This window comes from Amycolatopsis sp. NPDC005003 (assembly GCF_053600695.1).
Map to the genome: position 1 here is coordinate 1 of NZ_JBSGAI010000025.1, position 54688 is coordinate 54688.

At 72.6% G+C, this 54688-nt stretch carries 58 protein-coding genes and 1 pseudogene (1 of these 59 cut by a window edge); 26 read left to right on the forward strand and 33 right to left on the reverse strand.

Annotated elements, in window-relative coordinates:
* Positions 1–47 precede the first annotated feature (47 nt).
* Positions 48–1253: an IS110 family transposase gene (locus ACWED2_RS26865; RefSeq protein WP_449693258.1), complete on the forward strand. Its 1206-nt coding sequence runs from the start codon at positions 48–50 to the stop codon at positions 1251–1253.
* A 116-nt stretch (positions 1254–1369) separates the two neighbouring features.
* Here the strand turns inward: ACWED2_RS26865 and msrA are convergent, their stop codons facing one another.
* A complete protein-coding gene (gene msrA, locus ACWED2_RS26870; RefSeq protein WP_449693259.1) occupies positions 1370–1885 on the reverse strand; it encodes a peptide-methionine (S)-S-oxide reductase MsrA in 516 nt (171 codons plus the stop codon).
* A 138-nt stretch (positions 1886–2023) separates the two neighbouring features.
* On the opposite strand from msrA, the gene ACWED2_RS26875 reads away from it, so the two are divergent.
* Positions 2024–2404, forward strand: coding sequence for an STAS domain-containing protein (locus tag ACWED2_RS26875; protein WP_449693260.1), 381 nt, complete (start codon positions 2024–2026; stop codon positions 2402–2404).
* Positions 2405–2556: 152 nt separating this feature from the next.
* Here ACWED2_RS26875 and ACWED2_RS26880 read toward each other — a convergent pair whose 3' ends face one another.
* Positions 2557–2862 carry a hypothetical protein gene (locus ACWED2_RS26880; RefSeq protein WP_449693261.1) on the reverse strand — a complete coding sequence of 102 codons (306 nt, stop codon included), beginning with the start codon at positions 2860–2862 and terminating at the stop codon, positions 2557–2559.
* Between the two features lie 122 nt (positions 2863–2984).
* On the opposite strand from ACWED2_RS26880, the gene ACWED2_RS26885 reads away from it, so the two are divergent.
* Both ACWED2_RS26885 and ACWED2_RS26890 read left to right on the forward strand, forming a co-directional pair.
* Positions 2985–3896, forward strand: coding sequence for a hypothetical protein (locus tag ACWED2_RS26885; protein ID WP_449693262.1), 912 nt, complete (start codon positions 2985–2987; stop codon positions 3894–3896).
* A 69-nt stretch (positions 3897–3965) separates the two neighbouring features.
* Entirely contained in the window at positions 3966–4403 is a 438-nt protein-coding gene (locus tag ACWED2_RS26890) for a L,D-transpeptidase (protein WP_449693263.1), read from the forward strand.
* Here ACWED2_RS26890 and ACWED2_RS26895 read toward each other — a convergent pair.
* Both ACWED2_RS26895 and ACWED2_RS26900 read right to left on the reverse strand, forming a co-directional pair.
* Entirely contained in the window at positions 4358–4768 is a 411-nt protein-coding gene (locus ACWED2_RS26895; RefSeq protein WP_449693264.1) for a hypothetical protein, read from the reverse strand. The two genes, ACWED2_RS26890 and ACWED2_RS26895, sit on opposite strands and share 46 nt — an antisense overlap.
* 77 nt (positions 4769–4845) lie before the next feature.
* Positions 4846–5283 carry a hypothetical protein gene (locus ACWED2_RS26900; protein WP_449693265.1) on the reverse strand — a complete coding sequence of 146 codons (438 nt, stop codon included), beginning with the start codon at positions 5281–5283 and terminating at the stop codon, positions 4846–4848.
* 105 nt (positions 5284–5388) lie between these two features.
* Here ACWED2_RS26900 and ACWED2_RS26905 point away from each other — a divergent pair, with 105 nt between their 5' ends.
* Complete coding sequence (locus tag ACWED2_RS26905; protein ID WP_449693266.1) at positions 5389–6750, forward strand: NAD-dependent succinate-semialdehyde dehydrogenase; 1362 nt, start codon at positions 5389–5391, stop codon at positions 6748–6750.
* A 52-nt stretch (positions 6751–6802) separates the two neighbouring features.
* On the opposite strand, the gene ACWED2_RS26910 is transcribed toward ACWED2_RS26905, so the two are convergent.
* Together ACWED2_RS26910 and ACWED2_RS26915 are read right to left on the reverse strand one after the other, a co-directional pair.
* A complete protein-coding gene (locus ACWED2_RS26910) occupies positions 6803–7750 on the reverse strand; it encodes an LppU/SCO3897 family protein (RefSeq protein ID WP_449693267.1) in 948 nt (315 codons plus the stop codon).
* Between the two features lie 52 nt (positions 7751–7802).
* Complete coding sequence (locus ACWED2_RS26915; protein WP_449693268.1) at positions 7803–10610, reverse strand: BTAD domain-containing putative transcriptional regulator; 2808 nt, start codon at positions 10608–10610, stop codon at positions 7803–7805.
* 120 nt (positions 10611–10730) lie between these two features.
* On the opposite strand from ACWED2_RS26915, the gene ACWED2_RS26920 reads away from it, so the two are divergent.
* Positions 10731–10865 carry a hypothetical protein gene (locus ACWED2_RS26920; RefSeq protein WP_449693269.1) on the forward strand — a complete coding sequence of 45 codons (135 nt, stop codon included), beginning with the start codon at positions 10731–10733 and terminating at the stop codon, positions 10863–10865.
* Positions 10866–11026: 161 nt separating this feature from the next.
* Positions 11027–11398, forward strand: a complete 372-nt coding sequence (locus ACWED2_RS26925; RefSeq protein WP_449693270.1) for a DUF742 domain-containing protein — start codon at positions 11027–11029, stop codon at positions 11396–11398.
* On the opposite strand, the gene ACWED2_RS26930 is transcribed toward ACWED2_RS26925, so the two are convergent.
* Positions 11385–12215 carry an alpha/beta fold hydrolase gene (locus ACWED2_RS26930; RefSeq protein ID WP_449693271.1) on the reverse strand — a complete coding sequence of 277 codons (831 nt, stop codon included), beginning with the start codon at positions 12213–12215 and terminating at the stop codon, positions 11385–11387. The genes ACWED2_RS26925 and ACWED2_RS26930 overlap by 14 nt on opposite strands.
* 63 nt (positions 12216–12278) lie before the next feature.
* Positions 12279–12902 (reverse strand): TetR/AcrR family transcriptional regulator, encoded by a 624-nt coding sequence (locus ACWED2_RS26935; protein WP_449693272.1) that lies wholly within the window; start codon positions 12900–12902, stop codon positions 12279–12281.
* Positions 12903–12935: 33 nt separating this feature from the next.
* Here ACWED2_RS26935 and ACWED2_RS26940 point away from each other — a divergent pair.
* A pseudogene (locus ACWED2_RS26940) lies at positions 12936–13187 on the forward strand (SDR family NAD(P)-dependent oxidoreductase); the annotation flags it as partial.
* Between the two features lie 2 nt (positions 13188–13189).
* Here the strand turns inward: ACWED2_RS26940 and ACWED2_RS26945 are convergent.
* Genes ACWED2_RS26945 through ACWED2_RS26955 form a run of 3 tightly spaced genes read right to left on the reverse strand, consistent with a single transcriptional unit; the run spans position 13190 to position 15722 of the window.
* Positions 13190–14899, reverse strand: coding sequence for a WXG100 family type VII secretion target (locus ACWED2_RS26945; RefSeq protein WP_449693273.1), 1710 nt, complete (start codon positions 14897–14899; stop codon positions 13190–13192).
* Positions 14899–15213 (reverse strand): hypothetical protein, encoded by a 315-nt coding sequence (locus ACWED2_RS26950; RefSeq protein ID WP_449693274.1) that lies wholly within the window; start codon positions 15211–15213, stop codon positions 14899–14901. The genes ACWED2_RS26945 and ACWED2_RS26950 overlap by 1 nt, the downstream gene beginning before the upstream one ends.
* The gene (locus tag ACWED2_RS26955) at positions 15210–15722 is read right to left on the reverse strand and encodes a YbaB/EbfC family nucleoid-associated protein (RefSeq protein WP_449693275.1); all 513 of its coding nucleotides are present in this window, start codon (positions 15720–15722) and stop codon (positions 15210–15212) included. The genes ACWED2_RS26950 and ACWED2_RS26955 overlap by 4 nt, the downstream gene beginning before the upstream one ends.
* 180 nt (positions 15723–15902) lie before the next feature.
* Here ACWED2_RS26955 and ACWED2_RS26960 point away from each other — a divergent pair, with 180 nt between their 5' ends.
* Complete coding sequence (locus tag ACWED2_RS26960; RefSeq protein WP_449693276.1) at positions 15903–16919, forward strand: aldo/keto reductase; 1017 nt, start codon at positions 15903–15905, stop codon at positions 16917–16919.
* Positions 16920–16934: 15 nt separating this feature from the next.
* Here the strand turns inward: ACWED2_RS26960 and ACWED2_RS26965 are convergent, their stop codons facing one another.
* Positions 16935–17495, reverse strand: coding sequence for a DinB family protein (locus ACWED2_RS26965; RefSeq protein WP_449693277.1), 561 nt, complete (start codon positions 17493–17495; stop codon positions 16935–16937).
* 13 nt (positions 17496–17508) lie between these two features.
* Entirely contained in the window at positions 17509–20787 is a 3279-nt protein-coding gene (locus tag ACWED2_RS26970; RefSeq protein WP_449693278.1) for a glucodextranase DOMON-like domain-containing protein, read from the reverse strand.
* A 123-nt stretch (positions 20788–20910) separates the two neighbouring features.
* Here ACWED2_RS26970 and ACWED2_RS26975 point away from each other — a divergent pair, with 123 nt between their 5' ends.
* Positions 20911–21321, forward strand: a complete 411-nt coding sequence (locus ACWED2_RS26975) for an ATP-binding protein (protein ID WP_449693279.1) — start codon at positions 20911–20913, stop codon at positions 21319–21321.
* Between the two features lie 3 nt (positions 21322–21324).
* Here ACWED2_RS26975 and ACWED2_RS26980 read toward each other — a convergent pair whose 3' ends face one another.
* From ACWED2_RS26980 to ACWED2_RS27005, 6 genes are all read right to left on the reverse strand, one after another.
* Complete coding sequence (locus tag ACWED2_RS26980; RefSeq protein WP_449693280.1) at positions 21325–22056, reverse strand: ANTAR domain-containing protein; 732 nt, start codon at positions 22054–22056, stop codon at positions 21325–21327.
* 253 nt (positions 22057–22309) lie between these two features.
* Complete coding sequence (locus tag ACWED2_RS26985; protein WP_449693281.1) at positions 22310–22612, reverse strand: STAS domain-containing protein; 303 nt, start codon at positions 22610–22612, stop codon at positions 22310–22312.
* A complete protein-coding gene (locus ACWED2_RS26990) occupies positions 22609–26688 on the reverse strand; it encodes a SpoIIE family protein phosphatase (RefSeq protein WP_449693282.1) in 4080 nt (1359 codons plus the stop codon). The genes ACWED2_RS26985 and ACWED2_RS26990 overlap by 4 nt, the downstream gene beginning before the upstream one ends.
* Positions 26689–26773: 85 nt before the next feature.
* The gene (locus ACWED2_RS26995; RefSeq protein WP_449693283.1) at positions 26774–27193 is read right to left on the reverse strand and encodes an ATP-binding protein; all 420 of its coding nucleotides are present in this window, start codon (positions 27191–27193) and stop codon (positions 26774–26776) included.
* A complete protein-coding gene (locus ACWED2_RS27000) occupies positions 27190–28773 on the reverse strand; it encodes a PP2C family protein-serine/threonine phosphatase (protein ID WP_449693284.1) in 1584 nt (527 codons plus the stop codon). Before ACWED2_RS27000 ends, ACWED2_RS26995 begins: the two co-directional genes overlap by 4 nt.
* Complete coding sequence (locus ACWED2_RS27005; RefSeq protein WP_449693285.1) at positions 28773–29153, reverse strand: STAS domain-containing protein; 381 nt, start codon at positions 29151–29153, stop codon at positions 28773–28775. Before ACWED2_RS27005 ends, ACWED2_RS27000 begins: the two co-directional genes overlap by 1 nt.
* Before the next feature lie 166 nt (positions 29154–29319).
* Between ACWED2_RS27005 and ACWED2_RS27010 the strand changes: the two genes are divergently transcribed.
* Positions 29320–29703, forward strand: a complete 384-nt coding sequence (locus tag ACWED2_RS27010) for an STAS domain-containing protein (RefSeq protein WP_449693286.1) — start codon at positions 29320–29322, stop codon at positions 29701–29703.
* Positions 29704–29724: 21 nt separating this feature from the next.
* On the opposite strand, the gene ACWED2_RS27015 is transcribed toward ACWED2_RS27010, so the two are convergent.
* On the reverse strand, positions 29725–30948 hold the full coding sequence (locus ACWED2_RS27015; protein ID WP_449693287.1) for a PP2C family protein-serine/threonine phosphatase: 1224 nt from the start codon (positions 30946–30948) through the stop codon (positions 29725–29727).
* A gap of 82 nt (positions 30949–31030) precedes the next feature.
* Between ACWED2_RS27015 and ACWED2_RS27020 the strand changes: the two genes are divergently transcribed.
* Together ACWED2_RS27020 and ACWED2_RS27025 are read left to right on the forward strand one after the other, a co-directional pair.
* Positions 31031–31750 carry a histidine phosphatase family protein gene (locus tag ACWED2_RS27020; protein ID WP_449693288.1) on the forward strand — a complete coding sequence of 240 codons (720 nt, stop codon included), beginning with the start codon at positions 31031–31033 and terminating at the stop codon, positions 31748–31750.
* Positions 31728–32591: an NAD(P)H-hydrate dehydratase gene (locus ACWED2_RS27025; RefSeq protein ID WP_449693289.1), complete on the forward strand. Its 864-nt coding sequence runs from the start codon at positions 31728–31730 to the stop codon at positions 32589–32591. The genes ACWED2_RS27020 and ACWED2_RS27025 overlap by 23 nt, the downstream gene beginning before the upstream one ends.
* Positions 32592–32594: 3 nt before the next feature.
* On the opposite strand, the gene ACWED2_RS27030 is transcribed toward ACWED2_RS27025, so the two are convergent.
* From ACWED2_RS27030 to ACWED2_RS27045, 4 genes are read right to left on the reverse strand one after another with little or no spacing between them, the layout of a single operon-like run.
* Positions 32595–33314: an SDR family oxidoreductase gene (locus ACWED2_RS27030; RefSeq protein WP_449693290.1), complete on the reverse strand. Its 720-nt coding sequence runs from the start codon at positions 33312–33314 to the stop codon at positions 32595–32597.
* Positions 33311–34177, reverse strand: coding sequence for an oxidoreductase (locus ACWED2_RS27035; RefSeq protein WP_449693291.1), 867 nt, complete (start codon positions 34175–34177; stop codon positions 33311–33313). Before ACWED2_RS27035 ends, ACWED2_RS27030 begins: the two co-directional genes overlap by 4 nt.
* A gap of 41 nt (positions 34178–34218) precedes the next feature.
* The gene (locus ACWED2_RS27040) at positions 34219–35040 is read right to left on the reverse strand and encodes a helix-turn-helix transcriptional regulator (protein ID WP_449693292.1); all 822 of its coding nucleotides are present in this window, start codon (positions 35038–35040) and stop codon (positions 34219–34221) included.
* Positions 35041–35095: 55 nt separating this feature from the next.
* The gene (locus ACWED2_RS27045; protein WP_449693293.1) at positions 35096–36673 is read right to left on the reverse strand and encodes an alkaline phosphatase D family protein; all 1578 of its coding nucleotides are present in this window, start codon (positions 36671–36673) and stop codon (positions 35096–35098) included.
* A gap of 148 nt (positions 36674–36821) precedes the next feature.
* Between ACWED2_RS27045 and ACWED2_RS27050 the strand changes: the two genes are divergently transcribed.
* Both ACWED2_RS27050 and ACWED2_RS27055 read left to right on the forward strand, forming a co-directional pair.
* Entirely contained in the window at positions 36822–39050 is a 2229-nt protein-coding gene (locus ACWED2_RS27050) for an extracellular catalytic domain type 1 short-chain-length polyhydroxyalkanoate depolymerase (RefSeq protein WP_449693294.1), read from the forward strand.
* Positions 39051–39113: 63 nt separating this feature from the next.
* Positions 39114–39326 (forward strand): hypothetical protein, encoded by a 213-nt coding sequence (locus ACWED2_RS27055; RefSeq protein WP_086838852.1) that lies wholly within the window; start codon positions 39114–39116, stop codon positions 39324–39326.
* A gap of 244 nt (positions 39327–39570) precedes the next feature.
* On the opposite strand, the gene ACWED2_RS27060 is transcribed toward ACWED2_RS27055, so the two are convergent.
* Positions 39571–39987 carry an ATP-binding protein gene (locus ACWED2_RS27060; RefSeq protein ID WP_449693295.1) on the reverse strand — a complete coding sequence of 139 codons (417 nt, stop codon included), beginning with the start codon at positions 39985–39987 and terminating at the stop codon, positions 39571–39573.
* Positions 39988–40332: 345 nt separating this feature from the next.
* Here ACWED2_RS27060 and rho point away from each other — a divergent pair, with 345 nt between their 5' ends.
* Positions 40333–41394, forward strand: coding sequence for a transcription termination factor Rho (rho, locus tag ACWED2_RS27065; protein WP_449693296.1), 1062 nt, complete (start codon positions 40333–40335; stop codon positions 41392–41394).
* Between the two features lie 4 nt (positions 41395–41398).
* On the opposite strand, the gene ACWED2_RS27070 is transcribed toward rho, so the two are convergent.
* Both ACWED2_RS27070 and ACWED2_RS27075 read right to left on the reverse strand, forming a co-directional pair.
* Positions 41399–41566 (reverse strand): hypothetical protein, encoded by a 168-nt coding sequence (locus ACWED2_RS27070; RefSeq protein WP_449693297.1) that lies wholly within the window; start codon positions 41564–41566, stop codon positions 41399–41401.
* Positions 41567–41598: 32 nt separating this feature from the next.
* The gene (locus ACWED2_RS27075; protein WP_449693298.1) at positions 41599–41877 is read right to left on the reverse strand and encodes a hypothetical protein; all 279 of its coding nucleotides are present in this window, start codon (positions 41875–41877) and stop codon (positions 41599–41601) included.
* Positions 41878–42542: 665 nt separating this feature from the next.
* Here ACWED2_RS27075 and ACWED2_RS27080 point away from each other — a divergent pair.
* Positions 42543–43484 (forward strand): PrsW family intramembrane metalloprotease, encoded by a 942-nt coding sequence (locus ACWED2_RS27080; RefSeq protein ID WP_449693299.1) that lies wholly within the window; start codon positions 42543–42545, stop codon positions 43482–43484.
* 3 nt (positions 43485–43487) lie between these two features.
* Here ACWED2_RS27080 and ACWED2_RS27085 read toward each other — a convergent pair whose 3' ends face one another.
* The 3 genes from ACWED2_RS27085 to ACWED2_RS27095 all read right to left on the reverse strand — a co-directional run bounded on the left by ACWED2_RS27085 (position 43488) and on the right by ACWED2_RS27095 (position 45309).
* A complete protein-coding gene (locus ACWED2_RS27085; RefSeq protein WP_449659364.1) occupies positions 43488–43688 on the reverse strand; it encodes a DUF3072 domain-containing protein in 201 nt (66 codons plus the stop codon).
* Between the two features lie 84 nt (positions 43689–43772).
* Positions 43773–44195: a hypothetical protein gene (locus tag ACWED2_RS27090; RefSeq protein WP_449693300.1), complete on the reverse strand. Its 423-nt coding sequence runs from the start codon at positions 44193–44195 to the stop codon at positions 43773–43775.
* A gap of 64 nt (positions 44196–44259) precedes the next feature.
* Positions 44260–45309, reverse strand: coding sequence for an NlpC/P60 family protein (locus ACWED2_RS27095; RefSeq protein ID WP_449693301.1), 1050 nt, complete (start codon positions 45307–45309; stop codon positions 44260–44262).
* A 462-nt stretch (positions 45310–45771) separates the two neighbouring features.
* On the opposite strand from ACWED2_RS27095, the gene ACWED2_RS27100 reads away from it, so the two are divergent.
* A complete protein-coding gene (locus ACWED2_RS27100; RefSeq protein WP_449693302.1) occupies positions 45772–46602 on the forward strand; it encodes a peptidoglycan-binding domain-containing protein in 831 nt (276 codons plus the stop codon).
* Positions 46603–46685: 83 nt separating this feature from the next.
* On the forward strand, positions 46686–47504 hold the full coding sequence (locus ACWED2_RS27105; RefSeq protein ID WP_449693303.1) for an LLM class flavin-dependent oxidoreductase: 819 nt from the start codon (positions 46686–46688) through the stop codon (positions 47502–47504).
* Here the strand turns inward: ACWED2_RS27105 and ACWED2_RS27110 are convergent.
* The gene (locus tag ACWED2_RS27110) at positions 47446–48399 is read right to left on the reverse strand and encodes a threonine/serine dehydratase (RefSeq protein ID WP_449693304.1); all 954 of its coding nucleotides are present in this window, start codon (positions 48397–48399) and stop codon (positions 47446–47448) included. The genes ACWED2_RS27105 and ACWED2_RS27110 overlap by 59 nt on opposite strands.
* Positions 48400–48483: 84 nt before the next feature.
* Between ACWED2_RS27110 and ACWED2_RS27115 the strand changes: the two genes are divergently transcribed.
* Positions 48484–49359, forward strand: coding sequence for a LysR substrate-binding domain-containing protein (locus ACWED2_RS27115; protein ID WP_449693305.1), 876 nt, complete (start codon positions 48484–48486; stop codon positions 49357–49359).
* Here the strand turns inward: ACWED2_RS27115 and ACWED2_RS27120 are convergent.
* Complete coding sequence (locus tag ACWED2_RS27120) at positions 49349–50272, reverse strand: LysR family transcriptional regulator (protein ID WP_449693306.1); 924 nt, start codon at positions 50270–50272, stop codon at positions 49349–49351. The genes ACWED2_RS27115 and ACWED2_RS27120 overlap by 11 nt on opposite strands.
* A gap of 76 nt (positions 50273–50348) precedes the next feature.
* On the opposite strand from ACWED2_RS27120, the gene ACWED2_RS27125 reads away from it, so the two are divergent.
* Genes ACWED2_RS27125 through ACWED2_RS27135 form a run of 3 tightly spaced genes read left to right on the forward strand, consistent with a single transcriptional unit; the run spans position 50349 to position 52760 of the window.
* Positions 50349–51260 carry a DMT family transporter gene (locus ACWED2_RS27125; protein ID WP_449693401.1) on the forward strand — a complete coding sequence of 304 codons (912 nt, stop codon included), beginning with the start codon at positions 50349–50351 and terminating at the stop codon, positions 51258–51260.
* A 10-nt stretch (positions 51261–51270) separates the two neighbouring features.
* Positions 51271–52167 (forward strand): NAD(P)H-binding protein, encoded by an 897-nt coding sequence (locus tag ACWED2_RS27130; protein WP_449693307.1) that lies wholly within the window; start codon positions 51271–51273, stop codon positions 52165–52167.
* The gene (locus ACWED2_RS27135) at positions 52164–52760 is read left to right on the forward strand and encodes a CPBP family intramembrane glutamic endopeptidase (RefSeq protein ID WP_449693308.1); all 597 of its coding nucleotides are present in this window, start codon (positions 52164–52166) and stop codon (positions 52758–52760) included. Before ACWED2_RS27130 ends, ACWED2_RS27135 begins: the two co-directional genes overlap by 4 nt.
* A 4-nt stretch (positions 52761–52764) precedes the next feature.
* On the opposite strand, the gene ACWED2_RS27140 is transcribed toward ACWED2_RS27135, so the two are convergent.
* Entirely contained in the window at positions 52765–53235 is a 471-nt protein-coding gene (locus tag ACWED2_RS27140; RefSeq protein ID WP_449693309.1) for a MarR family winged helix-turn-helix transcriptional regulator, read from the reverse strand.
* Positions 53236–53317: 82 nt separating this feature from the next.
* Between ACWED2_RS27140 and ACWED2_RS27145 the strand changes: the two genes are divergently transcribed.
* The 3 genes from ACWED2_RS27145 to ACWED2_RS27155 all read left to right on the forward strand — a co-directional run.
* Positions 53318–53959, forward strand: coding sequence for an FMN-dependent NADH-azoreductase (locus ACWED2_RS27145; RefSeq protein ID WP_449693402.1), 642 nt, complete (start codon positions 53318–53320; stop codon positions 53957–53959).
* Between the two features lie 123 nt (positions 53960–54082).
* Positions 54083–54589 carry an ATP-binding protein gene (locus ACWED2_RS27150; protein WP_449693310.1) on the forward strand — a complete coding sequence of 169 codons (507 nt, stop codon included), beginning with the start codon at positions 54083–54085 and terminating at the stop codon, positions 54587–54589.
* Positions 54590–54654: 65 nt separating this feature from the next.
* A protein-coding gene (locus tag ACWED2_RS27155) for a response regulator (RefSeq protein ID WP_449693311.1) crosses the window boundary here: on the forward strand, positions 54655–54688 show its 5' portion. It continues 593 nt past the right edge of the window; 34 of the gene's 627 nt are visible here — the first part of the coding sequence; the start codon lies at positions 54655–54657; the stop codon falls past the right edge of the window.

Here is a 54688-nt window from a genome sequence, read left to right on the forward strand (position 1 = left end):
GATGCCCCACCCGGTGACCACGTCACGGCGAACGAACGGCATGGTGGATGAGCAGCAGCTTCAGCGTGTTTCTCGGCCTGGACGTCGGCAAGGACGCCCATCACGCAGTCGGCCTGGACCCGGACGGCAAGCGGCTGCACGACGGGCCGTTGCCCAACACCGAATCCAAGCTGAAAGCCCTGTTCGACAAACTTGCCCAGCACGGGCCGCTGCTGGTGGTGGTCGACCAACCGGCCACGATCGGCGCGTTGCCGGTCGCGGTCGCCCGCGCCGCCGGTCACCAGGTTGCCTACCTGCCCGGGCTGGCGATGCGCCGCATCGCCGACCTCTATCCCGGGCGCGCGAAGACCGACGCCCGGGACGCGTTCGTCATCGCCGACGCCGCCCGCTCCCTGCCCCACACACTCCGGCCTGTTGATGTCGGTGACGAGGCGCTGGCCGAGCTGGAGGTGCTGGTCGGGTTCGACGACGACCTCGCCGGCGAAGCCACCCGGATCGCCAACCGCATCCGCGGCCTGCTCACCGGCATCCACCCCACCCTCGAACACGCCATCGGCCCGCGGATCAGCCACCCCGCGGTGCTGGAGATCCTCTCCCGTTGCGGCGGCCCGGCCGGGATCGCCAAGGCCGGGCGCCGCAAGCTCACCGCGATCGCCAAGGTCCACGCGCCCCGGATGGGTGAGCGGCTGGTCGAGGCGATCATGACCGCCCTCGGCGAGCAGACCGTCACCGTCCCGGGCACTGCCGCCGCGGACACCGTGCTGCCGCGGCTGGCCGACAGCTTGAAAACCGTGCTTCTCCAGCGCAAGCAGGTCGCCGAGCAGGTCGAGGGGATACTCGATGCGCACCCTCTTGCCGGGGTCCTGACCTCGATGCCCGGCATCGGCGTCAGGACCGCCGCCCGCATCCTGCTCGAGGTCGGCGACGCCTCCAATTTCGCCTCGTCGGGGCATCTTGCCGCCTATGCCGGCATCGCGCCGGTGACCCGCAGCTCCGGCACCAGCATCAAAGGCGAACATCCGGCCCGCACCGGCAACCGCCAGCTCAAACGCGCGTTCTTCCTCGCCGCCTTCGCCGCACTGTCGGATCCGACCAGCAGGGCCTACTACGACCGGAAACGAGCTGAGGGCAAGAAGCACAACGCCGCGCTGATCTGCCTGGCCCGACGCCGCTGCGACGTCCTCTACGCGATGCTCCGCAACGGCACCCACTACCGACACCCCGAACCCACCCCAGCCCCCGCAGCGGCTTGACAACCACATAGGGACACCCCCCGGCTCGGGGCGCAGCCCCGGATGTCACCGCGTCCAAGACGACGAAGGGCCCCTTCGCCGGTGGTCGGCGAAGGGGCCCTTCGGTGGTGCTGGTGTCAGGCGGTCTTCTCACGCTTCGGGAGCTTCCAGCCCGGGCGCACGAAGTGGCACGTGTACCCGTTCGGGATGCGCTGCAGGTAGTCCTGGTGCTCCGGCTCGGCCTCCCAGAAGTCGCCCACCGGGCCGACCTCGGTGACGACCTTGCCCGGCCACAGCCCTGAGGCGTCGACGTCGGCGATCGTGTCTTCGGCGACCCGCTTCTGCTCGTCGTTCTCGAAGAAGATCGCCGAGCGGTAGCTCAGGCCGATGTCGTTGCCCTGGCGGTTCTTCGTCGTCGGGTCGTGCACCTGGAAGAAGAACTCGAGCAGGTCGCGGAACGTCGTCCGCGCGGGGTCGTAGATCACCTCGATGGCCTCGGCGTGGGTGCCGTGGTTGCGGTAGGTGGCGTTCGGGACGTCGCCGCCGCTGTAACCGACCCGGGTCGAGATCACCCCGGGCTGACGGCGGAACAGCTCCTGCATGCCCCAGAAGCAGCCGCCGGCCAGGACGGCCCTTTCGGTTGACGTGGTCACGGCGTCACTCCTTCTTCTCGTGCGGTGCTACCGCCCGTTACAACTGTCCCGGACCCCTGATGATTCCACGCGGGTATTACGGAAGCCTGACGTGACGTGCGACGATGGCCCGGGACGGGATGACTCCCGGGAGGCGCGGTGCGCGACGACGACATCGCCTCGGAACGCTCCGGCGGCGTGCTGGTCGTCGAGATGCGCGGCGAGCCGGGGGCCGCGACGGCGCTGCGCTGGGCGACGGTGCTCGAGACCGCCCTTGGCGAACTGCCGTGGCCCCGGTTCCTGGTCATCGACCTCGGCTCGCTGGCGTCCCTGCCGGCCGGCGGGGTCCGTGGCCTGCTGAACGTGTTCGAGGTGTCCCGGGCGCGCGGCATCCGGGGCTGCCTGATCGTCTCGCCCGGCAGTGACGTCGACCGGATGGTCCGGTTCGCCGGGCCGGCCGGGCCGGTCCCGGTGTTCCCGCACCGCATGCTCGCCATCGCCCGGTACCAGCCGGCCGAGGTGCGCTGGCTGCCCTGGTGAGCCTCAGCCTCAGGCGAGGCCGTAGGTCTGCCGGGTAGCCCACCGTGGCGATCACCCGCCGGCTCGGCTTACCGGATTCCGGCGGGCCCGCCGGCTGGCCCCGCGCAGGCGCGGTTCGGCCCGGCCGGTCGCCCACGCGAAGTGACGCGCAGTCACTCCTGGCGCATCGAGCGGCGGATCTCGGCCAGCCTGTCCTTGGCCGCCTGGTCGCGGTCGGCGATCTGCTTGTCGAGGGTCTCGGCGGTGTTCTCGGTGCCGAGGCCGGCGACGTCGACCGAGCCGAGCGACGTGGTGTACCGGTTCTCGATCTTGTCGCGGACGAAGTCGAAGCTCGGCACCCCGCCCTCGCTGTAGTCGGCCTCCGGCAGCGGCGGCGACGGGATCGCCAGCGCCGCGGTGGGGGTGTCGTCGACGATTTCGCCCTCGACCACGTTCGGGTCGCCGTCGGGTGTGCTCATCTCCCGACTTTAGCGCCGGTGTGGGCAGTCCTGCCGCGACCGGTGGGTAATTCGGCCGTGGGCCCGGCGGTCGCGGTGGGGAATTCTCGACGCGCACAGCCGGTGTCCGGAGGGAGCAGACCATGAGTGCCGGGGCCTACCGCGCCGAAACGGCGGAGATGGGGAGCGTGGTCAGGGCGGTCGAAGACGTCGGGTCGTCCTTCCTGTCGGCCACCCGCGACCTGGAAGGCCTGGTGCTGGACGCGTTGTCGTTCGCCGGGATCGGCAGCGGCGTCGCGGCCGCGAACTCGGCGTTGCACTCGACGCTGGGCAGTGCCCTGCAGAAACTCCTGCACCTGCTGACGAACGTGAACCAGAACGTCCAGAAGGCCGCGGACGGTTACCGCGCCGCCGACTCCGACGTCGCCCAGGCCTACGGCGGCGGGCAGGGCCACGGCGGGGGTGGTGCCGCCGCGGCGGCCGCGCCGCAGCAGCTGGACCCCCGGGTCGTCGACTCGATCATGCGGTCCGAAGGCGCGACGGGCGAACAGGGCGGCGTGCCCGAGGCCTACGGCTTCCGGCAGAACATGCACAACGGCTACGACCGGATCATCGCCGCGCGCGAGCAGTACGGGATCGGCAGCGTCGAGGAACGCGCGGTCGTCGCCGACCTGATGACCGCGAACGCGCGCACGGCGGGCGCGCTCAACTTCACCGACCCCGGCACCCAGGCCGCGATCATGTCCGGCGCGCACATGCGCGGCGCCGGCGGGGTGCGCGCGATCCTCAACCACATGGCGGGCGAGGACATCGTGCGCAGCTCGCGCACGCTGAGCGACGCCGCCGTCCAGCACGCCCAAGGGCTGACGCCCGAGCAGTTCCAGCAGGAGTTCCGCGACGCCCGCATCGAATACGACCGCCAGGTCTACGGCGGGACGACGACCACCCAGGGCGGCCACACGCAGAACTGGTGGGACCGGTACGGCAACGGCCTGACCCGGCGCTACGACCGTGAGCAGGCCGAGTTCCTCGGGCTTTCACGGCCGCAGAACTGATTTCCCGGTTCGAAGATCGCTCGAATGGGCACTCTCGTTGGGTAGCCGAACGACAACGGGAGGCACACGATGAACCGGAGGATGATCGCACTTCTGGGCGGGGTCGCCGCGATGGCGGGGACCGTGGCGTTCGCGGGAACGGCCGAAGCGGCGTCGACGCCGTGCAGTGCCGAAGCGAAGGCCTGCGTCCAGCGCGGTTCGAATACCGCGTGGCTGACCGACGGTGCGGGGAACGTCACCTACGGCGGCGTCCCGATCACCGTGGGGCTGCCGAAGTACCCGACGCCGGTGGGGAAGTTCCACGTGCAGTACAAGGACATCGACCACTACAGCAAGCAGTACAACGGGCCGATGCCGTACTCGGTGTTCTTCACCACCACCGGGGTCGCGTTCCACCAGGGCAGCCTGAAGGTCAAGTCCCACGGGTGCGTGCACCTTTCGCACGCCGCCGCGGTGACGTTCTACAACTCGCTGCACCCGGGTGACGTCGTCGAGGTCGTGCCCTGACCGGTCGGTAGCGGCCGGTCGAGCAGCGCGCCGACGACGGCGCCGAACACCAGGTGATCCAGGATCTGCGGCCCGCGCGGCAACGCCCGCACGGCGGGGTGCGCGCGGGCCGCGATCCCGAGGTCCAGTGCGGCGATGGCCAGTCCCGCGACGGCACCGCCCCCGGCTCCGAGCCGGCGGCGGCGCGCGATCGTGGCGAGGATGCCGGTCCAAGCTGCGGAGACGACGACGTGCGCGATCAGCCCGGCGACGATGCCGGGCTGGTCGCGCCTTCCCGGGAGCAGGGTGCCGGCGGCTCTGGTGGCCGCCAGGAGGTCACGGCCGGTGAGGAGCGCGTGCGCGGTCGACGGTATCCCGCTGACCACGGCGGCGACGGCTCCCGCGCGGACGGCTGTCGGTTGCCTACGACTTACTGCCACGGTGCTGAGGCACTTCTTCCCACTCATCCGGCCAGGTACGCCGCCACCCGGATCCGCAGGCCGCGGATGCGGGGGAGCGCGATGGTGAACGTCCGCGCCGGCCGGTAACCGGGCCACGGGTCGCCGTGGGTGCACGGGCCCGCGAAGTACACGAAGCCGTCTTCGTCGTCGTAGCGGCCTGGTGACCACACCGCCGCGTCGCCCGCGTGGCGGTCCGGGCAGGCCGCTCGGGCGATCCAGTAGGCCTCGTGCTTCATGACGCGGCGCAGCTGCGCGGCGAACCCCGCCAGCTCGGCCTCCGGCAGGCCGAGACCGCGCCTGCTCCACACCCGCGGCGTGCGTTCCGGCGTGCGCGCGGGGCAGCCGAAGGTGACCGCGGCCGCGGTGTACTGCCGGGTCCAGCGAGCGGTTTTCGGGGCCTGTGCGGCGAAATCGGGTCCGCCGGTGAGTTCCAGCGTCATGGGGGAACGATAGTCGATCAAGCGGTGACGGGTACCGCCGCGCGGGTGTCGATCAGTGCTCACATAGTGTATACAGTATCCAGTAGTCTGGCAAAGGAGGCCGCTTTGTACACAGTCACCAATCCGGCGACGGGCGAGCTGGTCGACGAGATCCCCAACGCGGCCGACGAGGAGGTCCGCGCCGCGATCGGCCGGGTGCACCGCGGGTACGCGGGCTGGCGGGCCCGGCCGGTCGCCGACCGCGCCGCGATCGTGTTGCGTGCGGCGGAGCTGTTCGCCGAGCGTGCCGGCGAACTGGCCGCGATCATGACCTTGGAGATGGGCAAGCGGATCAACGAAGGCCGCGGCGAAGTGGGCGTCGTCGCCGACATCTTCCGGTACTACGGCGAGCGCGGCCCGGCCCTGCTGGCGGACGAGCCCCTGCCGATCCGCGGCGGCGAGGCGGTGCTGACGAAGGAGCCGATCGGGGCGCTGCTGGGCGTGATGCCGTGGAACTTCCCGTGCTACCAGGTGGCCCGGTTCGTGGCACCGAACCTGGTGCTGGGCAACACGATCCTGCTGAAGCACGCGTCGATCTGCCCGCGGTCGGCGGTCGCGATCGAGGAGGTGCTGCGCGACGCCGGCGTGCCCGCGGACGCCTACGTCAACGTGTTCGCCTCGAGCCGCCAGGTCCCGTGGATGCTCGCGGACCCGCGCCTGGTCGGCGTGTCCCTGACCGGCAGCGAGCAGGCGGGCGTCTCGGTGGCGGCCGAAGCCGGCCGGAACCTCAAGAAGTGCGTCCTGGAACTGGGCGGCTCCGACCCGCTGATCGTGCTGGACACCGACGACCTGGACGAGACGGTCAAGATCACGGCGACGGCCCGGATGCGCAACTGCGGCCAGTCGTGCAACGCACCCAAGCGCATCATCGTCCTGGCCGAGCTGTACGAGGAGTTCGTGGACCGGTTCGCCAAGCGCATGACGGAGTACTACGTCCCGGGCGACCCGGCGGACCCGTCGACCACCCTGCCGCCACTGGCCTCGAAATCGGCGGCGGACGAGGTGGCGGCCCAGGTGGCGACGGCAATCCGCGAGGGGGCGACGCTGCGCGCGGGCGGCCACCGCATCCCGGGCCCGGGAGCGTACGTGGAGGCAACGGTCCTGACGGAGGTGACGCCCGAAATGGCGGCGTACCACGAGGAGATCTTCGGCCCGGTGGCGCTGGTGTTCCGAGCGGAGACGGAAGCCGAGGCCGTGGCACTGGCGAACGACACCCCGTTCGGGCTGGGGGCAAGCGTGTTCGCGACCGACCGGGCACGCGCGGCTCGAGTGGCACGGCGCATCGAGGCGGGGATGGTGTACGTGAACAAGTCGGGCGGTTCGGAGGCGGACCTGCCGTTCGGGGGCATCAAGCGGTCGGGGATCGGGCGGGAGCTGGGACCGTTGGGGCTCGAAGAGTTCATGAACAAGAAACCGATACGCCTCTGACCGGCTGGGTTGCCCCGCCGCTCTTTGAGTGGCGGGGCAGGTCGCTCAACCCCTACTTCTTGATCGACTGCATGCAGAACGTGGTCGCCGCGAGGGAGCCTGGCATGCTCCAGGAAGCCGCCTGGTCCGCGCCGGGGAAGTCCTTGCAGATCTCCTCGACCGTCTTCGACAGGCCGCCCATCTTGCTCAGGCCGTCCACCTGGCCGAGCACCTTCGCCGCACCCTTTGTGCAGGGAACGATGTGGAGCTCGCTACCGGCGCCCGTCGCCATGCAGTCGCCGGGCGCCGGCTTGCGGTTGTCCGGGTTCTTCAGGTCCTCCAGGCACAGGATCTTCGACGACAGGCTGCCCTGCCGCTTCCACTCCATCGAGGCGGCCGCGGACGGGACCTTGGCGCAGACCGCGGTCGTGAGCCCGGCCAGCGCGCCGCCGTTCTCGACGCCCGCCACCTTGTAGCTCGCCTCCGGTCCACAAGGGACTTTTTCGGCGTGGGCGGCGTCCGACAGGTCGCCCTTGAGGCAGTCGCCCACCAGCGGCATGCCCTTGCCCGGGTGCTTCACGTCCTCCAGGCAGAACAGCGTGCCCTTCGCGACCTCGGTGCCCTCCCAGTACGCGGCGGTCGCCGCCGGGAACTGGTCGCAGCCGCCGAAACTCATCGCCACCTGGGACTGGTCCGGGAGCTTGCCGACGATCTTGTAGTCGGCCTCCGGGCCACAGGCCACCGAGGTCACGCTGTCGGCTTTTTCCGTGTTGCCCTTGAGGCAGTCGCCGACGTTGGTGCTCTTGGCCGTGAACGACGAGGCCAGCCCGGCCACGACCACGATCACGAGGAACACGAGGGGAATCCCGATCCCCAGCGCGAGTTTGAGGCCACTGCGCTTCTTGGCCGGCAACCCGAGCGGCGGCGCCGGGTACGGCGGGTACGGCGGCAGGGCGGCCCCCGGGTGGAACGGATTCGCTTCCGGCGTGGGCTGCTGCGGTCTGTCCTCGGGCGTCGTCATGGAAGATCCCCCCAGAGCTGAACATGATCGGAAGCTGGATCTTACCCGGCGGTCAGTCCGTGGCCCGGCCCGGCGCGGACCGGCGCGAAGACTCGCCGAGCAGGGCGCGTACCTCCTGAGCTTCCGGAACGCGCAACTCCGTGTACGCAACCAACGCGGCTTCGAGGTGCGCCACCGCCTCGACGTCATTCCCGGCGGCTCGATGCGCCACCCCCAACCCGTGCTGGGCAAAAGCGCGTTCCCGGAGGTGGCCCGTCCGAAGCGCCAGCGCCAACGCCTTCTCGTACAACGAAATCGCCTCGGCGCCCGTTTTGGTCGCCGCCAGGTCGTTCAAGGCCGTGACTTCGAGGTTCGTGTTTCCACCCTCCCGGGCGAACTCCAACGCGCGGCGGAAGTGCTCGTCGGCTTCCTCCGGACGGCCTAGACCCGCGTACGCGCTGCCCAGGGACGACAGCACCGGCCCGCCCAGGCCCGCCGAGCCGAGGTCCTCGGCGATGCGACCGCTGCGGCGCAGGTATTCCACCGCCTTCCGGTGGTCGCCGCACCAGCGGTGGTGCTCGCCGATGTTGCACAGCGCGATGCCCTCCAGCAGCGCGTGGCCCGTCCGGCGCGCCGCCGCCAGGGCCAGGTGGTACTGCTCGCGCGCCTCCGCGCGCCGGCCGCGGATGTCGACGATCGTGGCGATGCTGTTGCGGGTCATGCTTTCCAGCAGGTCGTCCCGCTGCGCCAGGGCCTGGGAGAGGGCCCGCTCGAGATGCGCGGCGGCCGCGTCGAAACGGCCGAGCTGGATCAGGGTCACGCCGACCGCTTGCTCGGCGAATCCCCGCTCCCGCGTGCCGGGGGCCGTCAACGCGAGTGCGGTGGTGTGGAGCGTGAGCGCCTCGTGGTGGTGCGCCGAGATGTAGAGGTAGCGCCAGAGCGTCGCCGACAGCTTGACCACGTGCCCGGCCAGTGCCTCCGGGGCGCTGGTGGCCAGCGCCAGCATCGTGGCCCGCTCCGCGTCCAGCCAGGCCCGGTCGGCCTGGACGCCCGTGAAGCGGGGACGCGGTCCGGGCACGCGTGGCCGCAGGTAGGGCTCGTGGGGCGAGAACAGGTCCATCGCCGCCGATGCCCAGCACAGGTAGTGGTCGAACAAGCGGGTCGAGGCCGCCAGGCGGACGGCGGGGTCGTCGGTCGCCGCCACGAGCTCGGCCGCGTAGAGCTTGACCAGGTCGTGCATCCGGAAGCGGCCCGGCAGGTGCTCCTCCAGGAGGTTGGCCGCGCACAGCACGCGCACGGCCCGGGCGTCGCCCAGCAGAGCCGTCGCGGCCGCGCGGCCGATGTCTTCGGTCGGCACCAGCCCCAGCAGGCGGAACGCCGAGGCGGCAGCGGCGGGGAGCGAGCGGTAGGACGCGTCGAACACCGCACGCAGGCTCGCGGTCAGCTCCCCGGTGTCCAGGGCATCCAGCCGGCCTTCGCGCAGTTCGGTGGCCAGCGTGGCCAGCCGCCGGTCCGGCTGGGCCGCGACGCGGGCGGCGACGATCGCCAGTGCCAGCGCCATTCCGCCGCACTGGTCCAGGATTTCCTGCGCCGCTTCGGGTTCTTCGGCCAGCCGGGCCGCGCCCAGCTTGTGCGCGAGCAGTTCCCGCGCCTGGCCTTCGTCGAGGGTACGCAGCGGCAGCGCGCTCGCGCCGTGCGTCGTGAGCAGGCCGCCGAGCTCGTGGCGGCTCGTGACGAGGACCGAACAGGACGATCCGCCGGGCAGCAGCGGCGTCACGTGCCGGGTGTCCCGCGCGTTGTCGAGCACCACGAGCAGCCGTCGCCGGGCCGTGAGGCTGCGGTACAGCGCCGCCTGCCCGTCCGGGTCTGGCGGGATCGACGCCGCCGCGACGCCGAGCGCGCCGAGGAAGCCGCGGACGGCCTGCTCGGCCGGCACCGGTTCGCGGGCCGGGTCGAAGCCGCGCAGGTCGGCGTACAACTGGCCGTCGGGGTAGCGGCTCGCGTGGTCGGTCGCCCAGCGCACCGCCAGCCACGTCTTCCCGAGACCGCCCGCGCCGGAGATCACCGCGACCGCGCCGTCCGGGCCGAGCATCCGGTCGAGCGCCGCCAGTTCGGCAGCGCGCCCGCAGAACGACGACGTCGCGGCCGGGAGCTGCCGCGGCTCCGGGCCGCTGCCGGCCAGGATCCGTTCGTGCAGGCCGCGCAGCCGGGGGCCCGGGTCGGCGCCGAGCTCGTCCGCCAGGCGTGCCCGCACCTGTTCGTACTCGCGCAGCGCGTCGGCCGGACGTCCGTCCAGGAACAGCGCCTCGATCCGCTGGGCCGCCGCCCGCTCGCCGGCGTCCGCGGCGGGCCGGGCGAGCACGGCGGCGTGGGCGCCGGTGCGCAGCCGCAGGTCGTCGCGGTCCAGCACGGCCGTCTCGCGCCGGCGTTCCAGCTCGCCGCGGACCTCGTCCACCCACGGCGAGTCCAGCTCGCTGAGCGGGGTGCCGCGCCAGAGCGCCAGGGCTTCGTCGTACAGCGCGAGCGCGGCGTGGTCGTCGTCCGCCTCCTTCGCCTGCCGGAGGAGGTTTTCGAACCGGTGGACGTCCACCAGCAGCGGATCGGCCCGGAGGACGTAGCCGTCACGTTCGCGTTCGATCGTCACGCCGTCCAGCGCGCCCAGCAAGGTGCGCAGCCGCGAGACGTACGCGTACAGCGAGCTCCGCGGCTGCCGGGGTGGCCGCTCGCCCCACACGCGGTCGACGAGCCGGTCGACCGGGACCGCCCGGCCGACGTCGAGGAGCAGCACCGCCAGCACGTCACGCTGCCGCGCGTGCCCGATGTCGACCCGGGTACCGCCGGCCACGACCTCGACGGCACCCAGCACCCGCAGTTCCACCACACCCGCCCCTCCCTTGCCTCAGGCGTAGCGGATCCGGGGCGCCTGAGCAAGGTCTGCCCAAGGTTTTCCCAATGCCCCCCGCGCACCGTGGCGGCACGCCACGACCGAGGGGAGATCCCGATGATTTCCGACGCCTACCTCCGCGCCCGCATCGCCGAGGTCCAGCAGGAGTTCGCCGCCGCGAAGGCGTGGCTGCGCCGCCTGCGCGTCCGCCGCCGGAAGGCGCGGAAGCCGGGGGAGTTGTCAGAACACTGATAATCCCGCTGGATGACCTTCCTCCCTCGGGGTGGCGTCGTTCAACGGCGCCGCTCCGACCAGCAGTTTACCGTCCGTTAGCCTGTTCGGTCGATTGCGGTGGAGTCGATCACGGTGTCGAATAATCGCCTACAAGGATTAATCGCCGTGAGGAGCTGGCTGTGCACTGGGGGACCGCGCTCGACGACGGAGGGGCGGCAGGTCTCGTCCGTCCGTACTTCCGGACCCACGGCCGAACCCGCCCGACGCGGGACCTTCCCGTCGAAACGCTCGTCTCCACCACCCCGCGCGGCCGGGCCATGACACGCAACAGCACGGCGGAAGAGTCGGAGATATGCGTGCTGTGCTGCACTTCGCAGTCGGTGGCCGAAGTGGCCGCGCGGCGGCGGCTGCCGCTCGGCGTGGCGCGGGTGCTGCTCTCCGACCTCGCCGACCGCGGGCTCGTCGCCGTGCACACCACGAAGAAGGGCAACGGCAACCGCCCGAGCATGGACCTGATGAAGCGCATCCTTCACGGCCTCAGCCGGCTGTGAACTCCCGGATCAGCCGGGCGAACTCGGCCGGCCGGTCGAGCGGCAGCAGCGTGTAGCTGTCGGCGACTTCGGCGAGCTTTCCCTTGGGCAGCAGGGCGGCCAGCCGCCGGCCGTGCTCGAGCGGCATCACGCGGTCCTCGGTGGCCCAGACGACCAGCGCCGGCCGGTCGAAGCCCGGCAGCCGCTCGGCCGCCTTCAGCAGGATGTCCGGGGTGGCGGCGGCCGCCCGCAGGACGCGGACGGTGTCGCGGCGGATGCCGGCCTGGCTCAGCAGCGGCCGCAGCCAGCGGGCCGTGGCCGCGTCCCCGCGCTTGGTCAACCGGCCGAACGCGATCGGGAGCCGTCGCACCGCGCGCAGCCGCATCTGCTGCATGAACACCCCGAACAGGCGCGGTGGCAGTTTCCCGGTCAGGAACAGCGTCTTCCCGGTGAGCCCGGGCGGGAAGTTGTCGAAGGCGTCGCAGGAGGCGAGCACGACCCGGCCGACCCGCGGGGCGTCGTCCGCCATCAGCAGCTGCACCAGCGCGCCGCCGGTGTCGACGCCGACCAGGGTGACGTCTCGCAGGTCGAGGCGCTCCAGGAACTCCGAGAGCAGCCGTGCGAGACCGGGCATCGACAGGTCGGCGTCGTCCCGCATCGGCTGCCGGTGCGCACCGAGCGGCAGGGTCGGGACGACGCAACGGAGGCCGGCCAGGTCGGCCGTCGGGCCGTCCCAGAGCGAGCCGTCCATCAGCAGGCCGTGGACGAAGACGACGGCCGGGCCGGCCCCGCCGGTGTCGGTGTACTCGACGGTGCCCGCGGACAGCTCGACCTGCATTGACGCCTCCCAGAGAAGTTCCCCGGGCAGAAGTGAACCACGTGGTTCGCAAACTGTCGAGGATCAGGGAGCGGCTTCCTCCCGTTCGACCGCCCGCAGCAACGCCGCGAACCCGGCCGCCGCGCCTTCGCCGTCCGGGCTGGTGAGCAGATCCACGAGGAAACCGCGCAGGGTCGCGAGCACCATCTCGGCGACCTCGAGCTTGCGCCGCTCCGGCCAGTGCGGCGGGCAGAACGACACCAGCGTCGGCAGGTACTGCTGGGACGCGCCCCGGCCGAGCGCGGCGTAGCGGCCCGGGTCGTACATCGCCAGGCCCATCGCCTGGTCGAGGACGCGCCGCAGCTGCGTCTCCTCGTCGCGGAGGCTCACCCAGGCGGCCCGGACGCGGCCGGCGAGCGTCGGCGACTCCGCGGCGACGGCCGTCAGCGCGTTGCCGATCCGCCGCTCGCGCAGCGCGAACACCACCTGCCGCAACAGGTCTTCGGTGCCTTCGAAGTGGTAGAGCAGCACCTTGTGCGTCGTCCCGGCCGCCCGTGCGGCCCGCCGCAGCGAAAAGTCGACGAGCCCGTTCTCGGCGACGTCGTCGGTGATCTTCGCCAGCAGTTCCCGGCGCCGGGCCTCGCCGCGCGGCGACCCGGCCGACCGCCGGTACCCCGCCCTCGCCGGTTCGTCGGTAGCGTTGTCCACGAAGGACAGCTTGGCACGGGGGAGGGGGCGGTCATGCGGGTACTGGTGACCGGGGGCAACGCCGGGATCGGCTACTTCGCCGCCGAGCAGCCGGCTTCGGCGGGCGCGGAAGTGGTGATCGGCAGCCGCGACCCGGGCAAGGCGCAGGCCGCGGCCGGGTCGATCCGCGCGCGCGTTCCCGGGGCGAAGGCCGGGCACGTCCGGCTGGACCTCGCCGAGCTGGGCTCACTCGAACCGGATGTGGGCGTGCTGGGCGCCGTCGTCTGCAACGCCGGCGTCGCGCTCGGCTAGCTCTTGTCCTCGTCGTTCCCGCCGGTGACGTTGCCGACGCTGGCGGGCACACCCTTGATCATGTCGACGATGGTCTTGCCGGCCAGGCCCGACTTGCCGAACCACGGGTCGGTCAGGACCTTGATGGCCGACTCGAACCGCTCGGCGCCTTCCTTGCCGAACACCTTGCCGAGCTCGTGCACGGAGAAGTTGCTGATCTTGTCGAACTTCTGCAGGGTCTCGGGCGTCACACCGTCTATTTTCGACAGCTTGTCCTTGATGACGGCGGTCATCTGATCGGTGAACGGCTTGTGCGGCTTGGGATCCGGGGTCGGAGCCGGGGTGGTGTCCGGCTTCGGCTCGGGGGTGGTGTCGGGCTTCGGTTCCGGGGGCGTCGAGGACGACGACGGCGCGGGCTCCGGCTTCGGTTCCGGAGTCGTGTCGGGCTTGGGTTCCGGGGTGGTCGAAGAGGACGACGGCGTGGTGTCCGGCTTCGGTTCCGGTTTGGGCTCGGGGGTGGTGTCGGGCTTGGGTTCCGGCTTCGGTTCCGGGGTCGCCGACGAGGATGAGGGTGCGGGTTCCGGCTTCGGTTCGGGCTTGGGCTCGGGGGTGGTGTCCGGCTTGGGTTCGGGCTTGGGCTCCGGGGTGGCCGAGGAAGATGACGGCGTGGTGTCGGGCTTGGGTTCCGGCTTCGGTTCCGGGGTCGTCGAGGAGGACGACGGTGCGGGCTCGGGCTTCGGTTCCGGTTTGGGCTCGGGGGTGGTGTCCGGCTTGGGCTCGGGCTTGGGCTCCGGGGTCGCCGAGGAAGACGACGGCGTGGTGTCCGGTTTGGGCTCGGGTTTCGGCTCAGGAGTCGCCGAGGAAGGCTTGGGTTCCGGTGTCGTGTCCGGCTTCGGGGCCGGTGTCGTGTCCGGCTTCGGGGTGGGCGTGGGGGTCAGGCTGCTCGTCGGGGGCTTGGCCGCCGCCAGGTCGTCGCCCGCCTTGCCCAGCTTCGTCAGCGCCTTGAGCAGTTCGCCGAGCTGCTTGGCCAGCTGGGCCAGCTTGGCGCCGATCTTGCCCAGTGCCGTCGCCACCGTGCCGATCGTCGTGCCGATGAAGATCGCGATCGAGGCCCCGAACGTCACCGGGGCCAGTGCCGCCGCGATCAGGGCGCCCTTGATGATCGTCGCCAGGAGCATCGCGATCAGGTCGCGGAGGATGCCGCGGAACGCGCCGACGATGCCGCCGGCGATCTTCATGTTCTTGCCGGCCTCGTCGAGGTAGCCGCCGAGGGAACCCAGCTGGGCGGTGACCGCGTCCATGTCCCGCTTGAACTGCTCCGCGGCCTGCCCGCTCCACTCGCCCATCAGCTTGTCGAGCGCCTGCTGGTGGCCGGTCGACCACTGCTCCAGCTTCTTCTTCTCCGCCGTGAGCGCTTCGCTGGCCGCCGCGATCCCGATCGGGTCGCCCATCAGCATGTCCAGCGGCCACCGCAGGATCGTGATGTGCTCGATGAGCCAGCCGATCCCGGCCGTCAGCAGGCTGCCGATCGGGTCCAGCACGAGACCGAGGGTCTCCAGCGCCATGCCCGCCGAGCCGATGCCGATCGCGACCTTGTCGTGCTCCTTGACGGCCTTGTCCAGGCCCGTCGCCGCCTCGAAGAAGCCCGCGCCCGCCGCCCGGTTGTCGCTGTTGAACAGTTCCGAACCGTGGAGGCTGACGTCCTTGCTCTTGTAGTCGTCGGCCACTATTGGAACCTCACGATCGAGTTCACGGCGTCTTCTTCGCCCGACTGGTAGCGCTTGGCCGCCTCGGTGACCTTGTCGGCGAAGTCGCCGACGGTCTTGGCGTAGTCCCCGAACTGGTGGCGCGCCTTGTCGGTCCAGGTGCTCGCGCCGGCGGCCATCAGCTGGCACGCCGGGTTGATGCCGAACATGCCCGGGTCGCAGACCATGCCGCCGACGAGGTCCGACGTGCTCTGCAGGTTCTTCTGCAGCTCGTCGAGGTGCCTGCCGAACTCCGCGAGTGGCTCCGAAGAGACGCGGAAGCCGCCGCCGGTCACCAGGGGTTCGATTCGTCGTCGAGGCGGTCGTCGGCCGCCGGGCGGCGCCGCGGCGCGGACGGCGGCGCGGGAGGAGCCGGACGACCGGGCGGAGCCGGCGCGGGCGGCGGGGTGGGCTCGGGTCGCTCCGGAGCCGCGAAGTCCCCGTCCGGCGGCGGGTCCGGCGGCAGGAAGGACCGGACCATGTCCGTCGATTCGCTGTCGCCGTTGATGGTGGCGAAGGAATCCGCGACGGCGCGGGCGGTCTGGCGCTGCGCGTCGCGCACCGCGCCCATGATCGCCGCGGTCAGCCGCGCCGGGCCCAGCTCGCACGCCCGGTGCCCGAGCTCGAGGTTGGTGAGCGCGCCGTTCGGGGCGAGCGTCACGGTGACCGAGCCGTCGCGGGTGCGGACCGTCGCCCCGGCCGCGGAAAGCGCCTCGTTCAGCGCCGCGGCCTTCGACTGCATCTCCCGGACCTGCCGTTCGAGCAGCAGCTGGAAGTCTTCACCTGGCCCCAGGTTCGGTTGCACGAATTCGCTCCTCGACGCACCGGCGCACCCGGCCGGATCCCATGAGCGGCCAGATTAGCGTATACCGGACATTCATCTGCCGATCGTCGCAGGTATGCCTGGTCGTCTCCTCGATGTTGCCCTCGAACACCTGCGGCGGGGTTTGACCCGGACCGCGCTCCGGGTTGCACGATCGGGGCCATGACCGAACTGGACGACTACCGGCCGCTGGGCCGTTCCGGGCTGCGCGTCTCCCCGCTGGCGCTGGGGGCGATGACCTTCGGCACCGGCTCCTTCTGCGCCGGCGACGACACCGCCCGCAAGATCTTCCGCACCTACGTCGAGCGCGGCGGCAACTTCGTCGACACCGCCGACAACTACAGCGCCGGCCGCAGCGAGGAGCTGGTCGGCGACTTCCTCCGCGACGTCGGCCGGGACGACGTCGTGCTCGCCACCAAGTATTCGGGGCCCGGCTTCCGGGACGGCGTCCCGCATTCGGACCCGCGTCGCCGCAGCAACGGCCGCAAGAACATGATCGCCTCGCTGGAGGCGTCGCTGCGGCGGCTGCGCGTCGACCACGTGGACCTGTACTGGCTGCACATCTGGGACGGCTTCACCCCGGCCGAAGAGGTGGTGGCGGCGTTCGGCGACCTGGTGCGCGCCGGGAAGATCCGCGCGGTCGGGCTCAGCGACGTTCCCGCGTGGTACGCGACGAAGGCCGCCATGCTCGGCGGGCCGCCGGTGACGGCGCTGCAGCTGGAGTACTCGCTGGTCGAGCGGGCGATCGAGGCGGAACACGTGCCACTGGCGCGCGAGTTCGGCATCGCGGTCCAGCCGTGGGGCGCGATCGGCGGCGGCTTCCTCACCGGCAAGTACACCCGCGACGGCGCGGGCACCGGACGGCTCGCCGGGCCGGCCGCGACGGCCTTCCGCGCGCTGCCCGAAGCCCGCTGGGCGATCCTGGACGCGGTCCGCGAGGTCGCGGCCGAAACCGGCGCCACCCCGGCCCAGGTGGCGCTTCGCTGGGTGACGAGCCGGCCGTCGATGCCGTCGCCGCTGATCGGCGCGCGGACGCCGGAGCAGCTCGCGGAAACGCTCGGCGCGCTCACCCTCGACGTGACCGACGCCCAGCTGGCCCGGCTGACCGAGGTGAGCGCGCCCGCATTGCCGTTCCCGCACGGCATTCTGGCCCGGCTCAACGCGGGGCTGCCGCGCTGACGTCCACTGTGGACGTCAGCGCGCCGCCTCGGCGGCCCGCTGGACCTCCGCGCGCCGGGCCGCCCAGAACTCCGCGTCGTGCCGGCCGTCGGTGGCGAGCGAGCCGTCGAGCTGTTCCCGCAGGATGTCCGCGTGCCCGGCGTGCCGGTTCGTCTCGGTGAGCACGTGGACCAGGATGTTGAACAGCAGCACGTCCGGGCGCGGCCACCAGGGCACGTGCCCCGGTGCGTCGACGGCGAGCCCGGTGATCGTCGCGTCGGAATGGGCCCACACCCGCCGGTAGCGGTCGACGATCTCCTCGCGTGACTCGTGCTCGGTCGCCCACATGTCCGTGCCGCGCGCGGCGAGGTCGTCCCACCGGGGCATCGGCTCGGGGAACGGCCGCCCGAAGATGTCGCCGAAGTACCACGCTTCGGTCTTGGTCAGGTGCTTGACGAGACCGAGCAGGTTCGTGCCGGTCGCGGTCAGGGGACGGCGGATGTCGTACTCGCCGAGCCCGTCGAGCTTGCCGACCATCTCTTCGCGGATCTCGCGCAGGTCGCCGTGCAGGTAGTTCTTCGCGAATTCGTCGATCATGGCGTCCAGCTTGTCAGCCCACGGGCACCCCGCGCACCGAAACCGGCCCGGCGGTCGGGTCCAGCTCGGTCTTCTGGTCCACGCCGGACGGCGTCAGCACGTCGAACGCCTTCGGGGCGGTGGCCGGGTCCGCCGCGCAGATCGGCGCCGTCCCGCCCGCCGGGCACAGGCCGAACGTGTACTGGCCCGCTGTCGGCGTGAACGGCCGGGCCTGGTCGGGGGAGTTGCCGTCCTGCCCGGTGAGCACCACGGCGAACGTCCAGCCCGGCCCCGGTGTCCCGAAGGCCGCCTTCGCCACGCTCACCGTGATGTACCGCGTTGCCTGCGAAGCCTGCACGGACGGCGTGGCCGGCGAAGCACCCGAAGCGTCGACGAGCGCCGGATCCGCGAAGCCCTGGACCTCGATGCGGCGGCTCCACGCGTCCTGCGCCGCGATCGTGTACGCCCGGCTGGGGAACGGCGCCGCGGTCGAGGTCGTCGCCGCGGCCGGGTCGTGGCCGTAGATCGTCAGCAGCTGGGCGCCCAGCGGCGAGCCGAACGTCGGCGACAGGTCGCGGATCTGCGCCCGGAACACCAGGGTGGTGCCGGAATCGATGACCTGGAACCGCTGCAGGTCGAACGCGCCGGCGTGGAAGTCGCCCGCCGTCGGGTACGTGTACGTGCCCGGGCCGTTGTCGTCGCCGTCCGGATCGGTGGTGTCCAGCAGGACCGTGCCCGTGACGAAGTCCGAGCTGATCGTCTTCTGCGCGTAGCCCGTTCCCGAGCCCACCGAGTTCACAGTGGTCGCCGTGACGACGTTCGCGCCCAGCGGGGTCGGCACGGTGGCGCGGAACGTCCCCGCCGCGGAAGCCCGGGTCGACAGCACGGTCGTCGTGCCCGCGTCGGTGGCGGAAACGGCGAGGTCGACGCGGCTGCCCGCGGGGGCGGTGCCGGAGACCTCGGCGGTCGCGGTGGACACCGAGGCGGGCGCGTCCAGCGTCACCGCGAGGGCCGCGGGCGGCGCGTGCGAGACGTACCGCGAGCGGACCTCGGCGGGCTGCTCGGGCAGCCGGCCGTCGTCGAGGGCCCTGGCCAGCCGCACCGACTGTGACTGGGCCCAGCTCAGCGGCGCCACCGAACCGACGGACTGCCCGGGCGTGAAGCCGATCGACGCCGTCCGCGGGTCCGTGCCGTAGGGCGACGCGGGCAGCGCCGGGTTCTCCCAGATCTGCTCGGGGATCAGGCCGGTGCCGCCGGTCTGGTCCCGCATCGCGCGCAGCAGCGCCGCCGCGCCGGCCCGGTCGCCGGTCTGCACGGCCTGTTCGGCGCGTTCGCCGGCGAGCACCGGCCACAGGTGCCCGGATCCGGTGTTCGTCGACGGCCAAGGTGCGCCCGTCGGGCCGCAGTTCGTCGGGTCGGGCTCGTAGCAGTCGCCGTAGCCGTCCTCGCTGCCCGCCGCCGACGTGCCGTAGCGGTACCAGCCCGGCCCGGCCGGGGTGTCCCGCTTGATCACGCGGTCGACGACGCCGAGCGACGCGGTGACGTCCGGGTCGTTCGCGGGCAGCACGCCCAGGCGGGTCAGCTCGAGGAACCCGGCGTCGACGACCGCGCGCTGGTCGGCGTCGACCGAGCCGTTGCCCAGGTTGTAGAACCACTCCGAGTCCGGGTCGCCGTTCTTGGTCAGCCGCAGGAAGTACCGGCCGCCGTAGGGCCCGTTCTGCGTCACCGTCCAGCCTTTGATGCTGCGCTGGAAGTGGTCGGCGGTGGCGCGGTAGACGTTCGCGCGCGCACTGTCGCCGTTGCGGTCGGCGATCACTCCGGCGGCGACGAGCCCGGCGATCTCCGCGGCGATCGTGGAGGGGGAGTAGCCGCCCTGCTCTTCCCAGCGCTCCGAGCCGAACGCCGGCCCGTGCGCGACGACGAAGTCGGCGGCGGCGCGGATGTGGTCGGTGTAGAGCGTGCGGTCCCGGTCGAGCCCGGCCTGCAGCGCCATGAGGATCGGGTACGCGCTCTCGTCGAGTTGATCACCACCCGAGTCCGGCGCCTTCTTGCCGTTGAGCATGGAATTGCGCGGGAAGCGGCCGTCCGGCTGCTGCTGGCGCGTGAACAGCCAGCGGACGCTCGCCCGCGCTGTCTCGCGATCACCGGCGGACAGGAGGCCGGAGAAGCTTTCGTAGAGGTCGCGGGCGAAGATTTCGCGGTAGGAGCCGAAGTAGACCGGCTTGCCGCCGGGCGCGTCGCCCGCCGACACCGCCTGGCCCCACGGGCTGCCGAGCGAGGCGACCACCGCGCCCGGGAACGTCTTGTCCTCGCTGGCCTTCAGCACGTTGACGGACTGGTAGTACGCGTCGGAATCCCTGCCGCGCACCGGGATCAGGCCATTGTCGTAGTCCCGCCATTCGCGCGCGTACTGCCGGTAGCTCTGCTCGAACGGCGTGCGCACGCTCGCGCCGGCCGTGGCGACGGCGGCCCGGGCGTCCGCGCCGAAGCCGAGCGCCAGCACGGCCGGGCGGCGCGGCTGCAGGTCCAGCTGCGCGGTCTGGACGACGTTGCCGTTCACGGCCGAGGGCGTGGTGTCGGTGAGCCGGTGGTCGCGGTCCAGCTGGGCCAGCCCGTCGCCCGCGGTGCTGGCGAACCCGCTGGACGTGCTGAGGAACCGGCGGTCGGCACGCAGCGCGGCGGCCAGCGGGGTGCCGTAGTCGCGGGCCGGCGCGCTGGACACCGTGTTGGTGTCGGCGCTGACCAGCGCGGACGTCGCCGCGTCGACGGTCGCGGTGTCGCCGCCGCCGTTGGCCGGGCCGCCCCCGCCGTTGCCGTTGACGCTTGCGTCGAACCGCACGTACACCTTCAGGTCGCGCCCGGAGTCCCGCAGCGGCTCCAGCCGGGTCCGGATGAGCACGCCGGTCCGGGCCGGGTCGGCCAGGTATTCGGTGACCAGCCGGTACCGCCCGCTGCGCGGGGTCGACGTCACCTCGCAGGCCATCCCGCCCGCGCTCGTGCGGACCGTGTAGGTCATGTCCCGGGCCTGCAGGTCGGTGAAGGTGCGCCCGTCGGTGACGGCGAACTGCAGCGTCTCGACGTTCGTGTTGTCGATCACCGGTGCGTAGACGTCGGAGAGCACGCCGCCGGCCACGGTGAACCACGCCTTGCTCGTCGTGTTCCGCGCGGTGCCCAGGCAGTCCTTGCGGGCCAGGCCGAAGTGCGAGACGGCGCCCGGTCCCGGCGCCGCGGCGGCTGCGGTCGCACTCGGGGCGGGCAGCAGGGTCGCGGCCAGCACCGCGCACAGCACCACGGACGACGTCGACCGAATCATCCGCCCATCCGATCACGGCGGCCCGGGGGCGCACCAGCCCCGAACTGTGCCCGGAGGGCTTTACCGGTGATTGAGAATCCGAACCCGTGGGTAGCAAACCTGATGTCCCCCGAGGAGGTGAACGTGGAAGAGCTGGGATCGGACGGATGGCGGTACCGCGGCACGATTTCGCCACGGACCCTGCCGAGCCTGCGCCGGCACCTGGTGTCCTGGTTGCGGCGGCGGGCCGGCGACGAGATCGGGCGGCAGGCCGACGACGTCGTGCTGGCCTGCTGGGAAGCGATGGCCAACGTGCTCGGCCACGCCTACCACGGGCGCCCGGGCCTGATCGACGTCCGCGCGAGGATCGACCAGGACGTGCTGATCGTCACCGTCGCCGACCAGGGCCGCTGGACGACCCTGGAAGAGCGCGCGGACGGCGGCCGCGGGCTGCGCCTGATCCAGGCCCTGGTGGACGGGCTGGACCTGCGCTCGACCGACGGCGGCACGGTGATCACGCTGACCTGGCCCTTCCCGGCCCGCCACCCGGCCTGAGTCTCAGCGCGGCTCCGCCGAGGACAGCTCTTCGACGAACCGGGCCGCGATGTCCCGCAGCTTCACGTTGGTCCGCTGCGACTCCGTGACCAGTCGCTTCATCGCGTCCTCGGCGCTGATCCGGTGCACGGCCATCAGGATGCCCTTGGCCTGTTCGATCACCGCCCGCGAGCGCATCGCCGCCTCGAGTTCGACGGCCCGCTGCCGGGCCCGGTGGTAGCGCCGCGTGGTACGCAGCCCGAACGACACCACCGTGGTGTACAGCTGCAGCAGCCGCGAGTCCGTCTCCGCGAAGCCGTGGTTGCCGTAGCCGAAGAGGTTGAGCGCCCCGGACAGGTGTTCGTCGACGCGCAGTGGTGCGGCGAGGTAGCTGCCGACACCGAGGTCCAGGGCCCGCGCGGTGAACTCGGGCCACGCCGCCCCGGCCGTGGCCAGCGGCACCCGGACGATCTCGCCGGTCTCCGCGGCCGCCAGGCAGGGGCCGGCGCCGGCCGCGTACTGGGCCCGGTCGATCTCGACGGCCTGCGCGTCGGTGGAGGCGGCGGTCGTCGCCTCGCCGTCCCGGATCGCCGTGATGCTGGCCATGTCGGCGCCGGGGATGGCCCGGACGGCTTCGGCGCAGACGGCGTCGAGGATCTCCGCCTCGGCGGGTTCGGTCTCCAGTGCGCCCGTGAGGTCCGCCATCGCGGCCGTCAGCTCGTCGAGGTGCTCGGGCAGGATCGGCTCACCGGTCATTCGGTCATCTCCGTCCCGGACGCTGCGGTTCGTGCCGGACCGCTGGTGCTTCAACGGAACGGCAAAACCTTACTCGCGTCCGGAGCGCCTTCCGCAACATCGGGATGCCGGGAGGGGCGGTGGCTCCGGCCCGGCGCTCACTGCTGAACGCCGGGGGTTGGGCGCCGAGGCCACCTCGCGACGGACGGCAGCACAACCCACCCGACGTGCCGTCGCTGGGGCCCGCTTACCCGGTGGAACGGCGTTCAACCGTTCAGCGGATGACGACCTTCGCCACTCGGGTGAGCCCGGACACCCGCAGTACCCGGTCGAGCAGCCGCGGCGCGATCAGCCGCAGCTCGTGGTCGGCGGCCCGGTCGAACAGCACGGCGACCCCGGCGCTGTCGAGGTAGGTCACCCCGGTGAGGTCCACCGTGACGCCCGGGCCCGCGGCCAGCTCGCGATCCAGCGCCGTGCCGAATTCCGCGGCGTTGCTCATGTCGATCTCACCCGTCACGGTCAGGACCCGGTCCCCGTCGTCGCCCGGGCCGCCGTCCAGCGTGAGTGCCGTCGTCACGAACCGATCCTCCATTCCAGCGTGACGGTGGTCCCGGTCGCGTCGTGCCGGAAGGCGACCGTGTCGGCCAGTGCTTCCATCATCGGCACGCCGCGCCCGCGCAGCACGTGGTTGTCCGGCGGCGGCTGCTTCCAGCGGCCCCGGTCGGTCACCGTGACGACCAGGTGCGCACCGGTGAGCCGGGCGGTGAGGTGCGCGGTCGCCCCGGTGCCGTCGCGGTAGGCGTGCTCGACGGCGTTGGCGCAGGCCTCGCCCGCCGCGACGAGCACGTCCTGGGCGAGGTCCGGGTCGAGGGCCGCGTTCTCCAGCCAGGCGCGCAGCCAGCGGCGGGTCGAGGCGAGGTGGTCCGGGTGCGCCGCGAACTCGAAGTCCAGCGCGGGCACCGACCGGCGGTAGAGCAGCAGTGCGACGTCGTCCTCGTAGCCGTCGGCCGGGCGGAGCACGTCCATCAGGGTCGTCGCCAGCTCGCCGAGCTCCGCGTCCCGCGTGTCGTGGGCGACCTTGGTGGCCCGGTCCACGCCGTCGTCGAGGGACTCGCGGCGGCGCTCGACCAGCCCGTCGGTGTAGAGCATCAGCAGCGAGCCGATCGGCACGACCGCCGTCGCCTCCGGACGCGGGGCCGCGACGCGGACGGCCAGCGGCACGCTGCCGCCGTCGTCCAGCAGCTCCGCGGTGCCGTCGCGGTGCACCAGGGTGGCGGGCGGGTGCCCGGCGCTGCTGTAGGTGAGCGTGCCGGTGGCCGGGTCGAGGATCCCGCAGAAGACGGTGGTGCACAGCGCCCCGGGCAGCCGCCAGGCGAAGCGGTCGAGCGCGGCCAGCGTGTGCGCCGGGCTGCTGGCTTCCAGCAGCAGCGCGCGGCAGGCGCTGCGCAGCTGCCCCATCACCGCGGCCGCGGCCAGTCCGCGGCCGACGCAGTCGCCGACGACGATGCCGATCCGGTCGCCGGGCAGCGCGATGACGTCGTACCAGTCGCCGCCGACCTCCAGGGGCGGGTTCGCCGGCTCGTAGCGCACCGCGAAGCCGTCGGGCAGCCGGGCCGGGCCCAGGATCGAGCGCTGCAGCGCCAGTGCCACCTCCCGCTGCCGGTCGTCGCGGTGGGCGCGGCGCAGGGCGTGCGCGAGCGTCCCGGCCAGCAGCGCCAGCAGTGTGCGGTCCTCGGTGCCGAGCGGCCGGCCCGGCGCGGGGTCGACCCAGAGCGTCAGCCGGCCGCCGGGGTGGTCGACGGTGGTGCCCGCACCGCTTTCGGCCGGGGCCGCGTGCAACGCCGGGAGCGAGCGGAGGTCGTCGAGCGTGGCGCGCAGCGGCCCGGCGAGGTCGGCCCAGCTCCGGTCGGCGGGACGGGTGGACGCGAGCTCCGGCTCGCCGTCCCGCGGCCAGGTCACCGCGAGCGCGCGCTCGGCGTCCCACAGCTCGCGCAGCAGCTCCAGCCCGGCGCTCAGCACCGCCGGGACCCCGCTGATCCCGGCGAGGCGCTGGTTCATCGCGGCGAGCGCGCTTTCGCGCTGCACGGCGTAGCGCTCGGCCGTGACGTCGCGGACCGTGCCGACCACCCGGCGGCGGCCCTCGTCGTCGTGCAGCTGGTTGTAGGCGATCGCAGCCCACACCCGGTGCCCGTCTTCGTGCCGCATCGGCAGCACCAGGCTGCCGGAGGGCTCGCCCCACGCGCGCTCGGACGCTTCGGCGACCTGGCGGTGGGCGACGGGGTCGGCCTCGGCGTCCGGCCACCAGGGGAACGGCGGGGCGTAGGGCAACCCGGCGGTGCCGAAGCCCAGCAGCTCGCTGAACGCCGCGTTGATCTCGACGACCCGCCCCTCGGCGTCGCAGACGAAGAAGCCTTCCTGCAGCGACTCGATCATCGCCGCGCGCCACCGGGCGTGCTGCGTGCGCAGCCTCGCCAGCTGGACCGTCGTGCGGACGCGGGCGAGCAGCTCCCGTGCCGAGAACGGCTTCACGAGGTAGTCGTCGGCCCCGGCGGCCAGCCCGTCGACGGCAGCTTCCTGCCCGGCCCGCGCCGACAGCAGCAACACGGGCACCGCGGCGGTGCGCGGGTCGTCGCGCAGCTCGGCGAGCAGGCCGAGGCCGTCCAGCCGCGGCATCATGACGTCGCTGATGATCAGCTCGGGCGGTTCGGCACAGGCGGCGGCGAACGCCTCGACGCCGTCGCGCACCGCGGTCACCGCGTAGTCGTCGCGCAGCAGCCGGACGAGGTAGTCGCGCATGTCGGCGTTGTCGTCGGCGACCAGCACGCGGGCGCCGGTGGCCGCGGCGGGCTCGGGCTCGGCGGAGGAGTCGCCGTCCGGCAGCCAGCGCAGGGCTTCCTGCACGTACGGCTCCGCGGCCTGGGCGGTGAGTTCGCCGGTCGTGGGCTCGGCGGTGACGTGCTCGGCGGGCAGGTGCCGGGTGCCCAGCGGCACCTGCACCCGGAAGGTCGTCCCGGCGCCCGGGGTGCTCTCCACGGTGACGCGGCCGCCGTGCATGCCGACGAGCTCGCGCACCAGCGCCAGGCCGATGCCGCTGCCCTCGTTCGAGCGCGCCCGGGCCGACGGGATCCGGTGGAACCGCTCGAACAGGCGCGGCAGCTCGGCGGCGTCGATCCCGATCCCGGTGTCGGACACGGCGACGACGGCGTGCCCGGCCGCCACGGTGCTCGTCACCCGGATCTCGCCGTCGAAGGTGAACTTGACCGCGTTGGACAGCAGGTTGAAGACGACCTTCTCCCACATCCCGCGATCGATGTGCACGGGCTCGGCCGACGGGCGGCAGTCGACCTCGAAGGCCAGCCCGGCCCGCTCGACGGCGGCGCGGAAGACACTCGCCAGCTCGGCGGTGAACGTCCCGAGGTCCACTGGTTCGAAGCGCGCCTGCATCCGGCCGGCTTCGATCCGGGAGAAGTCGAGCAGGTTGTTCACCAACCGCCCCAGCCGCAGCGCGTTGCGCTGGATGACGTCGATCTCTTCGCGCACCCGCTCGTCGGCGCCTTCGAGGGCTTCCCGCAGTTCGGCGGCGGGGCCCAGGATCAGCGTGAGCGGGGTCCGGAACTCGTGGCTGATGTTGGCGAAGAAGGTGGTCTTCGCCGCGTCCAGCGCGGCCAGCTCCTCGGCGCGCTGCTGCTGGGCCTGGTAGGCGATCGCGCCGTTGACCAGCGCCGTCGTCTGCTGGGCGACCAGCCCGAGGAACGTCCGGTAGGACTCGTCGAGCGCGCGCCCGGCGCTCGCCGCCAGCACGATCACGCCGGTCGCGGCGTCCCCGGCGTCGCCGGGCAGCGGCAGCACCATCGCCTCGGCGGGCGGGGTGGACCAGCCGCCGGCGGGCAGCTCGCCGAACGCGCCGTCGGACACCGTCCGCGGGACCCCGTCGGCGAGGACCTCCTCGAGCGGCCAGGCTGCCGCGTCACCCGCGTCCTCGCCGCCGGCGGTGACGGCCGCGAGCGTGAGTTTCCCGTCGTCCTCCCGGATGTGGACCGCGGCGTACGGCACGTCGGCACCGGCCCGGCCCAGCACGTCCGCGACCAGCTCGCAGGCTTCCCCGACACTGCGGGCGCGGCCGGCCTGGGCGCTCAGCTCGCGCAACGTCGCCAGCCGCCGGGCGCCGATCACCCGCTCGGTCGTGTCCGAGACCGCGGTGAACACCGCCCGCACGCCACCTTCGTCGTCGTGCACCGGGCTGTAGGAATATGTCCAGTAGGTCTCTTCCCAGTAGCCGTGCCGGTTCATCGGCAGCAGCAGGTCCTCCGACCAGGTGGCCTCGCCGGTGGTCATCACGCTGTCCAGCATCGGGCCGATGATGTGCCAGATCTCGGCCCAGACCTCCGCGCCCGGTTTGTCCAGCGCCGGGTGCTTGGTGCCCAGCAGCGGCAGGTACGCGTCGTTGTAGAGGAACCGCAGCTCCGGCCCCCACCAGACGATCATCGGGAAACGGGAGGTGAGGCAGATCCGGACCGCCGTGGTCAGGCTGGCCGGCCAGGTCCGGGGTTCGCCGAGCGGGGACGACGCCCAGTCGAAGTCCCGCATCCGGGCGGCCATCCGGCTGGTCCCGGGAAACACGGCACGGTGGCCGGCCTCTTTCCCGACGCTCATCACACTCCAGGTTCACGCGGCCCCGGCCGAGCCTACTCGACCGGCCACCGCCCTGCCGGGTGCGCGAACCGCCGCGTCCCGGTGATCAGCCGCCGGTCAGCCAGGTCATGGTCACGGTGGTGCCGTCCTCGCGGTGGATCTGCGCGCTGTGGTCGGCGAGGGTGTCGATGAGCAGCAGGCCGCGGCCCCGCAGCCCGTTCGAGGGGGCCGGCGGGCGCCAGGTGCCGTAGTCGGTGACCGTCACGGTCAGCCGTCCCGGCATCGCTTCGGCCCGGACGTCGACCGGGCCCGCCTTCCCGGCGGGGTAGGCGTGCTCGGCCGAGTTGGCCATCGCCTCGTAGCCGGCGAGGACGATGTCCTCCCGCCGTTCGAGGCTCAGCGGCAGCGTGGCCAGCCACCGGGCCAGTGCTTCCCGCAGGTCCGGCAGCCGTTCGGCGATCGCGGCCGCACGCAGGTGGAACGTGTCCGGGGGAGCGGGCGCTCCCGGTGGGAGGGGGTCCGTCATGGGGTGTCCTCTCCGCGGTGGCGCACGTGGATCACGGCGATGTCGTCGTCGTGCCGTCCGCGCGTCAGTTCGTCGACGAGCTTGTCCCACGCCGTTTCGAGGTCGGCCGCGGCCAGCAGCCCCGGGATACCCGCCAGCAGCCATTCGACGCCCAGGGTGAGGTCGCGGGTGCGGCTCTCGACCAGCCCGTCGGTGTAGAGCACCAGGTCCGCGCCGACCGGGAAGCCGGCGGTGCGCTGCGGGAACACCGAGCCGACGCCGAGCGGCTGAGCCAGCGCCTCGCCGATCTGCTCGGGCGGCTCGCCCGGACGGATCAGGATCGCCGGCAGGTGGCCGGCGTTCGCGTAGGCGAGCGTGCCGTCGGCGGCCCGGTGGACCGCGTAGAAGCAGGTCACGAAGCTTTCGCCGAACAGCCCGGCGGTCAGCTCGGAGACGTTGCGCAGGACCTCCGACGGCGGCAGCTCCAGCAGGGCGTAGCTGCGGATGGCCGTCCGGACCTGGCCCATCACCGTCGCGGCGGTGACGCCGTGGCCGACGACGTCGCCGATGACGAACGCGGTGGCCCCGGACGGCAGCCGGATCACGTCGAACCAGTCGCCGCCGACCTTGCTGCCCCTGGCCGCGGGCAGGTACCGGGTGAACACGTCGAGGCCCGGCGTGGGCGGGGCGACCGGCAGCATGCTCCGGGACAGCTCGGAGGCGAGGGTGCGCTCGCGTTCGTAGAGCCGGGCGTTGTCCAGGGCGATGGCTGTGTAGGCGGCGATGCCCTCGGCCAGGTACTCGTGCCGCGCGGTGAACCGGTCCGGCTCGGGGTGGCCGAAGAAGAACCCGCCCAGCACCTCCCCGGAGGTCGGGCTGACCACCGGGACGGCCAGGTAGCTGCACACCGGCAGGTGCCCCGCCGGCATCCCGTGGTGCGGCGCGTTCTTGCCGAACCGCGGGTCCTTCGTGATGTCGGGGCTGCGGACGGTGCCGTCGCCGTCGAAGGTCGGCGCGAACACGTCGGTGTTGCGCGGCATGGGGAACCGGGCGAACGCCTCCCGGGGCACCCCTGAGATCGTGTACAGCGTGTACGACTCGCCGAGCTCGTCGACCAGGTTGTAGAAGAACGCGCCGAAGCCGGCTCCGGTCGCCTTCGTGGCCGCGTCGGTCGCGTCCTGCACGATCCGGTCGATGTCGAGCTGCGCGGTCAGCTCCCGGCCGGTGGAGTGCAGCGCGTCCAGGACCGCGGCTTCGCCCCGCAGCCGCCGGACGGTGGCGGCCAGGCCGGCGGTGGCGGCTTCGATCGCGGCGGCGACCGCCGGAGGGCCGTCGCCGACGTCGTCAGTGGTATAGACCAATGCGCCGCACTCGCCGCCGTCGGCCGTGACCGCGAGCGCGTGCGTGATCTCCTTGCCCGGCACCAGCTCCGCGAGAACCGTGCGATCGGTCACCGCCCGCGCGACGTGGTCGCCGAGCACCGCGCGCACCTCGGCCGGGCCGAGGGGGCGGACGTCGGTGGCCGCCGGACCGCCGTCGCCGCCGACGAAGGCGCTGCGCACCGCGTCGAGGACCGCGTCGAACTCCGGGCGGGACGTCATCAGGGAGCCAGCGCTTCGGACAGCGACGGGTAGATGGCGAACTCGTCGACCAGCCGGGTGAGTTCCAGCGGACGCAGGGTGATCCGGCCGGCGGCGACCACCCGCAGCGGCGCCGAAGCGGCAGGCCCGCGGTGCGCCCGGACGAGTTCGGCCATGCCCGCCGAAGCCAGGAACGTGACCTCGGTGAGGTCGATCACGAGCACCGACGGCCGCAGGCGCGCCGCGCGTTCGGCCAATTGGCGCAACTTGGGGGCGAGCGCGAGGTCGAGCGCGCCTTCGACGTGCAGCACCGCCACGCCGTCGCGGTGCTCCAGCGCGATCGATCCTGCGGAACTGGCGGCGTCGTCGAGTGAGTCCCCCGTCACGTCCCGTTCGCCCATGGCGCCCATCTTGCCTGTTCGGAGGCCCGACCGGAAGCGCAAGGGGTGCTGACACGGCGGCGCGTCGCCCGGGCAGGCATGATTGACAGCGGTTGAGCAGACAGCCTTCGAAAATGCGCACGCCTGCCGGTGTCCCGGCGGCGTTGCCGAAGGCGAGGAGAATCACATGACCGAGCACACCCACCTTGACGGCTCGGCCACCGCTGTGCCGTTCGGGGAGTTCCGGATCGCCCGGACGGAGCAGGAGGAAGCGGTCGTCGTCGAGGTCGCCGGAGACGTGGACACGACGACCGCACCCGCGCTCGTGCAGGCGGCCGACGAAGCGCTGGCGGAGCGGCCGCCGGTGCTGGTGGTCGACCTGACCCGCGTCGAGTTCCTCGCCTCGCCGGGCCTGACCGCGTTGCTGACCATCCACCGCAACGCCGGAACCGGCACCGCGGTCCGGATCGTCGCGTCCGGGCGGGCCACCCTGCGCCCGATCCAGCTGACCGGGCTCGAGGAGAGCCTTTCGCTCTTCCCGACCCGCGAAGCGGCGCTCGCCGGGTCCTGACCCGGACCGTCCCGGCCGCGTTCAGCTGCCGGCCGGGACGGCACAGCGCCGGATGGCCAGCACGGCGACGTCGTCCTGGGCCGCCCGGTTGCCGATCATCGTCGCCATCACCTGCGCGCAGACCCGCTCGGGATCCCCGGCGTGCACGGCCTCCGCCAGCTGCGTCATCCCGACGTCCACGGGCCGGTCCCGGCGCTCCACCAGGCCGTCGGTGTAGAGCACGAGCACGGCGTCTTCCGGCAGGTCGAGCACCGTCGTCCGGCGTTCCGGCACGCCGATGGTCAGCCCGATCGGGGGATCGGGCGGCGAGTCCACCAGCCGGGCCGGCGCACCGGGCACGGCGAGCACCGGCGGCAGGTGGCCGGCGAGGGACAACGTCAGCGTCTCGCGGTCCGAGCCGATGATCCCGTAGGCCACCGTGGCCATCGCCCCGTGTTCGAAGTGGTTGGCCTTGCGGTCGAGCTTGGCGAGCACCTCGGCGGGGCTTTCGGAGTCGAGGGCGTAGGCGCGCAAGGCGCTGCGGAGCCGCCCCATGATCACGGCCGCGTCGAGGCCGTGGCCGGAGACGTCGCCCATCACGACGCCGAGCCGGTCACCCGGCAGTGTGAACAGGTCGTACCAATCGCCGCCGATCCCGGTTTCCGCGCCGGGCACGTACCGGGCGCCGAAGGTCAGGCCGGGCACCTCGGGCAGGCTGGCGGGCAGCAGGCTGCGCTGCAGCGCCATGGTGGCGGTGCGGTTCTCCTCCAGCGCCTCCACCTGGACCGCCATCGCGAGGCGGTCGGCGACCAGCTGCATGGTGGCCACTGCGGACTCGCCGAACTCCCGGGGGGCGACGGAACCGACGTGCAGCACGCCGACGAGTTCACTCCCGGCGATCATCGGCACGCCGAGCATGGAGTGCAGCCCGCGTTCCCACAGCAGGGAGTTCACGACCGTGGTTTCGTCGACGTGGTCGAGGATGACGGGCGCTCGTTCGAGCGCGACCCGGCCGGCGAACCCGCTGCCCACCGGCACCCGCACGCCCTGGTGGACCTCTTCTTCGATGCCCGCCGCCGCGAAGGCCACCAGCTGGCGGCCGCTGGGCTGGTAGCGGAGCACGGTCGCGGTGTCGACCGCCATGACCTCGCGCAGGCGCTGGAGCGTCTCGGCGAGCATCTCGGCCAGCCCGAGGTGCGCGGCGGGGGCTCCGATGATCGCCTCCAGCTGCTGCAGCCGGTTCTGGGCGTCGAGACTTCGCGACATGGGACGACCCTAGCCGCAAGTCCTTTGCGCGCCTAACCATCCCGGGTTTCGACGGCGGGTCTCCCGGGGTAACCAGACCGTCGTGAACGTCGACTTGGACTGGGTGGGCGTGCTGCGGCACGGCCAGAGCACCGGGAACGTGGCCAGGGAAGAGGCGGAGTCGGCCGGCGCGGATGTGATCGACATCGCCGAGCGCGACGCCGACGTGCCGCTCACGGACCTGGGGCGGGAACAGGCTTCCGCGGCGGGGAAGTTCCTCGCGGAGCACCCGCCGGACGTCGTCGTCACGTCGACCTACCGCCGGGCCTGGGACACCGCCCGGCTGGCCGCGCCCGACGGCGTGCCGATCGTCCCGGACGAACGGCTGCGCGACCGCGAGCTCGGCGTGCTGGACCTGCTGACCTCGCACGGCGTCCGCGAGCGGTGGCCCGACGAACTGCGGCGCAAGCGGCGGCTGGGCAAGTTCTACTACCGGCCGCCGGGCGGGGAATCGTGGGCGGACGTCGTGCTGCGCCTGCGATCCCTGCTCACCGAGCTGAGTGTGGAGCACGCCGGAAAGCGCGTTCTGCTGGCCGCCCACGAAATGACCGTCTTCGCGCTGCGGTACCTGCTCGAAGGCCTGCCCGAACCCGATCTGCTGCGCGCCGCGAACGCCACCGAAGTCCCGAACGGCTCGGTGACGGCCTGGGAACGCGACTCCGACGGCGGGTTCACCATGGTGCTGGCCCAGGAGGTCGGCCACCTGCACGCCACCGACACCCCGCCGACGGCGGACGACGATGCCGCGCAGCAGCTCTCCTGACCCCGCGCCGATCAGCCCGGCCCTGCTGCGGGACTGGCGGATCGGCGCGGAGGACCGCGGCACGGTGCTCGTCGTCGGCGGCGCCCGGACCGTGCCGGGAGCACCGGCGCTGTCCGGGACCGCCGCCCTGCGCGCCGGGGCCGGCACGCTGCAGCTGGCGGTCGCCGAACGGCACGCGAGCGCGATCGGCGTCTCGGTGCCCGAGTCGTCGGTGTTCGGGCTCCCGGAAACCGAGTCCGGTGCGGTCGCCGCCGACGACCGGCTCGCCGAAGTCCTGTCCGGTGCGGGCACGGTGGTGATCGGCCCCGGCCTGACCGGCGTTTCGGAGACCGAAGAGCTGCTGCGGCGCCTGGTGCCCGCCATCGCCCCGGACGCGCGGGTGGTGCTCGACGCGTTCGCGCTCGGCGCGCTGAGCCGGGACCCCGCGCTCGCGGAGCCGTTGGCGGGCCGGCTCCTGCTCACCCCGAACCGGGTCGAAGCCGCGTTCCTCGACGGCTGCGAGGAAAAGGACGTCGACGACCTGGAGACGGCGGTGCGGATCGCCGGCCGCTACGGCGGCGTGGTGCTGCTGATGGGCGTGGTCGCCACGCCGGAGGGCCGGGTCTGGCGCGACGGCAGCGGCCACGTCGGCCTGGCGACCTCGGGCAGCGGCGACGTCCTGGCCGGCCTGACCGGCGGCTTCCTCGCCCGCGGCGCGGCGGCCGACCAGGCGGCCTGCTGGGCGACGCACGTCCACGCCGTGGCCGGCCAGCGCCTGATCCCGGACACCGGCAGCACCGGTCTGCTGGCCCGGGAGCTGGTGGCGGAGATCCCGCGGGTCATCGCCGAGCTGGAACGCTGAGCGTCACCGCTGGGCGGTGGGCCGGACGATGATCTCGTTGACGTCGACGCCCGCCGGCCGGCCGATCGCGTAGGCGACCGCTCCGGCGATGGCGTCCGCCGGGAGGGTCACCGCGCGGTAGGCGCGCATCGCCTCCTGCGCACCCGGCTCGGTGATCGTGTCCGCCAGCTCGGACTCGGTGACGCCGGGGGAGATCGTCGTCACGCGGATGCCCGGGCCGGCCTCCAGGCGCAGGCCCTCGGTGATCGCCCGGGCCGCGTACTTGGTGCCGCAGTAGACCGCGGCCGTCGGCACCACCTCGTGCGCGCCGGTGGAGGCGATCGTCACGAAGTGGCCGTCGCCCTGCCGCTGGAAGTGCGGCAGGGCGGCCGCGATCCCGTGCAGGAGACCGCGGACGTTGACGTCGATCATCCGGTCCCACTCGTCGACGTGCAGGGAGTCCAACCGCGACAGCGGCATCACCCCGGCGTTGGCGACGAAGACGTCGAGCCGGCCATGAGCCTCGACCGCGGCTGCGGCGAACGCGGCGACGTCCGCGCGGTCGGTGACGTCGAGGCGGTGGACGTCGGCGGTGCCGCCCGCGTCGTGGATTTCCTTGGCCAGCGCGGTCAGCCGGTCTTCGCGCCGGGCGCCGAGCACGACGTGGTGGCCTTCGCCGGCCAGGCGCAGCGCGGTGGCGCGGCCGATGCCGCTGCCGGCTCCGGTGATGAGGACGGTCTTCACAGGGTTCCTTCCGGGAAGTCGGCGCCGAGCGTGGTCTCGCGCCAGGTGTCGAAGGTGGTGCGGAGGGTGCCGAGCCGGGCGGTGGCGATGTCGTAGGCGGCCCGGCCGAGGAGCAGGCGCAACGGCGGTTCGTCGCTGCCGACGGCGGTGAGGATCGCTTCGGCCGCGCGGGCCGGGTCGCCCGGCTGCCGGCCGTACGTCGCGAGGGTCGCCTCCCGCCGGGCGCCCGCGGTCTCGGCGTAGTCGTCGATGCGGACCGCCGACTGCCGCATCGAGGGGCCCGACCAGCCGGTGCGGAACGCGGCGGGCTCCACGATGGTCACCTTGATGCCCAGCGGCGCCACTTCGGCGGCCAGGGACTCCGACAAGCCCTCCACGGCGAACTTCGTCGCGTGGTAGTAGCCGGTGGCCCCGAAGGCCGCGAGGCCGCCGAGGGACGACACGGTGACGATGTGGCCGCTGCGGCGCGCCCGCATGCCCGGCAGGACCGCGCGGGTGACGTCGGCGAGGCCGAAGACGTTGGTGTCGAACAGTTTCCGGATCTCGTCGTCCTCGCCTTCCTCGACCGCGGCGAGGTAGCCGTAGCCGGCGTTGCCGACCAGGACGTCGATCCGGCCGAACACCGTCTCCGCTTGCTTCACTGCGGCGACGACCTGGGTGTGGTCGGTGACGTCGAGGGGCAGGACCAGCGCCCGGTCGCCGTGCTCTGCGGCGAAGTCGGCGACCTTCGCCGGATCGCGGGCGGTGACGACTGCGCGCATCCCGCGGTCGAGCACGGCTTCGGCCAGGGCGCGGCCGAGGCCGCTGGAGCAGCCGGTGATGAACCAGACGGTATTTTCGGAAACGGCAGGGTTTTCGGGCACGACGAATTACTCCGTCCATTGTGGAAGGGGGGGGAAAGTGTTCAGGAAGCGGCGAGACTGCCCAGCAGCGCCAGCGCCGCTTCCGACGGGCTGCCCGGCTCGGCCTGGTAGACGATCAGCTGCTGCCCCGGGGCGCTGTTGACGGTCAGCGCCTCGTAGCTCAGTTCCAGCTCGCCGACCAGCCGGTGCCGGAACCGCTTGGTTTCGTGGGTCTTCTGCCGGATGTCGTGGCGGGCCCACAGCCGGCGGAAGTCCGCGCTCTTGACCGACAGCTCGCCGACGGTGTCGATGAGCTGCGGGTCGTCCGGGTCGATCCCGGCGGCCGCCCGCAGGCCGCCGACCGTGTTGACCGCGACGCGCTCCCACTCCGGGTAGAACTCGCGCGCGTCCGGGTCGAGGAACACCAGGCGGACCAGGTCACCGCTGTGGGTGTGCCCGGCGAACAGCGCCTCGCCCAGCGCGTTGTGCGCGAGCACGTCGAGACAGCGGCCGAGCACGAGTGCGGGCGTGTCCGGCCAGCCGTCCATCAGGCGCAGCAGGTTCGGGCTGACCCGTTCCCGCCGCCGGGCGCGCCGGCGCCGGACCGGCTCCGGCCGGGCCAGCCGGTGCAGGTGGGCCGAGGCATCCTCGTCGAGCGCCAGGCCACGGGCGAGCGCGTCGACGACCTGCGCCGACGGGTTCCGCTCCCGGCCCTGCTCGAGCCGGACGTAGTAGTCGGTGCTGACGCCGGCCAGCAGCGCCACCTCCTCGCGGCGCAGGCCCGCCACCCGGCGCGACCCGCCCGGAGGCAGGCCGAGCTCCTCCGGGCCCACCTGTTCGCGGCGGGCGCGGAGGAACTCTCCGAGTGCGTTCTCCTTGGCCACGTCTCCGAGGCTAACCCGGATCCGGCGAGGGAGGGTGGCCGTGCCGCACCCACCCTCAGACCAGCCGGATCGGCTCCTCGTCGTCGCCCGGATCGGCCCGCAGCAGCGTCGCCGTGGCGGTGCGGCCGTCGACGTCCAGTTCCATCACCGCGTTGCCGAAGTGCGGGCCGGACACGCAGTGCCACGACAGCGGCGCGGGCGGGACACCGGTGCGCCGCGCCAGCCACTCGCTCACCCTGGTCAGCGACCGCGCCCAGCCGGCCCGGAACAGCCGGTTCATGTACCACGGCACGGTGTTGTGCACCGGCGAGCAGGTCAGCTGGTGGACCGGCGCCGCGGTGCCGCCGGGGAATTCGGCCCGGGCGACGTAGGCGTGGTGCACGTCGCCGGAAAGCACGTTGACCGACGCCGGTCCGTCGTCCGCGACGCGGGCGATGAGCTTCGCCAGCCGTTCGAACGAGGCGCGGAACGCCGGCCAGTGCTCCAAGTCCACCAGCTGCCGGAACCACTCGTTGGCCCGCCCGACGGGCCCGGGGCGGGCGCAGAGCCGCTCGTTGACCGACTGCGCGGCCGACAGCGCGGTGGGCAGCAGCCACGGCAGCGACGTGCCGATCAGCAGGTGGTCGAACTCGCCGGACGCCTGCTCCTCGATCCAGCGGAACTCCTCCTCGCCGATCATCGACCGCTGCCCGCCCTCGAGGATCCGCCCGGCCCGCGAGTCGATCACCAGCAACCGGACCGGGCCGAAGTCGCGCCGGTAGGACCACCGGGTGCCCTTGGCGCCGTCGGCCTCGCGGTCGGCCCGGTCGGCGAACTCGCGCAGCAGCTCGGCGTTGTCCTCGCCCGACTCGAGCACCCGCCGGTAGAGGTCGTCTTCGGCCAGCTCGCGCGGACCGAGGTTGCCGAGGTGCTGGTAGACCCAGTACGAGACCAGCGCGCCGCGGATCCGCTCCGGCCACCACGGCGTCCGGGCCATCTCTTCCCGCCAGGCCTGCGAGGTGTTCCAGTCGTCGCGGACGTCGTGGTCGTCGAAGATCATCGACGTCGGCACGGTCGAGAGCAGCCAGCGGACCGCCGGATCGCACCAGGCTTCGAAGTACAGGTGGCAGTACTCCTCGAAGTCGGCGACCTCGTTGCCGGGCGGCTGCCCGGTGTCACGCCGGGCGGCGAGCCACTCCTGCGTCGCGCCGGTGGTCTCGTCGGCGTAGACCTGATCGCCGAGCAGCAGCAGCGATTCCGGCCACTCGGCCTCGGCGAGGCCGGCGATCCGGTGGGCGTACGCGGCGAGCGCGTCCGGGCCCAGCGCGTCCTGCTCCCGCGGCTTGCGGCAGGACCCGAACACGAGCCGGAACCGCGGGTCGCCGGGCCGCAACGTCCGGATCCGGCTCGGCGGCAGGTCGCTGTCCGGCTCCGGCCAGACGACGTCGCCGTCGAGCCGCACCTCGTAGGGCGTGCTCCGCCCGGGCTCCAGCCCGGTGAGCACGACCAGCGCGTAGTGGTGGCCGGCGACCTCGAACGTCCGGGCGGACGCGTCGCCGACGCGCACTTCGCACGGGGCGCCGGTCTCGACCCAGATCGTCGCCGAGGTGGCGTCGACGTGCCGCAGCAGCGGGCCCAGCAGCAGCTCGGTCATCCCGGAATCCTCCCAGAACTCCGCCGGCGCGGCCGGTCGGTGAACCGCTCGAAAGTTCCCGAAACGTTTCGATAATCGTTGACCGGCCGGGCGCGGGGACGAACCATCGTCGCAGCTGCGCTCCCGCCCCCGGAAAGGATTTCCTCGAGTGCGAAGACTCCTCACCGCCCTTTCCGCCGCCGTGCTGGCGATCGCCGCGGCGATCGTGCTGGTCGTGGCGGCGCAGCCGGCGTCCGCGGCCACGTTGACCCGGGTCACCGACTTCGGCAGCAATCCCAGCAACCTCAACATGTACACGTACGTCCCGGACCGCGTCGCCGCCCGCCCGGCACTGCTGGTGGCCGTCCACTACTGCACCGGCTCGGCGTCGGCGATCTTCAACGGCTACGCCCGCGACTACGTCACCGCGGCCGACCAGTACGGGTACGTCATCGTGTTCCCGGAAGCCACCCGGAGCGGGCAGTGCTTCGACGTGTCCTCGCCGCAGGCGCTCACCCGCGGCGGCGGCAGCGACCCCGTCGGCATCCTGTCCATGGTCAACTGGGCCAAGCAGCGCTACAACGTCGACGCCTCCCGCGTGTACGTCACCGGGTTCTCTTCGGGCGCGATGATGACGAACGTGCTCGCGGCGGAGTACCCGGACGTGTTCGCCGCCGGCTCGGCGTTCATGGGCGTGCCCGCCGGCTGCTTCGCGACCACCGACGGGTCCGGCTGGAACAGCCAGTGCGCCAACGGCCAGCTCAGCAAGACCCCGCAGCAGTGGGGCGACCAGGCACGCCAGATGAGCGGCGGGCGCACCGGCCCGTTCCCGCGCATGCAGCTGTGGCACGGCACGGCCGACGACACGCTGCGCTACCCCAATTTCGGGGAGGAGATCAAGCAGTGGACGAACCTTCAGGGGCTCTCGCAGACCCCGGCGTCGAGTGATTCCCCGCAGTCGGGCTGGACGCGCACCCGCTACGGCGCCACCGGCACGCAGGCGCCGGTCGAGGGCATCAGCGTCCAGGGCGCCGGGCATTCGCTGCCGCAGAACGGGATGATCCAGTACGCGATCGCGTTCCTGGGCTTGAACAGCGGCGGCTCTACCACGACCACGCCGACCACTCCGACAACGCCGACCACCACGACGTCTTCGACGCCGCCCGCCGGGACCACGCTGGGCAGCGCGGCTGCGCGGACGGGGCGTTACTTCGGGACGGCGGTTTCGGCGAACAAGCTGTCGGACAGCGTGTACACCGGCATCCTCGGCCGCGAGTTCTCCATGATCACCCCGGAGAACGAGATGAAGATCGACGCGACCGAGCCGTCGCAGAACCAGTTCTCCTACGCCAACGCGGACCGGATCGTGAACCAGGCGACGAGCCAGGGCGCCCGGATGCGCGGGCACACGCTGGCCTGGCACGGGCAGCAGCCGGGCTGGATGCAGGGCATGGAGGGTTCGGCGCTGCGGCAGGCGATGCTGAACCACATCACCCAGGTCGCGACCCACTACCGCGGCAAGATCTACGCGTGGGACGTGGTGAACGAGGCGTTCGCCGACGGCGGCTCCGGCGCCCGGCGCGATTCGAACCTGCAGCGCACGGGCGACGACTGGATCGAGGCGGCGTTCCGCGCGGCGCGGGCGGCCGACCCGGACGCCAAGCTGTGCTACAACGACTACAACACCGACGACTGGAGCCAGGCGAAGACCCAGGCCGTGTACCGCATGGTCCAGGACTTCAAGAGCCGTGGCGTGCCGATCGACTGCGTCGGCTTCCAGGCACACTTCAACCCCAACAGCCCGGTGCCGTCGAACTACCAGACGACGTTGCAGAACTTCGCCGGCCTCGGGGTGGACGTCCAGCTGACCGAGCTGGACATCGAGGGCTCGGGAACGGCGCAGGCGGCCAACTTCCGCACGGTGACTTCGGCCTGCCTGGCGGTGGCCCGGTGCACCGGGATCACGGTGTGGGGCATCCGCGACACGGATTCGTGGCGGGCATCGGGAACACCGCTGCTGTTCGACGGCAACGGCCAGAAGAAGGCGGCCTACACGGCGGTGCTCGAGGCGCTGAACGGCGGAGCGCCCCCGGACGGCGGCACCACGACCCCCACTTCTCCTGCTCCTGGCGGCTGCTCGGCGGCGTACGTCAAGACGGCGGAGTGGAACGTGGGGTTCAACGGCCAGGTGACGGTGTCGGGGACGAACAACTGGGTGCTGACGATCACGTTCCACGCGCCCCAGAAGGTGATCGGCAGCTGGAACTACACGGGAACGTGGGACAGCACGGGTTACGTCCTGACGGCGAGGCCCAACGGAAGCGGCAACGTCATCGGCTTCACGGTCCAGCACGGCGGCAACCTGACGGCCCCGACGGTCACCTGCGCGAGTTCCTAGTGGTCGTGATCACAGGGGCGAGGTGCCGCGGAAATTGTCGGTGGTGACGGATAGCCTCAGCACATGAAAACGGACGACGCGACAGTCCCGGCGCACCAGCTCACCAAGGGCCAGTGGTTCTGGCACGAGCCGGCGCCGGGGCTGCCCGCGTGGCAGCTGCAGGTGAATTCGGCGGAGTTGCTGGAGGACTCCGTCGAGATCTTCACGACGGATGGGGAGCGGGAGCTGGTTTCGTACCCGAGGAACCGGCTGGTCCGGCTGGCCGAAGTGGCTTGAGGGGATTGGATTCGGGGCCGGGGGCGGCCTGGGAGGGGGTTGGTTGGGGGAGAGGGATTGCGCCGGCGTCCTGGGAGACGGGCGTTGCCGCACGATGTGTCTTCGCGCGAGTCTGGCGTGTAAACCCGCCGGCGCGCTGATGAGCGTGCCGGCGGGTGGTGGATGAGCTGGCGCTTGCCGAGTGAGGTGGCGCGCCGGCCGACCGGCCGTTGCCTGCTCAGGCAGGCTGCGCCGCGTCAGGTGGTCAACCTGCGTCGCGGAGGGACGGTGGGCGCCAGGTCATGCGGACCGTTGTTCCCTTTGCGCCCGAGTCTATGTCGGACTGGTCCGTCACCTGGTCGATCAGCAGCAGGCCACGGCCACCCGAGGTGCGCAGCCCCGCCACGCGTGGGCGCGTCGCCGGGATTCCGCAGCCGGTGTCCGTCACCGTCACCGTGATCGCGTCGCCCTCGCGGCGGGCCTGCAAGCGGGCCCAGCCGTGGCCGTCCGGGTAGGCGTGGGCCGCGACGTTGGCCAGGGCTTCGTACGTGGCCAACGTGATGTCGTGCTTGCTGTCCGGGTCGAGCGGGAACTCGCCCAGCCAGTGGATCAGCTTGCGGCGCAGGCCGGCCATCTCGTTCGGCAGGGCCGGCGCCAGCTCTTCGAAGGTCGAGACGACCACAGCTCCGGCGGCGAAGCGCTCCGGGGCCGTGGTCCCGGCTTGGTCGGCGTCGGCGCTCTCGCCCGTATCGACGCCAGATTCCGGGGTATGTCGATACACGATCCGCTCCCATCGTTCAGCCGCGGTTCCCCCGTGTCAGCGGGCTTCTCTGGTGGACTACCCACCGCCACGGAGTCTTACCCGTTGTGCTTCGTGAGATGTGTCGCTACAGTGGAGACGCTCCTCGCGGATGCCGGCCCCTCGGCCGCCCGGAGGCAGCTCCCCGGATCCAGGCCACTCGGCCTCTTTCCTTCTTCCCGGCCTCGCCGTCCGTGCGCAGGCCCAGCACCATCTCAGGAGACACCCATGTCCTTTCACGGAATCCTCGACCTGTCCGGCAAGACCCCGTTCGTCCGGCCCGGCTACCGGCCCGCGCCCGACGACGTCGCCGTCCCGCTTTCCCTGGTCCGCAAGCACAACCTGCGGCCGGGCGACGAAATCGCCGGTACCGCCGAGACGATCACCAGTGTCAACGGCCGCGACCCGCAGGAGCCGCGCCCCCGCTTCGCCGACCTCGTGCCGGTGCACCCGGATCGGCGGCTGCTGCTCGAAACCACGCCGGCGCGGCTGCTGCCCCGCGTCATCGACCTCGTCACCCCGCTCGGCCGGGGGCAGCGTGCCCTGATCGTTTCGCCGCCGAAAGCCGGGAAAACCACGGTGCTGCAGGAGATCGGGCACGGCCTGTCGGTCAACCACCCCGACTGCCGGCTGCTGGTTCTGCTCGCCGACGAACGCCCGGAAGAGGTCACCGAGCTGAGCCGGACCGTGCGCGGCGAGGTGATCGCGTCCACTTTCGACCGTCCGCCCGCCGAACACGTGGCGGTCGCGGAACTCGCCGTCGAGCGCGCGAAACGCTTGGTGGAGCACGGCGAAGACGTCGTCCTGCTGCTCGACTCGCTCACCCGGCTCGGCCGCGCGTACAACCTTTCGGCCCGCCCGTCCGGCCGCACGCTGTCCGGCGGCGTCGACGCGGCCGCGCTGCAGCCGATGAAGCGGATCCTCGGCGCCGCACGCAACATCGAGGGCGGCGGTTCGCTCACGATCATCGCCTCGGCGCTGGTGGAGACCGGTTCGCTGGCCGACACGGTGTTCTTCGAAGAACTGAAGAGCACCGGCAACGCCGAGCTGAAGCTCGACCGCAAGACGGCCGAGCGGCGAGTGTTTCCGGCGGTCGACGTGGCGGCCTCCGGCACCCGGCGCGAAGAACTGCTGGTCACCCCGGGCGAGCTCGCGGCCATGCGCGAAGTCCGGCGCGCCTTGCCGGGCCCGCACGCGATCGAGCAGCTGCTGGAGCAGCTCCGCAAGACCGGCTCCAACGCCGAGTTCCTGCTCCGCGTGACGGGCGCGGCCGTGCCCGCAGCCGCCTGAACGTTCAGCTTTCGCGACGCTCCCGCAGCTCACCGATCACTTTCGCGCCCACGCTGTCGGCTTCTTCGGGGCTGTCCGGCGGTTCGCCCTCGCCGGGACGGTACAGCCGGTCTTCGGCCCGGCCGGGATCCGGGGTCTCGGGCCGCGCGATCTCGGGTTGCTGTTCGGTCATGACCGGGACATACCCGGTGCGCGTGCGTTCATTCACCGAGGCGGCTGGTGCGGAGTGGCGCGCGGGTAGGACGGCCGTTCGGGCCCCCGGTTCAGGGCGGCCACGAGAAACCCGAACCCGACAACGGTCAGGACGAGCGGCGCAGCCCCGGGGACCACGGCCCACCACCCGAACCCGGCGGCGGCCACGAGCCACGCCAGCACCAGGGTCCGCTTGGCGGTGACGGGATAGGCCTTCGGCAGCTCCCGGACGGCGACGCCACCGAGCACGAGCAGCCCGGCGAGGATGACGAGCAGCACGGTCAGGTACACGGGTGTCCTCCTTCGGCAGGAGTGGTGCTTCGTCTGGACGGCTACCCGCCCAGACGATCGGCAAGCCGTGGTCTCGCGCACATGGCACGCCACGGCCGACCCGCCCGCGGCCGCGGCGCCCGCGAATCGAGCGCACGCCTCCGCGCGTGGGGCGCTAGGGCCAGGCTTGTGGGCCCAGGTGCATGCTGGCGCCGCGGCGCGGGAGTTGCCCAGGCCAGGTTGCCGGCTCAGGAGTGTGTCGGCGCCGCGGCGCGTGGGCCGCCAGAGCCAGGCTGCCCGCTCAGCAGTGCGCCCTCCCCGCCGCGTGTGGGTCGCCCAGGCCAGGCTGCGGGCCCAGGAGTGTGCCGGCGCCTCCGCAGGTGGGTCGCCCAGGCGAGGTTGCCGGCCCAGGTGCGTGTCGGCGCCGCGGCGCGTGAGTTGCCCAGGCCAGGTTGCCGGCTCAGGAGTGTGCTGGCGCCGCGGCGCGGGAGTTGCCCAGGCCAGGGTGTCAGTCCAGCAGCGCGCCCTCGCCTCCGCGTGTGGGCAGCCAGGGCCAGGCTGCCGCCTCAGCAGTGTGCGCCCTCCCCGCCGCCCGCGAACCGCCCAGGCCAGACCACCGGCCCGGCAGCGGGCCTCGCCGCCGGTCAGCGGGTGCGGGCCGCCGGGAACCGGGGCACAGTACTCCCATGGCCCATCCGTCCGCCCGCTCCGCGGCCGGGGCCCGGTCACGCCGGGTCTGGCTGCGGATGTTCCTGACCGGTGCCCTCCTCTGGGTGCTCGCCGTCGTCGTCACCTTCGTCACCGGCAACCCGAACCTCGTCCCGACCGTCGTGCTGCTCGGGAGCTTCCTCGTCCCCGTCACCTTCGTCGCCTGGGCCTTCGGGCGGCGGCGGAGCGGCGAGGTCACCTCCGAACTGCTCTTCAGCACCTTCGTCGCCGGTGGGGTGCTCGGCGTGCTTGCCGCCTCCCTGCTCGAGTCCTACCTCCTGCACCCCTCCGCCTGGCTGTTCGCCGGCGTCGGGCTGATCGAAGAGGCCGTCAAGCTCGCCGTGCTGGCCGTGCTCACGCGGCACCTCCGGGTCAAGTTCGCCACCGACGGGCTCGTACTGGGCGCCGCCGTCGGGTTCGGGTTCGCCGCCTTCGAATCCGCCGGCTACGCCTTCACCGCGCTGTTCACCGAACGCGGGCTCTCGCTCATGGACCTCGTCCAGACCGAGCTGCTCCGCGGCGTGCTCGCGCCCGTCGGCCACGGCCTGTGGACCGCGATCCTCGGCGGCGTGCTCTTCTCCGCCAGCGACCACCGCCACTTCGCCCTGACGCTCCGCCTGCTGCTCAGCTACCTCGGTGTCGCCCTCCTCCACGCCCTCTGGGACGCCATGCACGGCATCGCCCTCGTCCTGACCCTGCTGCTCACCGGCACGCCCTGGCAGTACGTCCAGCTCGAACAGGGCTACCAGCCGCAGCCGACCGCGCTGCAGGCCGACGTCTTCACCGTGCTCTCCTGGGGTGGCCTTGCCCTGGTCTCGGTGATCGGCATCGGCTGGCTGCTCGCCGTCCGCGCGCGGGCCCGGCGCGGGGAGCGGCAAGCCGGCGTCCTGTGGCGGATCCCCGCCGGACGGCCGCGGTGAGTGTCACGTGCCGCGGCCGGTCGCCTTCTGCAGGGCGTCGATCCGCTCGGACGCCTCCGCCTTCGTCAGGTCCTCCGGCACCTCTTCGCCGGCCTCCTGCGCCAACGTCTGCAGGTACGACTTCTGCGGCCCGGTCATCGGCTCGTCGCCGGTGGTCCAGTCGCTCGGGTCCTTCTCCGGGTTCGGCTCCACCTGGTCCGTCATGACAGCTCCCCTCGCATCATCGCTTCCGATCGAACATTTGTTCGTCTGCGCTCGACTGTAGCGCAGGGGTCCGACAACCGCCGCTCACGAGCCGGCCGGGGGCGTGCTCGGGCCGCCCGCCTCGTGGCCCGGTCGCCCGTGCGTGCGCCGGTCGTCCTTCATCTGCTGTTCGTGCAGGTGGCGGCGTCCTCCGGTGAGCGAAGTGAGCAGCTCACGCTCAAGGTCGCGGCACGCCTTGTAGTAGCCGTCGTCGTACTCCTCGACGACCTGGAAAGTCCACCGATCGGGTAATACGTTGAGCCCGATGAGCTCTTCGGAGATCCGCCGCGCCCAGTCGCCGTGGCCGGCCTTCTCGAGCTGCTCCACGGCCTCGCCGAGGGCCAGGTCCGCGCTCCCGGTCAGCTGGTGGAAGGAGTAGAGGTGCCCGCGAGCGCGCTCGATCGTCTCGAGCGCCTCGGTCACCTTGCCGACGGCTTCGACGGTGGCGGCGTCAGGGGTCTCGTCCATGTGCGCAAAGTGCCCCGTTCCGCGAGTTCTACACCTCGCGGAACGGGGCACCCGGCCCGGTGACTCACGCCGTGGGGCGCGTGGCCCCCGCGTACTCGCTCATCAGCGGCGAGATCTTGACGACGTCGCCGCTCGTCGGCGCGTGCACCATCTTGCCGTCGCCGATGTACATCCCGATGTGGGACACGGGGGAGTAGTAGGCGACCAGGTCGCCGGGCTGCAGCTGGCTGCGCGACACCGGGGTGCCGAACTGGGCCTGCGCCGCGGAGTTCCGGGGCAGGGTGATGCCGGCCTGCTTGTACGCCCACTGCATCAGGCCGGAGCAGTCGAACGTGCTCGGCCCGGTGGCGCCCCAGACGTAGGCGCTGCCGAGCTTGCTCAGCGCCGCGTTGACCGCGGCCTGCGCGGCCGCGGTGGGCGCCTTGACGTTCGGTGCCGCCCCGCCGGTGTCCTTCTGGGCGGCCTTGTCCGCGCTGCTGAGGCTCCGGCTCTGCGCCTCGATCTGGTCGATCTGGCCCTGCAGGTCCTTCTTCTTGGCCTCGATGTCCGAAGCCAGCTTCGCGGCCGCGTCCCGGGCGTCCTGCGCCCGCTTCGCCGCGTCGGCGGCCGACTTCTCGGCCGCCGCGGCCTTGGCCGCCGCGCCGCTGAGGTTGTCCATCGCGGCGTTCTTGTCGGTCGCGATGACCTCGAGCGCCGCCGAGCGGTCCAGGAAGTCCTGAGTGGACGTTCCGGCGAGCAGCGCCGACAGCTTGTTCATCTGGACGCCGCTGGTGAACGAGGCGCCGGCGAACTTGTCCACTTGGGACTGGTACTGCTGCTTGGCCTCGACGGCCTGGGTGCCGGCGTTCTTCGCGGCCTCGACGTCGGCGTTGGCCTTGTCGAGCTGGCCTTGCTTCGCGGTCAGGTCGTCCTGGGCGCGCAGCAGGTCCTCGTTGAGCTTTTCCGCCTGCGCCGCGAGATCGCGGTACTTGGCGAGGGCGTCCGAGCCGGTGGGGGGCGCCTGGAGGACGGGGACGGGGGCGGCGGTGGCCGGCTGGGCCATGGTGACGACGGTGATCACCGAGGCCGCGGCGAGGGCACCTGACACCACGCGCTTGACGGGATGCGAACGCATTCTCGCGCGGGTCTCCTTTGCTGATCGGCCGCCGGCGGGTGCCGGGAGGGCGAGTCGGGGGCCTCGCCCGTGCCCAGGGCGCGCTCGACCGCAACTGGAAGAGCCCGCGGTGGGGTCCGGTACCCGGCAGGGGGGTATCGGCGGCGATCTCGCGTCGCCGTCTGGGGACGACCGGGGGCCGCGAGATCTCGAACAGGTTACGAAACGAGCACGGGAGAGTCCAGGGCGGGGGCCAAGAAACTCTGCGTGACGCCGGTCAACACGGCTGGACCAGTGGGAACACGCCCGAATGTGGCTGGGATTACATGCCGTCACCGGCAGTCTTACCCTACCTCCCCACGGTATATGGGTGTCCTTCGTGGCCATGAAGCGCCCGCACCGGGGGAATCCGGTTTGTACGTCCCTTGTATCCGGTTGCGTGATTGTCCTCCCCGTAGAGATTCCGACCCATGGAGGACAAGGATGTTCACGAAGGCCGCCGTGCTCACGGCGCTCACCGCCGCGACGTTCGCCGTGGCCGCACCGGCCATGGCCGACACTGCGGCCACGACGGTACTGCCCACGGCGAACATGGAATCCGTGCTGAAGGCGGCACAGATCGACCCGCGCCGCGCCGACGACACCCTCACCCCGGGCGCGCACGACAGCGTCCTGCTCGTCGAGCAGGCGCTGCAGGCGAAGGGCCTGCTGGCGAGCAACTTCGTCGACGGCTACTTCGGCACCAGCACCATCGAGGCGTACTCGCAGTACCAGAAGTCGTTGGGCTACACCGGTCTCGACGCTTCCGGCCTGCCGGGCAAGACCTCGCTGGAGAAGCTGGGCGAAGGCCGGTACACGGTCACGAACCCGGTTTCCGCCGGCAGCCAGGTGACCTACCACGGCAAGACCCTCAACACCCGCACGAAGGCGATGCTCGTTGCGGCGGAAGGAAAGGCGGGCTTCCAGGTCACCCTGACGCAGGGTTCGTACAACGCCGGTGGCGTCGACGCTTCGGCCGGGACGCACGACGGCGGCGGGGCGATGGACATCTCGGTGTCCGGCATGTCGTCGACCAACCGCAACAACCTGCTGAAGGCGCTGCGCAACGTGGGCTTCGCGGCCTGGTACCGCACGCCGGCGCAGGGCTTCGACTACCACATCCACGCGATGGCCATCTCCGACCCGGACCTGTCCTCGGGTGCGCAGCACCAGACCGGTGACTACTACCTGGGCAAGAACGGCCTCGCCGGTCAGGGCGCCGACGACGGCCCCCAGGTCGCCAAGGTCACCTGGGAGGAGTACCAGCGCGGCTGATGCCGGTGGTGCGCCCGGCCGTGGTGGCACGGCCGGGCGCACCGGTGGTTTGATCGAAGGACCAACGACGTGGGGGTGTTTCGATGCCGCATAGGGCGTTCCGGTTCGGCGTGGTCGCGGGCGCGACCGAGGGCGGCGCGAAGTGGCTCGCCACCGCTCGCCGCGCCGAAGAACTCGGCTACTCGACGTTGCTGTGCCCGGACAACCTCACCATGCCGACGCCGACCGCGGCCCTCGCCGCGGCCGCCGCGGCGACGACCGAGCTGCGCGTCGGCTCGTTCGTGCTGGCGAGCCCACTGCGCACCGCACGGGCCGCGGCCTGGGAGGCGCACAGCCTGACCGTCGTCACGGAAGGCCGGTTCGAGCTCGGCCTCGGCACCGGACGGCCGGAAATGCGGCAGCAGGCCGAAGAACTCGGGCTGCCCTACGGTTCCGGCCAGGATCGCCTCGATTCGATTTCCGAGACGGTCGACCACGTCCGCCGCCTCGACGGCAACGCGCACACGCCGGTGATGATCGCCGCCGGCGGCCCGAAGGTGCGCCGCCTCGCCGGGCTGAAGGCCGACATCGTCACGATGGCCGGCGGCGTGCTGACCACCCGGGCGGAAATGACCGGGTACGTCGAGGAAGTCCGGTCGGCGGCCGGCGACCGCGACATCGAGTTCGCGATGAACATCTGGGTCGTCGGCGACGAGGTGCCGCCGTGGATCCGCGGCTTCATCGGTGTCGACGCCGAAACGCTCATCGAGCACGACTCCCTGGGCCTGCTCCGCGGCGACGTCGACGACATGGCGGCGGAGCTCGAACGCCGTCGCGAGGAACAGGGCGTGTCCTACTTCAGCGTCAACGGCGCGTTCCTGGAGGCGTTCGCCCCGGTGGTGGCGCGGTTGTCGGGGAAGTGAGCGTGGCGGGGTCGGTGTTGGCGCCGCAGAGCAGGACGGCGACCCGCTCGCCCGGCGCGGGCCGGTAGGCGCCGGAAAGCAGGGCGGCGAACGCCGTCGCCCCGCCGGGTTCGACGGCGAGGCGGTAGCGGTCCCACAGCGCCGACCGCGCCGCCACGATCGCGGCGTCGTCCACCAGCACCGAGCCCGCGTCGGTGCGCGTGGCGACCGCGAAGGCGATGTCGCCGAGCCGGGACGCGCCCAGCGAGTCGGCGGCGACGCCGGAGACGTCGACCGCGACCGGCTCGCCGGCGGCCAGCGCCGAGTGCAGCGTCGGGATCGTGCGTGGCTCGACGCCGACCACGCGCGCCCGGCCTTCGACCGCGGCGGCGACACCGGCCAGCAGCCCGCCGCCACCGACTGCGACGAGGATCGTGTCCAGGCCGCCCGTCTGCTCCAGCAATTCGAGGCCGAGGGTGCCCTGCCCGGCGCAGATGTCCGGCTGGTCGTAGGCGTGGCAGAAGAGCTCGCCGGAGTCGGCCGCGTGCTTCACGGCCGCGTCGTAGGCGTCGGCGTACTGCTCGCCGGCCAGCTCGACGGCCGCGCCGAGCTGCCGGAGCTTCGCGACCTTCACCGCGGGCGCGGTCGCCGGGACGTAAACCCGCGCCGGGAGCCCGAATTCCCGGGCGGCGTACGCGACCGCCAAGCCGGCGTTGCCACCCGAAGCGGTCACGACGCCGGCCTGTTCGCCCGCGGCGAGGATCCGGTTGAACGCGCCGCGGGCCTTGAAGGAACCGGTGTGCTGCAGGTGCTCCAGCTTGAACCACACGCCTTCGTCCGCGGCGAGCACCGGCGTCCGGCGGACCCGGCCCTCGATGCGCGCGGCCGCCCGTTCCACATCCGCAGTGCTGATCATGGCTCCAGCATGCGCGCGGGCCGCCGTAAGCACCAGCGACGTCTCCTATGCTGGCTTTAGCACAACTTACGGCTGGAGGCTTCCGTGCTCGACGCCCACCGCCTCGCCGTGCTGGCCGAGGTGGCCCACGCGGGCTCGATCGCCGCGGCCGCGCAGCGGCTTTCCTTCACGCCGTCCGCCGTCTCGCAGCAGCTGGCCAAGCTGGAGCGGGACGTCGGCGCCCGCCTGCTGGACCGCCACGCCCGCGGCGTCACGCTGACGCCGGTCGGGGCGGCGCTGCTCGTGCACGCCGAGGCGATCGTGGGGGAGCTGCGCACGGCCGAACGGACCGTCCGCGCGCTGCTCGACGAGGAGCTCACCGTGGGCACGTTCGCGAGCGCGGGCATGACCCTGGTGCCCGCCGCGCTCGCCGACTTCCGCCGCGACCACCCCGGCGTGGCGCTGCGGCTGCTGGACCTGGAGCCCCCGGACGGGTACGGCCTGGTCAGCTCCCGCGAGCTCGACCTGCTGATCACCCACCGCTATCCCGGTGCCCCGCTGCCCGACCCCCGCGGCCTGCAGCGGTCGCTGCTGCGTTCGGAGCGGTTCCGGTTGATCCTGCCGAAGGGACACGCGAAAGCGCGCACCCGCCGCCTCACCCTGCGGGCACTGGCCGCGGAGGACTGGATCTCGGGGAGCCCGGGCGTGCCCAACCGCGCGTGCCTGGAGCAGCTCGCCGACGCCGCCGGCGTCCGGCTGCGGGTGGCGTACGAGACCCGGGACTACCAGGTGATCGTGGCGCTGGTGGAGGCCGGGCTGGGCATCGCGTTCGTCCCGGAGAGCGTGCTCGAGCGGGTGGGGCCGGCCCGCGTCGAGGTCCGCGACGCGGTGGACGCCCGGCCGGTGCGGGAGATCTTCCTGGTGCACCACCGGCGGCCGGGCCGGCTGGTCACCGAGATGGTGGCGCGGCTCAGCCGGTGATCCGGCCCGCGCTCCCGAACCGCGCCGAGGCCGCCCGCAACGCGTCGAAGCACGCCCGCACCGCGCCGCGGTCCTCCTCGCCCGCGCGGCAGATCGCGTGGATCGTCCGGGTCAGCGCCGGGCGCGTGGTCAGGATCCGCACGCCGTCCGGCAGCCGGTCGCGCGCCAGGCGGGGGACCAGTGCCGCACCGATGTTGCCCGCCACCAGGGACAGCTGGGTCGGGTAACCGCCGACCGTGCAGCTGATCCGCGGCTCCAGCCCCTGCTTGCGCAGCACCTGCACCAGCCACGCGTGGCACCCGGACCCGGCGCTCCAGGCGATCCACGGCAGATCGTCCACTTCGGACAGGTCGACGGCCTTGCGGTGGGCCAGCCGGTGCCCGGCGGGCAGGGCGAGGTCGGCGACGTCGGAGAACAGCGCGATGCCCGTCGTCGACGGCGGGATCGCCGTGGGGCGGTCGTTCCAGCTCTCCACCACCGCGACGTCGAGGTCGCCGGCCAGCACGCGGGGCACCGTCTGCTCGGCCTCGCCCTCGTCCAGCGTCACCACCAGCCGCGGGTGCTGTGCGGAGAGCGTGGCCAGCGCAGGGGGCAGCAGCGCGTGCACGGTCGTCCCGATCGCGCCGATCCGCAGCGGCCCGATGACGTCGTCGCGCAGCAGCTCCAGGTCCGCCTTCGCGGCCGCGACCTGCGCGAGGACCAGCTCGGCGTGCCCGGCCAGCACCTGGCCCGCCTTCGTCAGCCGGACGCCGCGGCCGCGCGGCTCCAGCAGCGGCTGGCCGGCCTCCCGTTCCAGCTTCGCCAGCTGCTGCGACACCCCCGACGGCGTGACGTGCAGGGACTCGGCCGCCGCGGCGACCGAGCCGTGGGTGGCGACCGCGTGCAGCGCCCGCATCCGCTCGAGTCCGAACACAGTAGCGATGCTACCGAATTTCCGGCAGGAACATTCGCTTGTCCTTGACAGTCGACGCCCGCACGCTGGAGACGTGCTGACGACCGCCCCCGCCCCGACGTCCACTCGCCGCCTCGACCCCCGGCTGCTCGCCGCGCTCGGCAGCTTCTGCATCTCGTTGTCGTCGGTCTTCATCAAGGTCTCGCACGCCAGCGGCAGCACGAGCGCGTTCTGGCGCTGCCTGCTCGCCCTGCCGGTGCTGCTCGTCCTGGCCGGGCGCGAGCGGCGGACGGCAGGCCCGGCGCGCCGCCGCGTGCTGTTCCCGCTGCTGGCGGGAACCGGGCTCGGCCTGGACTTCGTGCTCTGGGGCGAAGCGATCCCGCGGGTCGGCGCCGGCATCGCCACCGTGCTGCTGGCCGTGCAGGTGGTGATCGTGCCGCTGCTGGCGTTCGCGTTCCTGGCCGAGCGGCCGTCGAAGCGGTTCCTCGCCGCGGTGCCCGTGCTGCTCGGCGGGATCGTGCTGGCCGGCGGGTTCGCCGGCACCGGCTCGTTCGGCCCGGACCCGGTCACCGGCGCCGTCGCGGCGCTGCTGGCCGGCGCCGGGTACGCCGGTTACCTCTTCCTGATCCGGCTCAGCGGCGGCACGGGCACGCAGGCGCACTCGCTGGTGCTGGCCACGGTCTCCGCCGGCGTGGTCGCGTTCGTGCTCGGCGTCCCGACCGGCACGCTCGACCTGACGCCGGGCTGGCCCGCGTTCGGCTGGCTGGCCGCGCTCGCCGGTGTCGGCCAGCTGGCGGGCTGGCTGCTCATCTCCGCCGCGCTGCCCCGGATGTCCGCCACCACCGGGGCGACGCTGATGCTGCTGCAGCCGGTCGGCGCGGTGCTGCTCGGCATCGGCCTGCTCGGCGAGACGCCCGGGTGGGCCCAGCTGATCGGATGCGCGGGGGTGGTCGCCGCGGTGTGCTTCGCCGGGAGCGGACGATCTGCGCGCGAAAGCCGTCCCGGCTAACGTCGCGGGCATGCGGGTGCTGGTGGCGGGGGCGTCGGGGTTCGTCGGCAGCCGGTTGTGCCCGGCGCTGGAGGCGGCCGGGCACGAGGTACTGGCCATGACCCGCCGGCCCGCGAACTACCGCGGCGCCGGGAAAGCCGTCCGCGGCGACGTCGCCGACATCGGCTCGCTGCGGGACGCGCTCAAGGGCGTCGAGGCCGCGTACTACCTCGTGCATTCACTCGACAGTGCGGACTTCAAGCGCCGGGACGCCGACGCCGCGCGCGCGTTCGCCCGGGCCGCGGAGGGCGCGGGCCTGCGCCGGATCGTCTACCTCGGCGGTCTCGGGGACGACGACGACGCGCTGTCCGACCACCTGGCCAGCCGGCGCGAGGTCGAGCGGCTGCTGGGCGAGACCGGCGTGCCGGTGACGGTGCTGCGCGCCGGGATCGTGATCGGCCACGGCGGCACGTCGTGGGAGCTCACGCGGCAGCTGGTCGAGCACCTGCCGGCGATGGTGACACCGCGCTGGGTCGGCACGCGGACGCAGCCGATCGCGATCGCCGACGTCGTGCGCTACCTGGTCGGCGTCCTCGACCACCCGGAGGCCGCGGGCCGGACGTTCGACATCGGCGGCCCCGAGGTGCTGGCCTACCGCGACATGCTGCAGCGGGTCGCGGCGATCGAGGGCAGGCCGCTGCTGATCCTGCCGGTGCCGCTGCTTTCCCCGCGGCTGTCTTCGTACTGGCTGTCGCTCGTCACGGACATCGACGTCACGACCGGCCGGGCACTGATCGATTCGATGACCAACGAGGTGGTCGTCCGCGACGACGCGATCCGGCGCATCGTCGCGTTCGAGCCGATGGGCTACGACGAAGCGGTCTTGCAAGCCTTGGGCGAGCGGGCCAAGAGCCGGCGGACGGCGTGAAGCCGGTCCTCGCCGCGGTGACGGCCGCCGGCTCCGGCCTCCTCGGCGCGTCACTGGCCAGCCGTCCCGGATCCCGCCGCTTCCACGTGCTCACGGCGTCGGTCGCGGCGACGTGGCTCGCCGGGGCGCGGGCGGCCGGGCCGGTCCGCCGGGGTCGCCGGGACGTCGTCCGGCCGGTGCTCGCGGGAGCGGGCGCGTTCGGGGTGTTCTACGGGTGCGCGTTGGTGGCCCGTCGCATCCCGCCGCTGCGCCGCGCGATCACCGGGGTGCTGGACCACGCCCGCCGCGGCTCGGCGGCGCCGGTCGCGGCGACGACGTTGCTCACGGGCGCGGCGGAGGAGGTGTTCTTCCGCGGCGCCCTGTACGACGCCGCCGGGGCACGGGCTTCGACGGCGGTGTACGTGCTTTCGACGACGGCGACGGGAAATCCCGCGCTGGTGCTGGCCTCGGCGGTGATGGGCACCCTGTTCGCGTGGCAGCGCGGGCGTTCGGGCGGGGTGCAGGCGCCGCTGCTGACGCACGTGGTCTGGTCGGCGCTGATGCTGGCCTTCATGCCGCGCCTCTTCCCGCCGGAGGAGAGCACCGGCGCCTGATACCTCAGCAGGGCGGCGCTTCCCGGCACGCCTCCACACCCGTCTTGCTCGCCGCCTGCTGCAACAGCGTGTAGAGCGTTTCGCGCTGGTCGGTGCTCAGCGCGCTGAACACGTCGTCCTCGACCGCGGCCAGTGCGAATTCGGCGCGCGCCAGCAGCTTGGCGCCGACGTCGGTCAGCTCGACCAGGTGGCGGCGGCGGTCCGCCGGTGAGCGGCGCCGCTCGATCAGGTTCCCGGTCTCGAGCTCATTGAGCAGGGTGACCACGTTCGTGCTGTCCATTTCGAGGATCTTCGCCAGGTCCTGCTGGGAGCGGCCGCCGCCGTCGCGCAGCACCGTGAGGGCGATCAGGTGGCGCGGCCGCAGGCCGAGCGGGGCCAGCACCGACTCGCTGCGCAGCCGCAGCCGGCGCGCGAGGTGGTCGAGCAGCGCGCCGCAGCGGTGCGGCGGCTGGTTGACGACCGGCAGCGAGCTCATGCGCCCAGTATATGGGCAGTCCAATGGTCGATGTGCTATCAATAGTTTGTCTCACACCAACGATCTATGGATGGCTAACGACATGGCTCATCTCCTGCACATCGACTCGAGCATCCAGGGCGACGCCTCGGTGAGCCGGCGGCTCAGCGCGCGGGCCGCGGCGGCGTGGCGTGCCGCGCACCCGGACGGCACCGTCACCTACCGCGACCTGGGCGCCGACCCGGTCCCGCACGTCGACGCGGCCGGCGGGCTGGCCGGCCGGGTGCCACCCGCGCAGCACACGCCCGAGCAGGCGGCGGCCTGGGCGCGGACGGTCGAACTCGTCGAGGAGGTCAAGGCGGCCGACACCGTGCTGCTGGGCCTTCCGCTGTACAACTTCGGGCCGCCGAGCAGCGTCAAGACCTGGGTCGACCACCTCATCGCCCCGGGCCTGTCGATCGACCCCGAGACCAACGCGGGCCTGCTCGGCGGCCGCGAGTTCGTCGTGCTGGCCAGCCGCGGCGGCGGCTACGGCGAAGGCACGCCCCGCGAGGGCTGGGACCACGCCCAGCAGTGGCTGCCCCACGGCGTCGCCCTGACCGGCCTCGAGCCGCGCTTCATCACCGCCGAGCTGACGTTGGCGCCGGTCCGCCCGGAGCTGGCGGAACTCGTCCCGCTCGCCGAGGAGAGCCTGGCCGCGGCGGAACGCGCCATCGACGAGCTGTGGGTCCCGGCCCGGGTCTGACCGGCGACGGGGTGGCCTCGCACCCACCCGACGGCGGTACCGCCCGGGCCGGGCGGTACCGTGCCGCGGCGGGCGGACTGACGTGGTGCGGCACGGGCCGCACCGGGGCGAGGAAGGTCGGGTTTGAGCGCGCACACCTCCCAGATGGACGACATCCGGCTCGTCGCGCAGCCCAGCGCGCTGCCGGTCACCGAGCTGTTCGTCCGCCTGATTCTCACCGACTGGTCGCTGCTGCCGATGCTGGAGCAGGTGACAGCCACGGCAAAACGCCTGGTCGAGGCCGTGATCGACGCCAGCGACCCGAAGGCGCCCGCGTTCGTCACGCTGCGGCTGCGGCTGCGGGCCGAGGTGCTCTCGATCGAGGTCGACGACGACGTGCCCGGACGGCCGGACACCCCGGCCCGCCCCGGCGAGCGGCTGGGCGTCGAGCCTGCCGCGGGCGGCGGGCGCACCACCTGGTGCGAACTGCCGCTGCCGGGCGGCATGACCGCGCGGCAGGTGCGCCTGCCGCGGCGCCAGGACCGCCGGACGCTCGTCGACGAGCCCGTCTCCGGCGACCCGGTGGCCGCGGACCCGGAGGTCCTGGAACGCCTGCTGACCCGGCTGAGCGGCTGGTCCGGCCAGAGCTGAACGCTTTGTCCCGCGGATCCGTGCATCCAGGCAGGGCATGACGCGGACGCGAGGAGGCAGCCGTCGTGCAGATCGTGATCGCCGAGGACGACGCCCTGC

Coding starts and splice junctions, on each gene's coding strand:
- ACWED2_RS26865 (WP_449693258.1), top strand. CDS start 48: ATGAGCAGCAGCTTCAGCGTGTTTCTCGGCCTGGACGTCGGCAAGGAC.
- ACWED2_RS26880 (WP_449693261.1), bottom strand. CDS start 2,862: ATGAGCACACCCGACGGCGACCCGAACGTGGTCGAGGGCGAAATCGTC.
- ACWED2_RS26885 (WP_449693262.1), top strand. CDS start 2,985: ATGAGTGCCGGGGCCTACCGCGCCGAAACGGCGGAGATGGGGAGCGTG.
- ACWED2_RS26890 (WP_449693263.1), top strand. CDS start 3,966: ATGAACCGGAGGATGATCGCACTTCTGGGCGGGGTCGCCGCGATGGCG.
- ACWED2_RS26900 (WP_449693265.1), bottom strand. CDS start 5,283: ATGACGCTGGAACTCACCGGCGGACCCGATTTCGCCGCACAGGCCCCG.
- ACWED2_RS26910 (WP_449693267.1), bottom strand. CDS start 7,750: ATGACGACGCCCGAGGACAGACCGCAGCAGCCCACGCCGGAAGCGAAT.
- ACWED2_RS26920 (WP_449693269.1), top strand. CDS start 10,731: ATGATTTCCGACGCCTACCTCCGCGCCCGCATCGCCGAGGTCCAGCAG.
- ACWED2_RS26930 (WP_449693271.1), bottom strand. CDS start 12,215: ATGCAGGTCGAGCTGTCCGCGGGCACCGTCGAGTACACCGACACCGGC.
- ACWED2_RS26960 (WP_449693276.1), top strand. CDS start 15,903: ATGACCGAACTGGACGACTACCGGCCGCTGGGCCGTTCCGGGCTGCGC.
- ACWED2_RS26965 (WP_449693277.1), bottom strand. CDS start 17,495: ATGATCGACGAATTCGCGAAGAACTACCTGCACGGCGACCTGCGCGAG.
- ACWED2_RS26970 (WP_449693278.1), bottom strand. CDS start 20,787: ATGATTCGGTCGACGTCGTCCGTGGTGCTGTGCGCGGTGCTGGCCGCG.
- ACWED2_RS26980 (WP_449693280.1), bottom strand. CDS start 22,056: ATGACCGGTGAGCCGATCCTGCCCGAGCACCTCGACGAGCTGACGGCC.
- ACWED2_RS26990 (WP_449693282.1), bottom strand. CDS start 26,688: ATGAGCGTCGGGAAAGAGGCCGGCCACCGTGCCGTGTTTCCCGGGACC.
- ACWED2_RS26995 (WP_449693283.1), bottom strand. CDS start 27,193: ATGACGGACCCCCTCCCACCGGGAGCGCCCGCTCCCCCGGACACGTTC.
- ACWED2_RS27000 (WP_449693284.1), bottom strand. CDS start 28,773: ATGACGTCCCGCCCGGAGTTCGACGCGGTCCTCGACGCGGTGCGCAGC.
- ACWED2_RS27005 (WP_449693285.1), bottom strand. CDS start 29,153: ATGGGCGAACGGGACGTGACGGGGGACTCACTCGACGACGCCGCCAGT.
- ACWED2_RS27010 (WP_449693286.1), top strand. CDS start 29,320: ATGACCGAGCACACCCACCTTGACGGCTCGGCCACCGCTGTGCCGTTC.
- ACWED2_RS27015 (WP_449693287.1), bottom strand. CDS start 30,948: ATGTCGCGAAGTCTCGACGCCCAGAACCGGCTGCAGCAGCTGGAGGCG.
- ACWED2_RS27025 (WP_449693289.1), top strand. CDS start 31,728: ATGCCGCGCAGCAGCTCTCCTGACCCCGCGCCGATCAGCCCGGCCCTG.
- ACWED2_RS27045 (WP_449693293.1), bottom strand. CDS start 36,673: ATGACCGAGCTGCTGCTGGGCCCGCTGCTGCGGCACGTCGACGCCACC.
- ACWED2_RS27055 (WP_086838852.1), top strand. CDS start 39,114: ATGAAAACGGACGACGCGACAGTCCCGGCGCACCAGCTCACCAAGGGC.
- rho (WP_449693296.1), top strand. CDS start 40,333: ATGTCCTTTCACGGAATCCTCGACCTGTCCGGCAAGACCCCGTTCGTC.
- ACWED2_RS27070 (WP_449693297.1), bottom strand. CDS start 41,566: ATGACCGAACAGCAACCCGAGATCGCGCGGCCCGAGACCCCGGATCCC.
- ACWED2_RS27080 (WP_449693299.1), top strand. CDS start 42,543: ATGGCCCATCCGTCCGCCCGCTCCGCGGCCGGGGCCCGGTCACGCCGG.
- ACWED2_RS27085 (WP_449659364.1), bottom strand. CDS start 43,688: ATGACGGACCAGGTGGAGCCGAACCCGGAGAAGGACCCGAGCGACTGG.
- ACWED2_RS27090 (WP_449693300.1), bottom strand. CDS start 44,195: ATGGACGAGACCCCTGACGCCGCCACCGTCGAAGCCGTCGGCAAGGTG.
- ACWED2_RS27095 (WP_449693301.1), bottom strand. CDS start 45,309: ATGCGTTCGCATCCCGTCAAGCGCGTGGTGTCAGGTGCCCTCGCCGCG.
- ACWED2_RS27100 (WP_449693302.1), top strand. CDS start 45,772: ATGTTCACGAAGGCCGCCGTGCTCACGGCGCTCACCGCCGCGACGTTC.
- ACWED2_RS27105 (WP_449693303.1), top strand. CDS start 46,686: ATGCCGCATAGGGCGTTCCGGTTCGGCGTGGTCGCGGGCGCGACCGAG.
- ACWED2_RS27110 (WP_449693304.1), bottom strand. CDS start 48,399: ATGATCAGCACTGCGGATGTGGAACGGGCGGCCGCGCGCATCGAGGGC.
- ACWED2_RS27130 (WP_449693307.1), top strand. CDS start 51,271: ATGCGGGTGCTGGTGGCGGGGGCGTCGGGGTTCGTCGGCAGCCGGTTG.
- ACWED2_RS27140 (WP_449693309.1), bottom strand. CDS start 53,235: ATGAGCTCGCTGCCGGTCGTCAACCAGCCGCCGCACCGCTGCGGCGCG.
- ACWED2_RS27145 (WP_449693402.1), top strand. CDS start 53,318: ATGGCTCATCTCCTGCACATCGACTCGAGCATCCAGGGCGACGCCTCG.